This is a genomic window from Ancylobacter vacuolatus, from assembly GCF_030813595.1.
GTDB classification, from domain to species: domain Bacteria; phylum Pseudomonadota; class Alphaproteobacteria; order Rhizobiales; family Xanthobacteraceae; genus Ancylobacter; species Ancylobacter vacuolatus.
On sequence record NZ_JAUSUH010000011.1, the window covers coordinates 1 to 55311 of the forward strand.

At 67.7% G+C, this 55311-nt stretch carries 55 protein-coding genes, 2 tRNA genes and 1 riboswitch (1 of these 58 only partly in view); of the genes, 20 read left to right on the top strand and 37 right to left on the bottom strand.

The features are described 5' to 3' along the window. Positions 1-123: 123 nt before the first annotated feature. Positions 124-660 carry a hypothetical protein gene (locus J2S76_RS19185; protein WP_307063080.1) on the top strand — a complete coding sequence of 179 codons (537 nt, stop codon included), beginning with the start codon at positions 124-126 and terminating at the stop codon, positions 658-660. A 128-nt stretch (positions 661-788) separates the two neighbouring features. Here the strand turns inward: J2S76_RS19185 and J2S76_RS19190 are convergent, their stop codons facing one another. The 14 genes from J2S76_RS19190 to J2S76_RS19255 form a co-directional block, all read right to left on the bottom strand. After that, the gene (locus J2S76_RS19190; protein ID WP_307063082.1) at positions 789-1745 is read right to left on the bottom strand and encodes a hypothetical protein; all 957 of its coding nucleotides are present in this window, start codon (positions 1743-1745) and stop codon (positions 789-791) included. Between the two features lie 238 nt (positions 1746-1983). Further along, positions 1984-2751: a hypothetical protein gene (locus J2S76_RS19195; RefSeq protein ID WP_307063084.1), complete on the bottom strand. Its 768-nt coding sequence runs from the start codon at positions 2749-2751 to the stop codon at positions 1984-1986. A 1-nt stretch (position 2752) separates the two neighbouring features. After that, positions 2753-3061, bottom strand: coding sequence for a helix-turn-helix transcriptional regulator (locus tag J2S76_RS19200; protein WP_307063086.1), 309 nt, complete (start codon positions 3059-3061; stop codon positions 2753-2755). A 121-nt stretch (positions 3062-3182) separates the two neighbouring features. Continuing rightward, complete coding sequence (locus tag J2S76_RS19205; protein WP_307063088.1) at positions 3183-4142, bottom strand: hypothetical protein; 960 nt, start codon at positions 4140-4142, stop codon at positions 3183-3185. 111 nt (positions 4143-4253) lie between these two features. Then, positions 4254-5441 (bottom strand): tyrosine-type recombinase/integrase, encoded by a 1188-nt coding sequence (locus tag J2S76_RS19210; protein WP_307063090.1) that lies wholly within the window; start codon positions 5439-5441, stop codon positions 4254-4256. Between the two features lie 178 nt (positions 5442-5619). Next, positions 5620-5695, bottom strand: a tRNA-Phe gene (locus tag J2S76_RS19215). Positions 5696-6236: 541 nt separating this feature from the next. Next, positions 6237-6452 carry a DNA gyrase inhibitor YacG gene (gene yacG / locus J2S76_RS19220; RefSeq protein ID WP_307063092.1) on the bottom strand — a complete coding sequence of 72 codons (216 nt, stop codon included), beginning with the start codon at positions 6450-6452 and terminating at the stop codon, positions 6237-6239. Continuing rightward, positions 6449-7072: a Maf-like protein gene (locus J2S76_RS19225; protein ID WP_307063094.1), complete on the bottom strand. Its 624-nt coding sequence runs from the start codon at positions 7070-7072 to the stop codon at positions 6449-6451. Before J2S76_RS19225 ends, yacG begins: the two co-directional genes overlap by 4 nt. A gap of 103 nt (positions 7073-7175) precedes the next feature. Then, positions 7176-7583 (bottom strand): arsenate-mycothiol transferase ArsC, encoded by a 408-nt coding sequence (locus J2S76_RS19230; RefSeq protein ID WP_245261645.1) that lies wholly within the window; start codon positions 7581-7583, stop codon positions 7176-7178. Positions 7584-7669: 86 nt separating this feature from the next. Then, positions 7670-8164, bottom strand: a complete 495-nt coding sequence (locus J2S76_RS19235; RefSeq protein WP_307063095.1) for a UPF0262 family protein — start codon at positions 8162-8164, stop codon at positions 7670-7672. 10 nt (positions 8165-8174) lie between these two features. Beyond that, positions 8175-9467 carry a histidinol dehydrogenase gene (gene hisD, locus J2S76_RS19240; RefSeq protein WP_307063096.1) on the bottom strand — a complete coding sequence of 431 codons (1293 nt, stop codon included), beginning with the start codon at positions 9465-9467 and terminating at the stop codon, positions 8175-8177. Between the two features lie 219 nt (positions 9468-9686). Beyond that, positions 9687-10169 (bottom strand): DUF2948 family protein, encoded by a 483-nt coding sequence (locus J2S76_RS19245; RefSeq protein WP_307063098.1) that lies wholly within the window; start codon positions 10167-10169, stop codon positions 9687-9689. A gap of 88 nt (positions 10170-10257) precedes the next feature. Then, on the bottom strand, positions 10258-11547 hold the full coding sequence (gene murA / locus J2S76_RS19250) for a UDP-N-acetylglucosamine 1-carboxyvinyltransferase (protein WP_307063100.1): 1290 nt from the start codon (positions 11545-11547) through the stop codon (positions 10258-10260). A gap of 179 nt (positions 11548-11726) precedes the next feature. After that, positions 11727-11945 (bottom strand): hypothetical protein, encoded by a 219-nt coding sequence (locus J2S76_RS19255; RefSeq protein WP_307063102.1) that lies wholly within the window; start codon positions 11943-11945, stop codon positions 11727-11729. Between the two features lie 277 nt (positions 11946-12222). Between J2S76_RS19255 and J2S76_RS19260 the strand changes: the two genes are divergently transcribed. The 5 genes from J2S76_RS19260 to J2S76_RS19280 all read left to right on the top strand — a co-directional run bounded on the left by J2S76_RS19260 (position 12223) and on the right by J2S76_RS19280 (position 16210). Then, positions 12223-12297 (top strand) — tRNA-Thr (locus J2S76_RS19260). 74 nt (positions 12298-12371) lie between these two features. Then, on the top strand, positions 12372-13256 hold the full coding sequence (repC, locus tag J2S76_RS19265) for a plasmid replication protein RepC (RefSeq protein WP_307063104.1): 885 nt from the start codon (positions 12372-12374) through the stop codon (positions 13254-13256). Positions 13257-13428: 172 nt separating this feature from the next. Further along, positions 13429-13860, top strand: a complete 432-nt coding sequence (gene repC, locus J2S76_RS19270) for a replication initiation protein RepC (protein ID WP_307063106.1) — start codon at positions 13429-13431, stop codon at positions 13858-13860. Positions 13861-14020: 160 nt separating this feature from the next. Next, the gene (locus J2S76_RS19275; protein WP_307063107.1) at positions 14021-14377 is read left to right on the top strand and encodes a hypothetical protein; all 357 of its coding nucleotides are present in this window, start codon (positions 14021-14023) and stop codon (positions 14375-14377) included. 165 nt (positions 14378-14542) lie between these two features. Then, positions 14543-16210 carry an alpha-amylase family protein gene (locus J2S76_RS19280; RefSeq protein WP_307063110.1) on the top strand — a complete coding sequence of 556 codons (1668 nt, stop codon included), beginning with the start codon at positions 14543-14545 and terminating at the stop codon, positions 16208-16210. A gap of 46 nt (positions 16211-16256) precedes the next feature. Here the strand turns inward: J2S76_RS19280 and J2S76_RS19285 are convergent, their stop codons facing one another. Both J2S76_RS19285 and J2S76_RS19290 read right to left on the bottom strand, forming a co-directional pair. After that, positions 16257-17861: an alpha-amylase family glycosyl hydrolase gene (locus J2S76_RS19285; RefSeq protein ID WP_307063112.1), complete on the bottom strand. Its 1605-nt coding sequence runs from the start codon at positions 17859-17861 to the stop codon at positions 16257-16259. A 21-nt stretch (positions 17862-17882) separates the two neighbouring features. After that, positions 17883-18878: a TIGR03885 family FMN-dependent LLM class oxidoreductase gene (locus J2S76_RS19290; RefSeq protein ID WP_307063114.1), complete on the bottom strand. Its 996-nt coding sequence runs from the start codon at positions 18876-18878 to the stop codon at positions 17883-17885. Between the two features lie 226 nt (positions 18879-19104). Here J2S76_RS19290 and J2S76_RS19295 point away from each other — a divergent pair, with 226 nt between their 5' ends. From J2S76_RS19295 to J2S76_RS19315, 5 genes are all read left to right on the top strand, one after another. Further along, on the top strand, positions 19105-19326 hold the full coding sequence (locus J2S76_RS19295) for a cysteine rich repeat-containing protein (protein WP_307063115.1): 222 nt from the start codon (positions 19105-19107) through the stop codon (positions 19324-19326). 98 nt (positions 19327-19424) lie between these two features. Further along, on the top strand, positions 19425-20348 hold the full coding sequence (osmF, locus tag J2S76_RS19300; protein WP_307063117.1) for a glycine betaine ABC transporter substrate-binding protein OsmF: 924 nt from the start codon (positions 19425-19427) through the stop codon (positions 20346-20348). Then, entirely contained in the window at positions 20345-21547 is a 1203-nt protein-coding gene (locus J2S76_RS19305; RefSeq protein ID WP_307063119.1) for an ABC transporter permease, read from the top strand. The genes osmF and J2S76_RS19305 overlap by 4 nt, the downstream gene beginning before the upstream one ends. Then, positions 21544-22476 carry an ABC transporter ATP-binding protein gene (locus J2S76_RS19310; protein ID WP_307063122.1) on the top strand — a complete coding sequence of 311 codons (933 nt, stop codon included), beginning with the start codon at positions 21544-21546 and terminating at the stop codon, positions 22474-22476. Before J2S76_RS19305 ends, J2S76_RS19310 begins: the two co-directional genes overlap by 4 nt. 38 nt (positions 22477-22514) lie before the next feature. Next, the gene (locus J2S76_RS19315; protein WP_307063124.1) at positions 22515-23276 is read left to right on the top strand and encodes an ABC transporter permease; all 762 of its coding nucleotides are present in this window, start codon (positions 22515-22517) and stop codon (positions 23274-23276) included. Between the two features lie 36 nt (positions 23277-23312). Here J2S76_RS19315 and J2S76_RS19320 read toward each other — a convergent pair whose 3' ends face one another. Further along, positions 23313-23603, bottom strand: a complete 291-nt coding sequence (locus tag J2S76_RS19320) for a hypothetical protein (RefSeq protein ID WP_307063126.1) — start codon at positions 23601-23603, stop codon at positions 23313-23315. 311 nt (positions 23604-23914) lie between these two features. Here J2S76_RS19320 and J2S76_RS19325 point away from each other — a divergent pair, with 311 nt between their 5' ends. After that, complete coding sequence (locus tag J2S76_RS19325) at positions 23915-25390, top strand: methyl-accepting chemotaxis protein (protein ID WP_307063128.1); 1476 nt, start codon at positions 23915-23917, stop codon at positions 25388-25390. 38 nt (positions 25391-25428) lie between these two features. Here J2S76_RS19325 and J2S76_RS19330 read toward each other — a convergent pair whose 3' ends face one another. The 4 genes from J2S76_RS19330 to J2S76_RS19345 all read right to left on the bottom strand — a co-directional run bounded on the left by J2S76_RS19330 (position 25429) and on the right by J2S76_RS19345 (position 29918). After that, positions 25429-26259 (bottom strand): ABC transporter permease, encoded by an 831-nt coding sequence (locus J2S76_RS19330; RefSeq protein ID WP_307063130.1) that lies wholly within the window; start codon positions 26257-26259, stop codon positions 25429-25431. A gap of 159 nt (positions 26260-26418) precedes the next feature. Beyond that, positions 26419-27270 (bottom strand): ABC transporter permease, encoded by an 852-nt coding sequence (locus tag J2S76_RS19335; RefSeq protein ID WP_307063132.1) that lies wholly within the window; start codon positions 27268-27270, stop codon positions 26419-26421. 160 nt (positions 27271-27430) lie between these two features. Then, positions 27431-28765, bottom strand: coding sequence for an ABC transporter substrate-binding protein (locus tag J2S76_RS19340; RefSeq protein ID WP_307063134.1), 1335 nt, complete (start codon positions 28763-28765; stop codon positions 27431-27433). A 46-nt stretch (positions 28766-28811) separates the two neighbouring features. Next, on the bottom strand, positions 28812-29918 hold the full coding sequence (locus J2S76_RS19345) for an ABC transporter ATP-binding protein (RefSeq protein WP_307063136.1): 1107 nt from the start codon (positions 29916-29918) through the stop codon (positions 28812-28814). A gap of 341 nt (positions 29919-30259) precedes the next feature. Here J2S76_RS19345 and J2S76_RS19350 point away from each other — a divergent pair, with 341 nt between their 5' ends. Continuing rightward, on the top strand, positions 30260-31222 hold the full coding sequence (locus J2S76_RS19350; protein ID WP_307063138.1) for a Bug family tripartite tricarboxylate transporter substrate binding protein: 963 nt from the start codon (positions 30260-30262) through the stop codon (positions 31220-31222). A 138-nt stretch (positions 31223-31360) separates the two neighbouring features. Here the strand turns inward: J2S76_RS19350 and J2S76_RS19355 are convergent, their stop codons facing one another. Together J2S76_RS19355 and J2S76_RS19360 are read right to left on the bottom strand one after the other, a co-directional pair. Then, positions 31361-32602 carry a URC4/urg3 family protein gene (locus J2S76_RS19355; RefSeq protein WP_307063141.1) on the bottom strand — a complete coding sequence of 414 codons (1242 nt, stop codon included), beginning with the start codon at positions 32600-32602 and terminating at the stop codon, positions 31361-31363. 169 nt (positions 32603-32771) lie between these two features. Then, a complete protein-coding gene (locus J2S76_RS19360) occupies positions 32772-34040 on the bottom strand; it encodes a GTP cyclohydrolase II (RefSeq protein WP_307063142.1) in 1269 nt (422 codons plus the stop codon). Between the two features lie 217 nt (positions 34041-34257). Here J2S76_RS19360 and upp point away from each other — a divergent pair, with 217 nt between their 5' ends. The 4 genes from upp (at position 34258) to hemA (ending at position 38487) form a co-directional block, all read left to right on the top strand. Next, the gene (gene upp / locus J2S76_RS19365; RefSeq protein ID WP_018389136.1) at positions 34258-34920 is read left to right on the top strand and encodes a uracil phosphoribosyltransferase; all 663 of its coding nucleotides are present in this window, start codon (positions 34258-34260) and stop codon (positions 34918-34920) included. Positions 34921-35030: 110 nt separating this feature from the next. Beyond that, positions 35031-35146: riboswitch (guanidine-I (ykkC/yxkD leader) on the top strand. Positions 35147-35259: 113 nt separating this feature from the next. Next, positions 35260-36465 carry an agmatinase family protein gene (locus J2S76_RS19370; protein ID WP_307063452.1) on the top strand — a complete coding sequence of 402 codons (1206 nt, stop codon included), beginning with the start codon at positions 35260-35262 and terminating at the stop codon, positions 36463-36465. A gap of 139 nt (positions 36466-36604) precedes the next feature. Then, complete coding sequence (locus tag J2S76_RS19375) at positions 36605-37126, top strand: hypothetical protein (RefSeq protein ID WP_307063146.1); 522 nt, start codon at positions 36605-36607, stop codon at positions 37124-37126. A 134-nt stretch (positions 37127-37260) separates the two neighbouring features. After that, positions 37261-38487, top strand: a complete 1227-nt coding sequence (gene hemA, locus J2S76_RS19380; protein ID WP_307063147.1) for a 5-aminolevulinate synthase — start codon at positions 37261-37263, stop codon at positions 38485-38487. A gap of 112 nt (positions 38488-38599) precedes the next feature. On the opposite strand, the gene J2S76_RS19385 is transcribed toward hemA, so the two are convergent. Further along, a complete protein-coding gene (locus tag J2S76_RS19385) occupies positions 38600-39709 on the bottom strand; it encodes an AbrB family transcriptional regulator (protein ID WP_307063149.1) in 1110 nt (369 codons plus the stop codon). 119 nt (positions 39710-39828) lie between these two features. Between J2S76_RS19385 and hemN the strand changes: the two genes are divergently transcribed. Continuing rightward, entirely contained in the window at positions 39829-41151 is a 1323-nt protein-coding gene (gene hemN, locus J2S76_RS19390; protein ID WP_307063151.1) for an oxygen-independent coproporphyrinogen III oxidase, read from the top strand. Between the two features lie 164 nt (positions 41152-41315). Here hemN and J2S76_RS19395 read toward each other — a convergent pair whose 3' ends face one another. From J2S76_RS19395 to mscL, 10 genes are all read right to left on the bottom strand, one after another. Continuing rightward, a complete protein-coding gene (locus J2S76_RS19395) occupies positions 41316-41981 on the bottom strand; it encodes a Crp/Fnr family transcriptional regulator (RefSeq protein ID WP_307063153.1) in 666 nt (221 codons plus the stop codon). Between the two features lie 140 nt (positions 41982-42121). Next, entirely contained in the window at positions 42122-42469 is a 348-nt protein-coding gene (locus J2S76_RS19400) for a response regulator (protein WP_307063155.1), read from the bottom strand. Positions 42470-42584: 115 nt separating this feature from the next. Continuing rightward, a complete protein-coding gene (locus J2S76_RS19405; protein ID WP_018389128.1) occupies positions 42585-43202 on the bottom strand; it encodes a response regulator transcription factor in 618 nt (205 codons plus the stop codon). Positions 43203-43214: 12 nt separating this feature from the next. After that, positions 43215-44366, bottom strand: coding sequence for a PAS domain-containing sensor histidine kinase (locus tag J2S76_RS19410; protein WP_307063157.1), 1152 nt, complete (start codon positions 44364-44366; stop codon positions 43215-43217). A 78-nt stretch (positions 44367-44444) separates the two neighbouring features. Then, a complete protein-coding gene (locus J2S76_RS19415; RefSeq protein ID WP_307063159.1) occupies positions 44445-45659 on the bottom strand; it encodes a pyridoxal phosphate-dependent aminotransferase in 1215 nt (404 codons plus the stop codon). Between the two features lie 136 nt (positions 45660-45795). Continuing rightward, positions 45796-46668 (bottom strand): glucose-1-phosphate thymidylyltransferase RfbA, encoded by an 873-nt coding sequence (gene rfbA / locus J2S76_RS19420; protein WP_307063161.1) that lies wholly within the window; start codon positions 46666-46668, stop codon positions 45796-45798. 21 nt (positions 46669-46689) lie between these two features. Beyond that, a complete protein-coding gene (gene rfbD / locus J2S76_RS19425; protein WP_307063163.1) occupies positions 46690-47577 on the bottom strand; it encodes a dTDP-4-dehydrorhamnose reductase in 888 nt (295 codons plus the stop codon). After that, complete coding sequence (gene rfbB / locus J2S76_RS19430; protein WP_307063165.1) at positions 47574-48653, bottom strand: dTDP-glucose 4,6-dehydratase; 1080 nt, start codon at positions 48651-48653, stop codon at positions 47574-47576. Before rfbB ends, rfbD begins: the two co-directional genes overlap by 4 nt. Positions 48654-48657: 4 nt before the next feature. Continuing rightward, positions 48658-49233 carry a dTDP-4-dehydrorhamnose 3,5-epimerase gene (gene rfbC / locus J2S76_RS19435; protein ID WP_307063167.1) on the bottom strand — a complete coding sequence of 192 codons (576 nt, stop codon included), beginning with the start codon at positions 49231-49233 and terminating at the stop codon, positions 48658-48660. 90 nt (positions 49234-49323) lie between these two features. Further along, entirely contained in the window at positions 49324-49752 is a 429-nt protein-coding gene (gene mscL, locus J2S76_RS19440; RefSeq protein ID WP_307063169.1) for a large conductance mechanosensitive channel protein MscL, read from the bottom strand. A gap of 156 nt (positions 49753-49908) precedes the next feature. Here mscL and J2S76_RS19445 point away from each other — a divergent pair, with 156 nt between their 5' ends. Beyond that, positions 49909-53448 (top strand): hybrid sensor histidine kinase/response regulator, encoded by a 3540-nt coding sequence (locus J2S76_RS19445; RefSeq protein ID WP_307063172.1) that lies wholly within the window; start codon positions 49909-49911, stop codon positions 53446-53448. Between the two features lie 12 nt (positions 53449-53460). Here the strand turns inward: J2S76_RS19445 and J2S76_RS19450 are convergent, their stop codons facing one another. The 3 genes from J2S76_RS19450 to J2S76_RS19460 form a co-directional block, all read right to left on the bottom strand. Further along, positions 53461-53811, bottom strand: a complete 351-nt coding sequence (locus J2S76_RS19450; protein ID WP_307063173.1) for a DUF3088 domain-containing protein — start codon at positions 53809-53811, stop codon at positions 53461-53463. A gap of 4 nt (positions 53812-53815) precedes the next feature. Then, the gene (locus J2S76_RS19455; RefSeq protein ID WP_307063454.1) at positions 53816-54487 is read right to left on the bottom strand and encodes a response regulator transcription factor; all 672 of its coding nucleotides are present in this window, start codon (positions 54485-54487) and stop codon (positions 53816-53818) included. A 133-nt stretch (positions 54488-54620) separates the two neighbouring features. Beyond that, positions 54621-55085, bottom strand: coding sequence for a secondary thiamine-phosphate synthase enzyme YjbQ (locus tag J2S76_RS19460; RefSeq protein ID WP_307063175.1), 465 nt, complete (start codon positions 55083-55085; stop codon positions 54621-54623). 119 nt (positions 55086-55204) lie between these two features. Here J2S76_RS19460 and J2S76_RS19465 point away from each other — a divergent pair, with 119 nt between their 5' ends. Beyond that, on the top strand, positions 55205-55311 hold the beginning of the coding sequence (locus J2S76_RS19465; protein WP_307063177.1) for an alpha/beta hydrolase. It continues 889 nt past the right edge of the window; the window shows 107 of its 996 coding nt (coding positions 1-107); its start codon is at positions 55205-55207; its stop codon lies beyond the right edge, outside the window.

The following is a 55311-nucleotide window of genomic DNA, read 5'->3' on the forward strand; positions in this document are numbered from 1 at the left end:
GCGTGTGGCGGGTGTCTACCCAACACCATGGCGCCCTCGCCACAACCGCCGCACGGACTTCCGGCTGAGGCGGACGCGCAACTGCGCCAGCCCTCACCACATATCGCACCCTTAGGATCGACCATGGCCAAGACCGCCGCAGGCGCTGCTATCGCGCTGTTGCTCGCCACCCAGCCGCTCCAGGCACAGAACGTCGGCGAACCCACAAGCGACCCCGAGATCAGGATCAAGCGAGGCCGGCTTCTCATCGGTGGCTACTGCACCTTCTCCGCTGTCGTCGCGCGCGGTCAGTCCCGCATGCGGATGATTGCCGATCAAGCCTGCGCCCTCATTGTCGACGAGGAGGGACTCGAGAAATCCGTCGATATTTACATGTACGATGGTGGCGCCCAACAGTACGATCTCTCCTATGCCTTCCGCCTCACCAGCAGCTACGACGGAGAAGGCCGGGAGATGCGACGCGAGCAATATCTCTACTGGAATGCCATGCCGGGCTCCGATCTCATCGACCAAAGTCTCGGCTTCGTCAGCGGAGGTAGCAGCTTCGATGAGGTCGATGGTGCCTGCTGGGTCACCAAGACGGTGAGGCTCTGCATGCAGCTACGCAGCGGGCGTGACGTCCGCACCCTCGCGCCGGGGCTCGGGCCGGTGAGGAAGTAGCGGGGGGCCGCTGCCTAGCCAGAAGGCCAACTCGAAGCGAGGTGCTCCAAAGGAGGTAGGGGCCGGCATGTCTCACGACCAGCCCCTACCCGCGTGGGCCCGCGTCACCATCTCGGTGACGCGGGGTTCTAGGCTGCGTCCTCATCGTCGGGATAGGTACGGTCGAGGAACAGCTGGCCCTCCTCCTCGCGATGTCTGCGGGGTACCTTCAGGAGCGCTTCGCGCCTTATCTCGGTATAGAGTGCGTTGCCCTCCGGTCCGCCAGCAAGCATCAGTTTGTCGAGAGTGCGGTTGGCCATGACGCGCACCATCCGCACCATCTCGGCCGGCCTCAGCGGATAGCTATAGAAGGTAAAGAACCCAGTCTCCCGCCGTACAGGCACCCCGCTGCGACCTGCCGCCTCCCATGCTCGCTTCGGACTGATCTTGTGGCCGGTGAGTTGACCCTTGAAGATGTATCTCAATCGCTTCAGGCAGTTCTCTGGGCTGGTGGGTGTGACTTTCATCACCGTTATCCCCGGACGCCATGACTCGAACGCCCGGTTGATCTCGATCTCACGATTGGCAAGTTCTTTACGGTCGAAGTCCCATACCAAACAGTGGGTGTGGAAGTGCACGACCCATTCGGGTTTCCCTTCGGCGCTCAGGCGCACGTTACCGATCAGTGCGGCCTCCACCATGCCGATGTAGTTGAAGCCGGCCAGCGTGCGTCGCGTCCAACTCGCGAGCTCGGACGTGTCATAGGTCTCCGCTTCTGTGATCGGGATCACGAACTCCTTGCTCAACAACGTGACCATGGCCATCGGCATCTTCGAAGCGGGCTTGCTCCTCAAGAATTTCCGGAACCGTCGCTCGACAATTTCCATGAAGGCGATGCGCGAGTGGACATTGCTAGCCAGCCAGTAGGGAGACGATTCTTTCTTCAGTCCCCGCAGCTGAAAAAAATCGAGGGTCTGTTTTCCCTTGCGAGGAAAGTGGAGATAGCGGTCCAACTCAAGGGCGACTTTCAGGTGCCTGTCCCTAAAGGCCTTTAACGTCGGGAAGGTCCAGGACTTTGTTTGCTTAGGCTTGATGCTTGTTGTCATGACATACCTGTTGTTTGCTCAAACGGGCCGTAGGCGGCTACGTGAGGTCATTTACGGGTCGATTTGGGGGTGTTGAGTGCGCCGACTGCGTTACAAGCGTGTGCGACTGCCGGCTTGATTGGCGCGATCGCAGACGCGTAACGCGTCGCCAGCTGATCAAGGGGACTGATGCAGGGGGGCTCCGAGCCCGTGGCGGGCGCGATGATTATGTCCGCGCGCCCGCCGCATTGAGGTGGTGTTACGGCGCCGCTTTCACCGAAAATGTCGTGATGATGATGACGTCGTTCATGACTTCGATGTGAGCGATGATCGCCGCGCGTCGGCCATCCATCTGCCGAAGAGCCCTTTCGGTCTTCGCCGACATAAACAGGCCGCCAATCACCGGATTTTCGATTTCGAGAGGCGGCACGCCCCGGGCTTCGGCGCTGCGCTTTTCCGTCGCGTGATCGGGAGTCCCGCGTTCCTGAAGCATTGAGGGGCTGCTGGTCATCCGATCTTCGAGGTCGACGGGCGGTGAACGTCGCGCCTCGGTGTTGCGCTCGTCCTTCGCGCGAATGATTGCCCCGCCATTCTGAGACTTCGAGCGCGCCAGTCCTTCTATGGTGCGCGCCTTGATTTCTGCGGCGACGTCACCGGCCGCGCAATCCTCCGAACGCAACACATCAAGCGCCCGCGCGTATTTTCCGGCCTTGTCACGCGCATTCTTCTTTTGCGGCGTGGCATGTAGCACCAGCCGTAGAAAGTGCAGTTGAGCGTTCTCCTGCTGGCTGTGTTCAGGGCGCTCCACGCCCAGCCTTTTCCATACCGGGTCCGCGACGAAAGCACGCCAAGTGACCTTCGACTTGAGGAGAGGTGTCGCCGCCGCGTAGGCACGCTGGAGGATGCGCCGGAGTTCGGTGCGTTGGGCCTGCAGCATCCGGCGATAATCAGTCCGAAGCTTCGCAGCATCGCTGACTACGGTACGGACGCTACTATCAGCCTTTCCAGACGACTTGATGATGCCCATGTCACTCACCCCCCTGCTGGAGGGTGAGGACCAGATTGGCGATGTAAGCGCGCGGCCAGACCGTCACGCCGGGGCTCAGCTTGATGCCGGCAGCGACTTTACCTTTGGCGACCCACTCGTGCCACGTCGAGCGGCCGATCGGCAGCAGACCCTTCGGCGCGACGATCCCGGCGACCCGTAGATAACCCTCGTCGAATTGCGCGCGGGTCAGTTGGAATCGGTCGATAGGCTGAGTTGCGCAATCTGTTTCGCTCGTCCCAGCTCGCTGCCGAGGCTGGCCGTGTGCGAACTTGCCTTCAATATTCAACATCGCTGCGTCTCCCTTATGACCGGAGCGGCGAAAGGCCGTCTGGTGGGAGAGTTGATTAAGCGCAACAATCGCTGAGCAGGACGATCAGATATCTGATCGTGACGAATTCGGCGAGCCGATTTCAGATGACTTTTTTATTAGTCGGCAATGCTAATGCGTCCTTCAAGTGCTTTCGAACGGTATCGTCGTCTATGTCATGCCCTATCTGATGTACATCGCTTGTTATTGCTTTCACAGCCTGCGAAAACATAGCGTCATTTCCACATTTATAGTATCTTACTGCCATTCCAGCAATCATCTTGTGGAAGCTCTTGTCTTCGCGCTTGGTTGCCGCGGCTTGATGTGCTGATCTAATGCGGCCGGCGATCCGCTCCTGCGGCGAAGGCAAAGACTCTGGCAGGCCGGCAGCAACCGCCGCCAACGGCTCGGGAAGGGCTATCTGGTGCTCCGCCGCCCATCTGATGAAGTCCGCGCGGGGCATCGGGTCTTTGAAGTGACCTCCGCTCACGGCACGTTTGATGGCGGTGCGCCGGAAGGCATAGACCTGAGCGAAATTCGATTTGCTCCGCCTGATGGCTTTCATGCTCTTGGGCGTTAATATGTCGGGGTTCTTGCCCAAGGACAGCGCCGCGGCCTCGTTGACGGTCCACATTGGCATCTGCATCCAGACGCTGAAATCGGCCGTGGCTTCCGGCTCATTGAAGAAGGCATCCCTGTCGAACTCCGAGCGCACCTTATCGAAGACAACAGACTGCTCCCGCGCCATCTGGGCATAGAGCTCGTGAATCTCCTCGTCTGGCTTGAAATACAGATCGTTGTCGAACTTCACGGCCTCGGCAACGGTGGCGCTCAGGACAGCCTGCCGTTCCGGTCCGAAGCCGTCATCGGCCCGATCGTAATCTTCGAAAAGCGCTGCCTTCTCGGAGCGCCTCATCTCCTTCCAGATTCGCTTCAAGCCGCGCGCGTCCGGCACAAATTCCCGCTCCCGCGCATTCGCTTCGATGATGTCGAACACGACATCTTCCGGAAGGGCGGGGAACCGCCAGAGAAGAATATCAGCAGCCATTTCCCCGAAGACCATCACAAGTGCTCCAACGCTGATTCGTCCAGCGATTCTAGGAGCTCATCTTCACGCAGAGCAACGAATCTCACCCAGAGCGGGGTCCGTTGACTCGTCGGCGATCCACCGTTGTCAGGCCGGGGCGACGCGCAACCCGTCCAGATAATCCGCCCACCAAGCCATCATACGCACCCGCTCATCCCAGTGCTCGCCACGGGCGTAGGCGCGGCGGACTGCGTTGCCCTCGACATGGGCGAGCTGCCGCTCGATCGCGTCAGCATGCCAGAGGCCGCATTCGTTCAGCAGTGTGGAGGCGGTGGCGCGGAAACCGTGGGAGGTGACCTCATCCTGAGCATAGCCAAGACGGCGCAGCGCCGCGTTCAGCGTGTTCTCGGAGATAGGGCGAAGAACGGTCCGGACCGACGGAAATAGCAATGTCCCGCGACCGGTGAAGCGGCGCAGGTCTTCGAGGATCGCGACCGCCTGAGGCGGCAGCGGCATGCGGTGCGGCCGACGCATCTTCGCCCGGGAGGCAGGAATGGTCCACTCGGCCTTCTCGAAATCGAACTCCGCCCACTCTGCCGCGCGCAGTTCGCCGGGGCGTGGGAAGAGGACCGCCATCAGCTTCAAGGCCGCGTGGGTGGTAGGCTGCCCGTCAAATCCGTCGATGGCCCTCAGCAGGCCTCCCAGCTTCTTCGGTTCGGTGACGGCAGCCCGTGGCGTGACGGTCGGTGCAGTCAGAGAGCCCTTCAGGGCCATAGTCGGGTCCGCCTCGCCGCGACCAGTGGAGATCGCGTAGCGAAACACTGCGCCAATGGTGGAGCGCAGCCGCCGGGCTGTCTCGTGCTTGCCGCGTAACTCCACCTCGTGAAGAACTGGAAATATGTCGGCCGCCTTGATCGAGTCCAAAGGACGCCTGCCGAGCTCGGCATATGCCAAGCCAAGAAGCCACTCTAGCTTCTCAAGAGTGCGCTCCGCTCGCTTCGCCCGCCGCTGCTTGGCGAGGTACTCCTCCGCAATGTCCTTGAAGGTCGGCCCTGCCTTGGCCGCCGCAATCGTTGCCCGCTTCACTTCCGAAGGGTCCTGCCCCGCCAGCAGCGCCCTCTTGGCCTCGTCCCTGGTCTGCCGGGCATCGCTCAACGACACCAGTGGATAGGGGCCGATGGCGAGCAGCTTCTGCTTGCCGCCAAAGCGATAGGCCAGTCGCCATAGCTTCGCGCCAGAGGGCTGCACCCACAGCTGCAGACCACCGCCATCCGACAGCTTTTTCAGTGAATCGGCCGGCTTGGCGCCCCGGCAGGCGGCATCTGAAAGCGGCATTGCGGCACCCGACTTCAGGGCGATACCAACACCCTGCCAAATCGATACCAACAACCATACCAACAATTTTGTTGGATGCACCCGGACGGCGCTGGATGACGCCGGACCATCAACAGGCTTGTTTTCGTTGATATTGCTAGGTTTTCCGGACCTAGTCGGACTGTGCCAGACTAGGAAATGGTGCCCAGGGACGGAGTCGAACCGCCGACACTGCGATTTTCAGTCGCATGCTCTACCAACTGAGCTACCTGGGCGTAGCCGGCAAGGCTTCAAGCCATGCGGAGCGGGCGGGTTATAGAGTCTTGGCCGCGCCCTGTCCATATCCAGGCAAAGGGAAATTCCGGCTTTCCCCAGAACTGCGTTCCCGCAGCGCCCGCAGCTCGGCGTCGGGCGGCAGCTTCAGGAGCGCAGACAAGCCGCGCCGACCGGGCACGGGACGTGGCGCCTCGCCGGAACTCCACGCTCGCCTTGCAGCAATACGCCAGCGCGTGGCGGCGGCCGGCTTGCGGTGGGCCACAGCCCGTGCGGCGTCCGGACAGCCGGCGCAGCATTCCCGCCGGCACGGCTTAGCCAGGGGCATGGCGGAGCGCGTCATCGGCTCCTTCGATCGAGGCGCCCCTTAGCTGGCCGATCGCAAGGTCGCCGGGAGGCGAGGGAGGGCCCGCCAGTCCTCGGCCACCCCTGGAACAGGCTCCGACCGGCTGGGATCGAAAGCTGCCTGGCGCGTGTTGTCTCCGAGCGAAGGTCGGCGATAGCGAGCACCGGGCGCCGGAGGTCCCGCACGCAACCTGCGCCTCAGGCCTCGTGCGGCGGCTTCGGGGCGAGGGAGGGTTCCTCGCCGTCCTCGTCGTCATTCTCCGTGACCGGGATCGCATAGGCGCCGGTGAGCCAGCGATGCAGGTCGATATCGGCGCAGCGGGCGGAACAGAAGGGCTTGTACTTTTCCACCATCGGCTTGCCGCAGATCGGGCAGGGCTTGCCGGCGGCGGCGGGCGGGACGGCGGCGCTCATTCCGGGTGGCCCCAGCGCTGATAGACCGGGAAGCGCTCGCCGCCGAGCAGCGCCACCGTCTCGGCGAGCGGCAGGCCGACGACATTGGTGTAGGAGCCTACCAGCTTGACCACGAACACGCCGGCGAGGCCCTGAATGGCGTAGCCGCCGGCTTTGCCCTCCCATTCGCGGGCGGCGAGATAGGCGTCCATCTCCTCGCGCGAGAGGCGCTTGAAGCGCACCCTTGTTTCGACCAGACGGGTGCGAATGCCACCCTTCGGCGTCATCAGCGCGAGGCCGGTATAGACACGGTGGGCGCGGCCGGAGAGCAGGCGCAGGCACTCGGCCGCCTCTTCCGAGACATCGGGCTTGGGCAGGATGCGCCGTCCCACTGCCACCACCGTATCGGCGGCGAGCAGGAAGGCGCCTTCATGCTCGCCCAGCGTCCGGCGGCGCGCATCGGAAGCGTCGAGCTTCTCGCGCGCCAGGCGCAGCGCCAGCCGGCGGGGAAGCTCGCCGCGCTCCGGCGTCTCGTCAATATCGGCCGGCAGCAGGGCATCGGGTTCGATTCCGGCCTGGGCCAGCAGCGCCAGGCGGCGCGGCGAGCCCGAGGCCAGCACCAGTTTCGGGCGGGCGCTCACGCAGTCACTCCTTTTCCGCCGGCAGGCCCGGCGGTCCAATTCGCCGGCACGCTAGAGCATGTCCGGGCAAAGTTGAACGCTTTTCGCGCACTACCCACCCCGCTCATCGCGGACGGAAGCGGGTGCGGATGCGCCGCTCCAGCTCGTCGCGCACGCCGCGATAGGCGTCGAGGCGCTGCTCGCGATTGCCGCTCGCCAGCGTCGGGTCGGGGGTCGGCCAATATTCCACGTCGATGGCGTTGGTGCGGGTGAGCTCCAGCGCCCGGTGATGGGCGTCGGGCGAGAGGGTGATGACGAGATCGAAGCCGAGGCCCTCATTCTCCTCCAGCTCCTCCAGTGTCTGCGGCCGGTGGCGGGACAGGTCGAGCCCCACCTCGTCGATGGCGGCGGTCACGAAGGGGTCGGTCTCGCCCTTGAGCACGCCGGCCGAGCCGACATAAAGCGAGCGGCCGAACAGATGCCGCGCCAGCACCGCCGCCATCGGCGAGCGCACGCTGTTCTGCCCACACATGAACAGCACCGATTGCGGCCGATCCCGACGCGGGGCCGGGCCGGGGCCGGCCGCCGCACCTTCAAAGGTGCCGGGCGCGGCCACGCTCAGCCTTTCCAGTGCAGGGCACAGACCAGCGTGAACAGGCGCCGGGCCGTGCCGAAATCGAGGGCGATCTTGTCCTTCAGCCGCTCGCGCAGCAGTTCGGAAGCCTCGTTGTGCAGGCCGCGCCGGCCCATGTCGATGGCCTCGATCTGCGACGGGCTGGCGGTGCGGATCGCCGAATAATAGCTCTCGCAGACCATGAAATAATCGCGCACCACCCGCCGCAGCGGGCTGAGCGACAGCTGGTGCTGCACGACCGGGGCGCCGTCCTCGCGGGTGACATCCAGCACGAGGCGCCCCTCGCTCAGCGAGATAGCGAGGCAATAGGGGCCGGGCGCGGTATCGCCGTGCGGGGCAAAGCTGTTCTCGGCCAGCAGATCATAGATGGCAACGGCCCGCTCATGCTCGACATCGACATTGGAACGGCCGATGGAGGCGCCGTCCAGCGTCACCGCCGCCAGGCGGCGGGTCTCGACATAGGGATCCTCCCCGGCCATCGGGCGGCCGTCAGAGGTTGAGCCGGATCGCGACGGAGCGGGCATGGGCACTGAGACCCTCCGCCTCGCCGAGCGCGATCGCCGCCGGGCCGAGCGCGCGAAGCTGCTCCGGCCCGCATTTGAGGATAGAGGTGCGCTTCATGAAGTCGAGCACGCCAAGCCCCGAGGAGAAGCGCGCCGAGCGCGCGGTCGGCAGCACATGGTTGGAGCCGCCGACATAGTCGCCGATCGCTTCCGGCGTATGGGCGCCGAGGAAGATGGCGCCGGCATGATGGATGGCGTCGGCCAGCGTTTCGGCATCCGCCGCCATGATCTCCAGATGCTCGGGGGCGAGGCGGTTCGCCAGCGCCGGCGCCTCAATGAGGCTGCCGAGCAGGATCACCGCGCCGAACTCGGCCCAGCTCTTCGCCGCGATGTCCCGGCGCGGCAGAGTGGCGAGCTGGCGCTCGACGGCGGCGATCACCGCTTCGGCCAGCGCCGCATCGTCGGTCATGAGGATCGATTGGGCGGCGGTGTCGTGCTCGGCCTGGGCGAGAAGATCGGCGGCGATCCAGTCCGGATTCTGCTCGCCATCGGCGATGACCAGCACCTCGGAGGGGCCGGCCACCATGTCGATGCCCACCGTGCCGAAGACATGGCGCTTGGCCGCCGCCACATAGGCGTTGCCCGGGCCGACGATCTTGGCGACGGGAGCGATGGTCTGCGTCCCATAGGCCAGCGCGGCGATGGCCTGCGCCCCGCCGACGCGGTACACCTCGTCAACCCCGGCGAGGTCGGCGGCGGCGAGCACCAGCGGGTTGAGCACCCCGTCGGGCGCCGGCACCACCATGGCGAGGCGCCCTACCCCCGCCACCTTGGCCGGCACGGCATTCATCAGCACGGACGAGGGATAGGCGGCGGTGCCGCCGGGCACATAGAGCCCGACCGCGTCCACCGCCGTCCAGCGATGGCCCAGCTCGACCCCGGCGGCATCGACATAGCGGCCGCTTGTCGGCAGCTGGCGCTGGTGGTGGGAGCGGATGCGGCCATGGGCGAAGGCCAGCGCCTCGCGCGTCGCCGGATCGGAGGCCGCGACCGCCGCCGCGATTTCCTCGTCGGTCACGCGGATGCCGAGCGCGCCGAGATCGACGCGGTCGAAGGTCTTGGAGAGGGCGATCAGCGCCGCATCGCCGTGCTGGCGCACCTCCTCGACAATATGCGCCACCGCCTGCGCGACATCGGCCGACACCTCGCGCTTGGTGCCGAGGAAGGCGCGGAAGCGCTCAGCAAAATCGGGGGAGCGTGTGTCGAGGCGAAGCGGCATGTCGGAATCCTGCGGGTCGGCGGTCCTGCGCGTCGAGAGCCGGCGCCCAGGGTCCTGCGGGCCGGGCCGCCGCGCACGCGCAGCAGGCGCAAGGCCGCGCAAAAGCGCAGGCACCGATTTTGGCTTGTCCTATCGCAACCGCGCTCGCCGAAGACAAGCGCATTCCGACAAGGCCCTGCCATCCCGCATCGCAGACGGGCCCCCGACCTCGGGTGCCCCTCACTCCACCTCGTGGCAGGGCGTTCCCTTGGCGTCCCAGGCCGGCCCAAGATCCTCCAGCCCCGCCTCCAGGCATTCGACATCGAGCTGCACCTCGCCGCCGCCGGAGAACAGGAAGGTCACGGTGCCGGAAGGCGCCTCGATCTCCTCGAAGGTCAGGGCCAGCAGGTTGAGGACCCCCTGCTTCTTCTTGAGGTCGAGCCCGCGCACCCGGGCCCCGCGCACCCGCTCGAAACGCAGGCCCGCCCGGCGCCGCACGCAGGGGCCGGCGGCGGCCGCAGCCGCGCCGATCGGCGCGTCGATGTCGGCCATCGCCTCGGCCTGGATAGCCTTCTCCCAGTCGAAGCGGTTGGCGAGCAGCACGAAGCGCTGCTCTTTCGGCAGGAAGGTCATGTCGCCCAGCGCGACCACCGCGTCCTGCAGATGCACCGAGAGAACCGCGAGATCCTCGCTATCGAGCGCAATCAGCTTCAACCCGGCCATGTTTTCTCTCCGCCTGCTTGCCTGTCGCCCAGATGGCGCCGCGCAGCCGCATCGGCAAGGGGCCCGGTGAGACTGCGTAGACGCCCGCTCAGCCGGCCAGCCGCTCGATTTCGGCACCGCAGGCCGAGAGCTTCTCCTCCAGCCGCTCGAAGCCGCGATCGAGATGGTAGACGCGGTGGATCATGCTCTCGCCCTCGGCGGCCAGCGCGCCGATGACCAGCGAGACCGAGGCGCGCAGGTCGGTGGCCATCACCGGCGCGCCCTTCAGCCGCTCCACACCCTCAATGGTGGCGGTCTCGCCGTCGAGATGGATGCGCGCGCCAAGCCGGGCCAGTTCCTGCACATGCATGAAGCGGTTCTCGAAAATGGTCTCGGTGATGCGCGAGGTGCCGCGTGCCCTTGTGGTGAGCGCCATGAGCTGCGCCTGCAGATCGGTCGGAAAGCCCGGGAAAGGCTCGGTCGTCACCGTGACCGGGGAAATGCCGGCGCCATTGCGCTTCACCCGCAGGCCTTCATTGGAGACGGTGATTTCCGCGCCAGCCTCGCGCAGCGTATCGAGCGCCGATTCCAGCAAATCCGCCCGCGCGCCGGACAGCAGCACATCGCCGCCGGTCATCGCCACCGCCATCGCATAGGTGCCGGTCTCGATGCGGTCCGGCAGCACGCTGTGGCGGGCGCCCTTGAGGCGCGGCACGCCGACGACGCGAATGGTGGACGTGCCCTGCCCCTCGACCCGGCCGCCCATGGCGTTGATGCAATCGGCGACATCGACGATCTCCGGCTCACGCGCGGCGTTCTCGATGATCGTCTCGCCGTCGGCGAGGCTCGCGGCCATCAGCGCCGTGTGGGTGGCGCCGACCGAGACCTTGGGGAAGACGATCCGCGCGCCTTTCAGCCCCTTCGGCGCCCGGGCCAGCACATAGCCCGCATCGATCTCGATCTCGGCGCCGAGCGCGCGCAGCGCGTCGAGATGGAAATCCACCGGGCGCGTGCCGATGGCGCAGCCGCCCGGCAGCGACACCTTGGCCTCGCCCATGCGCGCCAGCAGCGGCGCGATGACCCAGAAGCTCGCCCGCATCTTCGAGACCAGTTCATACGGCGCCGTGGTGTCGACGATGACCCGCGCGTCGATCTCCAGCGTCTGGCCGGCATAGGCATCGTCGCCCCGCCGCTTGCCGTTCACCGTGATGTCGATGCCGTGATTGCCGAGAATGCGCTGCAGCTGCGACACGTCGGCGAGGCGCGGCACATTCTCCAGCACCAGCTTCTCGTCGGTCAGCAGGCCGGCGATCATCAGCGGCAGGGCGGCGTTCTTGGCGCCGGAAATCGGGATCGTTCCGTTGAGCGGGTTGCCGCCGACGATGCGGATGCGGTCCATGAAGTTCGATACTCCTTCAGCGCGCGACAGAGGGCGCGACCTGTCCATTGCCCGGAACAATGTCGCATCCGGCGCCTGTCGGCAGCGGCATGTCTGGACGATGGGGCCGATTCGTGGCGACCCACCGTCAATTCCCGTCAATCTCTACCGCGTGTGGCCGGGCGCGACAACGCGCGCGCTCAGCCCTCGCCGTCCGGCCGGGGCGGAGCGTCGGGGAGCGCGGACAGGTCCGGCGACTTCGCGTCGCCGGTCGGCGAATCCGGCACGGCGCGCGCCGTCTCCTGCGCCGCCTCTGGCGCGTCCTTGCGGCCGCGCGCCTGCTGCTTGCGCCGGGCGAGATTGGCGCGCAGCGCCGCCGCCAGCCGTTCGGCACGCGCCGCTTCCTCCTGGCTGCTCATCCCGCCGTCTCCCGCTGGTCCGGGCACGAGCGGACCCGCCGCCGCTCCCCACTGGCCGCACCCTGCGGCCCACCGACTGTGCAGAGCCTTAACCTGCGCCCCTTTTGGGAGGAAGGGGCGCAAAAGGCACAAAAGAGCGGCGCTGGCGGGTCCCGCCCCCTTCTTTGCGCACGCCATGCACAGGCAGCGGGGGAATTGCACGCCGAACGCTTGCGCCGGCCGGCGCGCTGTGGCAAACGTCCCCGCGCCTTGGTGGCCCGTGCCGCCAACAGCCGGCGCTGCGGTAGCTCAGTGGTAGAGCACTCCCTTGGTAAGGGAGAGGTCGAGAGTTCAATCCTCTCTCGCAGCACCATTTTTTCCAAGGAAAATCAGCACTTAAGCCAGAAGCCTGTCCCTGCTCCCCCATGCGTCGGAGCGGAACAAACCGTGTTTGTTGCGTCAGGGCAGGGAGAGAATCCGGGGAGTTCGTTCTCGGGCCGTTCCGGCGTGCGCGCACGAATGAGGGCGGAACCGCCTGACCCCCAAAAAGGAAACCCCGCCAAGCGCGGCAACGCTGGCGGGGCAATCCGTAGTGGCGATCATACCGAAGACAGCCAAGGCGAAAATTATCACAGGTCTTCGGGGCGGACAATAACGCCGTTCGGGCGGCAGCCGATGACGCTTCGCCTGCTCGCCAGCCAGATGGCGGCGCGAGCGGTCCAGCGGGACGCGGTTGTGCACAAGTGGCGGGTCTTCCGCGATATCCGCGAGGCCTGGGAGCTGATCGGCGCCACCGAGCGGTCCCTCTCGGTCCTGAACGCCCTGCTCAGCTTCCATCCTGAGACGGCTCTCGGCGGCGACGCGATCATAGTCTGGCCATCGAACGAGCAGCTGGCGGCTCGCGCGAACGGCATGCCGCCGACCACATTGCGCCGGCATATCGGCGTGCGCGTGGATTGCGGCCTGATCATCCGCCGCGACAGCCCCAACGGCAAGCGCTTCGCCCGGAGAGGTCGCGGCGGCGAGATCGAGCAGGCCTATGGCTTCGATCTCGCCCCGCTAGTCGCCCGCGCCGAGGAGTTTCGCGATCTCGCCGACGCTGTCCACGCCGAGAAAAAGGCCTTCAGGGTCGCCAGGGAGCGTCTCACGCTGCTTCGCCGCGACATCGTCAAGATGATCGACGTCAGTGTCCACGAGGGCATTCCCGGTGACTGGACGCGGGCGGAGCGGAGCTATCAGGAGATCATCACGCTGCTTCCGCGCTCCGCGCCGCGCCAGCTCATCGATACGATTTCAGCCGACCTCGCTCAGCTGTCGGACGAAATCCGTTAGGCATTGGAATCATTCGCCAATTCATCGATTCCGGGCGCCAATGCACGCCAATCTGGCGGGCACATACAGAATTCAAAACCAGACCACTCGATAGAAATTGAAGCCGCCGAACGGCCGGCTGGAACGACGGGCGACGGCGCGCCGCCCGAGTGCCCGGACACTCCTTCGCCACGTGAACTGTCTCTCGGCATTGTCCTCGCTGCCTGCCCGGCGGTACGGGAGCTGGCACCTGGGGGGGCAGATCCGGCACTTGCGGGAGTTCATCGCCACAACGCAGCTGGTCGGCCGGATGCTGGGAATTTGCCCAAGCGCCTGGAACGACGCTCGCAGGGTTCTGGGCGAGCAGTACGCGGCCATCACGCTCGCGGCCATCTATGAGCGTAGTGACAAGATCAGCAATGCCAACGGCTATCTGCGGAGCCTGACCCCGGCGACAGCCCCTACGCGCGCCGGCGGCGCGGAGGGCGTCGGGACGCGGGGCGTCCCGACAGTCAGATCGACGGCCTGCGGCGCGTCGAACACGGGGCGGGACTCCTGCACTTCGGGGGGTTCGAAAGGGGGCTCTGGTCCCCTTCGCCTACGCCGCAACCCGGGTTGCGGCTAGTAGGTTATGCAGATGTCGCACCTGGGCCCCGCGGCCCTCGCCAATCCACGCGCCATCTCCACCCGGATCAGGAGCAAGCACCGCGTCGCCACGAACAACCAGCGTAACCACGATCTGCGGCTCGACCGCCCAGCCCGGCTATGTGGACGGCGACCGAACGGTGCGCAACCGGGTGCTGCTTGCCAATCTCACCGGAGGTGAGCTGCGGCTGATCTGCGATCAGCGCCGCGAAGCGTCGGGTCAGGTCCGGCAGCGGAGGGTCAGCGACAGTGCCGCCGTGTCGGTCGCCGGCATCATCACCTTCGGCACGCAGGCGCAGGGCTGGGTCGAGGCGCTGCCGGCGGAGCGCCAGGATGGCCTGTTCCGCGACGTCGCCGATGCCATCGCCGAGCGCCTCGGCACCACGCTGTACCCGCAACAACTCGACGCCCCCCTGCCCCGGCGGCCGCTTCGTCGTCATCACCGAGAACTTCACCGGGAGTTCGGAGACGGTGAACGGCCGCGAGGCCTCCAATGAGGCCGACCTGCAGATGCTGAAGATTGGCCTCAACTACCGCTTCTGACGCGCTGCGCCGGCCTTCGCACGTTAAACATGACCGCCAAGGTCGGCGCGCGGCGGTGAGAGGAACATGCGCGCCGCGTGAGGCGTTGCGCCCCCGGGTATCTCAACGGGAGCGCGCGCGTGATCACCGACCTCTGGTACAAGAACGCCATCGTCTATTGCCTCTCCGTCGAAGGCTTCATGGATTCGAACGGCGACGGGACAGGCGATTTCCGCGGCCTGATGCGGCGGCTGGACTATCTCCACGGCCTCGGCGTCACCGCCATCTGGCTGATGCCGTTCCAGGTCTCGCCGGGGAAGGACGACGGCTACGACGTCGCAGACTATTACGGCGTGGATCCCCGCTACGGCACGCTGGGCGATTTCGTTGAGTTCACCCACGCCGCCAAGCAGCGCGGCATGCGGGTGCTGATCGACCTCGTCGTGAACCACACCTCAAACCAGCATCCCTGGTTCAAATCCGCCCGCTCCGACCCGAACTCGCCCTACCGCGACTGGTATGTCTGGTCGAAGACCAAGCCGAAGAACGCCAATGAGGGCATGGTGTTTCCCGGCGTGCAGAAGACCACCTGGACTTATGACAAGGCGGCTAAGGAATATTATTTCCACCGCTTCTACGATTTCCAGCCCGACCTCAACACCGCCAATCCGGACGTGCAGGCGGAAATTCTCCGCATCATGGGGTTCTGGCTGGAACTCGGCGTCTCCGGCTTCCGCATGGACGCTGTGCCCTTCGTGATCGCCGAGAAGGGGGCGGACATCGATGGCCAGCCGATCGAGCATTTCAACATGCTGCGCACCTTCCGCGAATTCCTGCAGTGGCGGCGGGGCGACGCCATCATCCTGGCGGAGGCCAACATTCTTCCCGAAGACGACAAGAAGTATTTCGGCGAAGACGGCGACCGCATGCACATGATGTTCAACTTCCAGGTCAACCAGTCGCTGTTCTACGCGCTGGCCAGCGCCGACATGAAGCCGCTGGTGAAGGCACTGAACGCCACGAGGCCGGACTATGCGACGGCGCAATGGGGCCTGTTCCTGCGCAACCATGATGAGCTCGACCTCGGCCGGCTGACGCCGGCGCAGCGTGATGAGGTGTTCCAGGCGTTCGGGCCTGACAAATCGATGCAACTCTATGATCGCGGCATCCGCCGCCGGCTCGCCCCGATGCTGAAGGGCGATCGCCGCATGATGGAGCTGGCCTACAGCCTCATGCTGTCGCTGCCCGGCACGCCGGTACTGCGCTATGGCGACGAGATCGGCATGGGCGACGATCTCAGCCTGCCGGAACGCTATTGTGCCCGCACGCCGATGCAGTGGTCGAACGAGCCGCAGGGCGGCTTCAGCGCGGCGGAGAAGACCCATCTGCCCGTCATCTCCGAGGGCGCCTATGGCTTCGAGCAGGTGAACGTCGCCGACCAGCGCCGCGATCCGCAATCCTTCCTCAACTGGATGGAACGGATGATCCGCACCCGGCAGGAGACGCAGGAGATCGGCTGGGGCGCCTTTAAGGTCGTCGATGTCGGCCACGACGCGGTGCTGTGCCTGCGCTATGAATGGCGCAACAACGTCGCGGTGTTCCTGCACAATTTCCACCCCGAGGGGGTGAGCGTGCAGTTCAAGCTCACGCCGCCGGAGGGCGAGCCGAACCGCCTCGTCAACCTTCTATCGGATACCCACAGCGAGGCGGATGGCAAGGGCCGGCACGCCATCACGCTGGAACCCTATGGCTACCGGTGGTTCCGCATGGGCGGGCTCGACTATGCCTTCCGCCGCACGGAGCTTTAGAAGGCGCTCCCGGTCAGCCTGCACCGCAAGCTGACCGGCGCCCGCTCTAGCCCCGTGCGTCCAGCGAGACGATGACGCCTTCATTGGGCCGCAGGGAAAGGTGGCCCTCCACCCTCTCCTGGCGCGGACGGTCACTCTCGGTGGAGAGCAGCACCCGCCCATAGGTGCCGGGCGGCAGCGGAATGTCGTCCTGCGCGGTGCCTGCGAGATTGAGCGCCACCAGCACGCATTCCTCAGCGCTCTCGCGCAGGAAGACCAGCACATCGCCCAATGCGGTGATCTTGCGATAGGTCCCGGCGTGCAGCACCGGATGGTCACGGCGCAGGGCGATCAGCTCCCGATAGAGCCCGAGCAGCGACGCGGGCTGTTCCAGCTGGACAGCGACGTTGCGCGTGGTGAAGTCCGCCGCCAGCGGCAGCCAGGGCCGACCATTAGTGAAGCCGGCATTGGGCGAGGCGTCCCACTGCATCGGCGTGCGCTCGGGATCGCGACCGAGGCCAAGCCCCGGCTCGTTCTTCTCCCAGGGATCATGGGCGTCCTCGGTGGCGATCGGCACATTCTCCATGCCGATCTCGTCGCCGTAATACATGGTCGGCGTGCCGCGCAGGGTGAGCAGCAGCATCGCCGCGACCCGGGCGCGGCGGGCACCGATGCGCGAGGCGATACGCGGCTGGTCGTGATTGCCCAGCACCCAGTTCGGCCAGCCGCCTTCCGGCACGGCGGCGTCATAGTCGGCGATCAGCTCGGCGAGGCGGGGCGCGCTCCAGCTGGCGTGGATCAACTGGAAATTGAACGGCAGGTGGGCGCCTTCGAGATTCTCGCCGTAATAGGTGACCAGCCGGTCGATCGGCAGGTAGATCTCGCCGATCAGCACCCGGTCCTCATATTCGTCGATCACCCCGCGCAGCTCGGCGATGATCGCATGCACGTCTGGCTGGTCGGTCGAGCGGGTTTGCAGGAAGCGACGTATGTCGGGATCGCCGGGCCCGTATTCCGGGTTGGGCGGGTTGTCGCGGAAATCAGCGTCCTTCATCAGGTGCCAGATCACATCGACGCGGAAACCATCGACCCCGCGCGCCATCCAGAAGCGCAGCACGTCGTGCATCGCGGCGCGTACCTGCGGGTTGCGCCAGTTCAGGTCCGGCTGCTGGTTGAGGAAGGCGTGGTAATAATATTGCCCGCTCGCCGGGTCATAGGTCCAGGCCGGCCCGCCGAAATTGCTCATCCAGTTGTTCGGCGGCCCGCCATCGGGCGCGGGATCGCGCCAGATATACCAGTCGCGCCGGGGATTTTCGCGCGAGGCGCGGCTCTCGGCAAACCAGGAGTGCTGGTCCGACGTATGGTTCGGCACGAAGTCGAGCACGATTTTGAGGCGGCGGGCATGCGCCTCCTCGATCAGGCGATCAAAGGCCTCGAGGTCGCCGAACATCGGATCGATGCCGCAATAATCGGCCACGTCATAGCCGAAATCCGCCATGGGCGAGGGGAAGATCGGCGAGATCCAGACCGCGTCGATGCCAAGCGCGACCAGATAGTCGAGCCGGGCGCGGATGCCATCGAGATCGCCGATACCATCGTCATTCGTGTCCTGAAACGAACGGGGATAGACCTGATAGAAGATCCCGCGCTGCCACCACTGTGTCTGCGCCATCCGCGCCTCCTGAAGGTTTGGTCAGGCCCCGCCCCGCAGCTGGGGAAGCACGAGGGCACCGAACGTTTCGATGAACGCCCGCTGGTTTAGCCCGACATTGTGAAGGTAGATGTCGCGGAAGCCGAGTTCGACAAATTCGGCCAGCCGCGCGGCATGCCAGCCGGTATCGCTGGAGATCAGGATGCTGTCCTCGAGGTCCTCCGCCCGCACGTGGCGGGTGGCGGCGTCGAACTGCTCGGGCAGCTTCAGCTCCGCCGCGACCGAGGAGGAGAGCGTGTTGAAGCGCCATTGGTCCAGCGCGTTGGCGCTGGCCTGTTCCAGCGTGTCGGCATAGGAGAGATGGACCTGCAGGGACAACGGCTTGCCCTCGCCGCCGCCGTCGCGGAAGGCCTCAATGATCGCCCGCAGCCGGTCCAGTGGCTGGTTGATGGTGATGAGACCATCTGCCCATCCGCCCGCGCGACGCGCCGTCTCCGGCGTCAGCGCGGCGGCGATGAAGAGCGGGGGCACCTTCGGCCGCGTATAAAGCCGCGCTTCCTCGACATCGATCAGCCCGCCCCGCCGGCTCACCGTCTCGCCGGCGAACAGCGCCCGCATGATGTCGACCGCCTCCATCAGGCGCGCATCGCGCTCCGCCTTGGCCGGCCAGCGCGCGCCGGTCACGCGCTCATTCAGCGCCTCGCCGGAACCCAGCGCCATCCAGAACCGCTCGGGGAACATCTCCGCCAGCGTGGCGGCCGCCTGGGCGGTGATGACCGGGTGGTAGCGCCGGCCGATCGGGGTGGTGACGACGCCGAAGGGCAGCGCAGTCGTCGCCAGGGCGGCGCCGAGCCAGCTCCAGGCGAAGCCGGAATGCGGCTGGCGCGCGCTCCAGGGGGCAAAATGGTCCGAGCACATGGCCGCGTCGAAGCCTGCCTGTTCCGCCGCCTGCACGCAGCCGAGCAGCGCGCTCGGGGCGAACTGTTCGTGCGAGGCGTGATAGCCGATGCGAAGGCGGGCGGCAGGCTCGGCGCGCATGTGTGATGATCCGGCGAGGCTGGAGGATCGGGCGGGCTCGTCCCGCACGGGGGGCGGGAGGAGAACGCCCCAGGTGGCCAAGTGTTTCCTCGTGCTGTTTGCTCGGCCTGACGCACGCAGGACGCGAAGCCGAACCGCCCAAACTTCGCCATCCACCCCGGCGCGCGGAACGACTATGGTGGCAGCTGAGAAACGAAGAAGATCCACTCAGGGAAGGAAGCCCCACATGCGCGCTATCATCATGGGACTGTCGATGTTCGTGGCCCTTGCGGCCGGCAGCGCCGCGCAGGCGCAGCAGAACGACCTCGCCAAATACTGCAAGGCGGACGTGGCACGGCTGTGCCCCAACGTGCCCCCCGGTGGCGGCAAGATCATCCAGTGCCTCAAGGCGCACGGCAAGGAAATGTCGGTCGGTTGCGCCCAGGCGCTGCAGAAGATGAAGGGCTGAGGCCTTTTCAGCTTGCCCGCGGTGCGGATGGTGGAACAATCGGGCCCGCGCCGGCTTTTGTCGGCAGCATCTCGACACCATCCACACCGGGGGACTCCATGGTCGCATCCATCAGCCGTCGCCGCCTGCTGGCAACCGCCGCCATCGCGAGCCTTGTGCCGGCGGCGCTTGCGCATGCCGCCGCCCCCGTGGTCGTCAGTTCCAAGATCGACACCGAGGGCGCGGTGCTCGGCAACATCATCGCGCTGGTGCTGGAACATGCCGGCATCCCGCTGACGCGGCGTCTGCAGCTCGGCCCGACCAAGATCGTCCGCACGGCGCTGCTGGCGGGAGAGATCGACATCTACCCCGAATATACCGGCAATGCCGGCTTCTTCTTCGCCATGGCGGACGATCCGGTTTGGAAGAATGCCAAGGCCGCCTATGAGAAGGCCCGCGACCTCGACGCCGCCAATAGCCTCGTCTGGCTCGCCCCGGCACCGGCCGACAACACCTGGGGCATCGCGGTGCGCGGCGATGTGGCGGCGCGCGAGAAGCTGGCGACGCTGGAGGACTTCGCCCGCTGGACCAAGGACGGCAAGGTGAAGCTCGCCGCCTCGGCCGAATTCGTGGAGAGCGCGGCGGCGCTGCCGGCCTTCCAGAGCGCCTATGGCTTCACGCTTTCCGGCGGGCAGTTGCTGGTGCTGTCGGGCGGCGACACCGCCGCCACCATCAAGGCGGCGGCGGAAGGCACCTCCGGCGTCAATGCCGCCATGGTCTATGGCACCGACGGCGCCATTGCCGCGCTCAACCTCAAGGTGATGGCGGACACCAAGCAGGTGCAGCCGGTCTATCAGCCGGCGCCGGTGATCCGCAAAGTGGTGCTCGACGCCTATCCGCAGATCGCCACCCTGCTCGCTCCGGCCTTTGCCGGCCTCACCTTGCCGGTGCTGCAGCAGCTGAACGCGCAGGTGCAGCTCGAAGGGCTCGATGCCCGGGCGGTCGCCGAGGGCTATCTGAAGGCGCAGGGGCTGCTCGGGTGAGAATCCCGGCCGGCCGGGAGCCGGCCCCTGCCCTGCGCGCCGGCACGGACATCGATGTCCTGCCCCTGCTCATCTCAGCCCTCGCCCTTGCGGCCCTGCTGCTGGGCGGCTTCGTCGTGGTGGCGCCCAACCGCCTGCTGTCGGGCTCTCCCCTCAGCCTCTGGCAAGCGGCGGGGCCCGGCGGGGCCGCGAGCCTGCTGGCGATCCTTGGCGTGATCGCGCTGCTTGCGGCGCGCCCGGCGCTGCGCTTGCAGCGGGTGCTGATCAGCCTCGCCGCCGGCGCCCTCATGCTGCTGTCGCTGGCGCTGGCGGGGATGGCCGCGAGCGAGCAGGCGGTCGCCGCCGGCCGGCTGACGCGGGTGTCGCTGGGCGCCGGCTTCTGGACCCTTTTCGTGGCCGGGCTGCTCCTGCTGGCCGATGGCGCCGAGCGGGAGCCCCGCCGGGCCGGCAAGGCGTTGCCCCTCCTCGCCACGCTGCTTGGCCTTGCCGCGCTCATCGCCAGCGGCCGCCTGGCGCACTTGTCGCTGGCGCGGGAATATGCCGTGCGCCAACAGGCCTATCTGGACGAACTGCTGCGCCATCTCCAGCTCACCGGCGCGGGCCTCGCTCTGGCGCTGGTCGCGGGAGGGGCGATCGGGCTGCTGGCCTATCGCCGGCCGCAGCGGGCCGGGCCGGTCTTCGCGGTGCTCAACATCGTCCAGACCATCCCGTCCCTGGCGCTGTTCGCGCTTTTGATCGGGCCGCTGACGGTGCTGACCGGGCTGTTCCCGGCGCTCCGGCAGCTGGGAATCGCCGGGATCGGGCCATTTCCCGCGATCCTGGCGCTGGGGCTCTACGGGCTGCTGCCGGTCGCGCGCGGCGTGCATGCCGGCCTCTCCGCGGTTCCTCCCGCCGTGGTGGAGGCGGCTCGCGGGATGGGGATGACGGGGGGGCAGATCGTCCGCCATACGCTGATTCCTCTCGCTTTGCCGACCCTGCTGCAGACGCTGCGACTGACGCTGGTACAGCTCATCGGCCTCGCGGTTCTGGCGGCGCTGATCGGCGCCGGGGGGCTCGGCACCTTCATCTTCCAGGGGCTCGGACAGACGGCCGCCGACCTCGTCCTGCTCGGCGCGCTCTCGGCCATCGCCCTCGCCCTGATCGCCGATACCGCCTTGCGCGGGCTCGCCCTTTTCCTCCTGCGGAGGCCGGCTCCGTGATCCGGTTCGAGGGGATCTGCAAAAGCTTCGGCGGCGCGAGAGCCGTCAACGACGTGACGCTCGACGTGGCGCGGGGAAGCCTGTGCGCGCTGGTGGGCACCTCCGGTTCCGGCAAGTCCACTTTGCTCCGTCTGGCCAATCGTTTGCTGGAGGCCGATGAGGGCAGCATCCGGTTCGATGGGGCCGATGTGACCAACATCCCCCCGGTCGAGCTGCGCCGGCGCATGGGCTATGTCATCCAGTCGGTCGGCCTGTTCCCGCACTGGACGGTGGAGCGCAACATCGCCACCGTGCCGCGCCTGCTCGGCTGGCCGTCGGCACGGATCGACCAGCGGGTTGCCGAGCTGCTCGACCTTGTCGGCCTGCCGCCCGGCCTGCATGCCCGACGCTACCCGGACGAACTGTCCGGCGGCCAGCAGCAGCGGGTCGGGGTGGCGCGGGCGCTCGCCGGCGAGCCCGAGCTGCTGCTGATGGACGAGCCGTTCGGCGCGGTCGATCCGCCGACGCGGCGCGGGCTGCAGGACAGCCTGATGGCCATCCAGAAGCGCACCGGCACCACCATCCTGCTCGTCACCCATGATGTGGAGGAGGCGATCCGGCTCGGCGGCACCCTTGCCGTTCTCGACCAGGGCCGGCTTCTGCAGACCGGCACCCCGGCGCAGGTGCTGGCGCAGCCGGCGACCGACGCGGTGGCGCGGTTCTTCGGCGGGCCGCTGCTGGGGCTCAACCGGCTGAAGGCGCTGCGGGTCGGCGACCGGGCGCATGCCGGCGCCCCCTCCCCGGGCGAGGGCGAACCCATCGACGCGGAAGCCACGCTGGAGGCGGCGCTGGCGCGCATGGTGGCGGAGGGCCGTTCGCGGCTGCCGGTGCGCCGCCTCGCCAATGGCGCGCCCGGTGTTCTGGACCTCGCCGATCTGGTCCGGCCATGAGACGGCGGCCATGAGACGGTGGTCATGAGACGGTGGTCATGCGCATGAGGGCTGTAATGCGGATGGCGGGGCGCCTCGCCCGACGGCCGGTGGTGTGGGTCGGGGCGATCTTCCTCGCCCTCACCTTCGGCATGGGCGGGCTGGCGCCGCATCTCGGCTTTCTGTTCCGCGCCGGCACCCGCCTCGTCTATACGCGGGCCAGCTTTCCCGAGCTGGTCGCGTCGCACGCGCTGCTGACGGGAGCGGCAAGCCTGATCGCCATCGCCATCGGCCTCGCCGCCGCGCTCTTCGCCACCCGCCCGGCCGGGCGCGCCTATGCGGCGACGCTGGACCGGCTCGGCGCGCTCGCCCAGACCTTTCCCCCGGTGGCCGTGCTGGCGCTGGCCGTGCCGAGCCTTGGCTATGGCGCGCTGCCGACCGGCTTCGCGCTGGTGCTCTACGGCGTGCTGCCTGTCATGGGGGCCGGCATGGCGGGGCTGCGCAGCGTGCCGGCCGCCGTGCTGGAGGCGGCGGATGGCACCGGCTTTTCCCCCGGGACGCGGCTCTGGCGGATCGAATTGCCGCTGGCGGCGCCGATCCTGCTCGCCGGCGTCCGCACCTCGGTGACGATCGGCATCGGCACCGCGACCATTGGCTCGACGGTCGGCGCGCTGACGCTGGGCTCGCCGATCATCGACGGCCTGTCCGGCGACAACCCGGCCTTCGTGCTGCAGGGCACGGTGCTGGTGGCGCTGTTCGCCGTCACTGTCGACCTTGCCATCGGCGAGGCCCAGCGGGCGCTGCCGCAGCGCCCGAACTAGGCCCGCGCCTCCGGGCGGAAACGCGCCGAAATTGCTTTAGTTGCCGTGGCCCGAGCGCTCCTGGCAGCGATAGCCGGCGAGGCACTGGCTCTGGTCCTGCGAGGGAATCCAGCTCGGCGCGCCGCCATCCGAGGCCATGCACAGGCTGGGATTGGAGACGACGCGGCTGAGGTCGCCGCCGCCGGTGTCGAACACCACCTGGCCGCGCTCCTGCACCAGCGCCGCCACCGCCGCGCAGCTCATCGAGGTGGAGCGTGGGGTTTCCTGCGCCGAGGCCGGGGCGGCGGCAAGGAAGAGCGCGGCAGACAGGAGGAGAATGCTTCGCATGTTAGGCTCCCGCAAAACGATGTGTTGACGCCCGGAGCGGGCGCAAAGGCGGACCCTTCCGGTCAGGTCCGTCGCGCCATCCTAGCAAAACCGCAGCGCGGCAACAGGAGCGGCGTTGACAGCCCGGCACGATACGCCCCCGCCGGCGCCGCGGATCAGTGCGCGGGGCCGATCGCCGGATGCGCGGGGCCTCGCGAGCCTCGCCCGGCCCCACGCCCTCACCCGCGCCGACGCCGACGCAATCCCGGAGCAAGCCTTCACATCTACCAAGTGGCTGCTGCCGCACGGTGACGGCGGACGGAGCCCGTTGAATGCACCTCTTATCGCGCAATCACGCCCAGCTTACCCTGAACGCGCTTGATCGCTCCCTCGCGGTGATCGAGTTCACGCCGGACGGCCGGGTCATTACAGCGAACGCCAATTTTCTCGGCCTGATGGGCTACGAACTGGCTGACATTGCGGGCCAGCCGCACGCCCTGTTCCTGACCGCGGAGGAGCGCGCCAGCGACGCCTATCGCAGCTTCTGGGAGGATCTGCGCGCCGGCACGTTCAAGTCGGCCGAATTCCAGCGCGTCGCCAAGGACGGCCGGATCGTGTTCATCCAGGCGACCTACAACCCGATCATGGTCGGCGGCAAGGTCATCAAGGTCGTCAAGCTCGCCGCCGATGTCACCCGGCAGAAGACCGTGCAGGCGGAGTGCGAGAGCATTATCCGCGCCGCCAGCACCTCGCAGGCGATCATCCAGTTCACGCCGGATGGCCATGTGCTGGAGGCGAACCAGAACTTCCTCGACGCGCTCGGCTACACGCTCGACGAGATCCGCGGCCGGCACCATTCGCTCTTCGTCGACGCGAAGGAGCGCGAGACGCCGGCCTATCGCACCTTCTGGGCCGAGCTCGGGCGCGGCACGTTCCAGGCTGGCGAGTTCCGCCGCATCGCCAAGAACGGGCAGGACGTCTGGATCCAGGGGTCCTACAACCCCGTCTACGATGCGGCCGGCCAGCTGACCAAAGTGGTGAAGTTCGCCACCGACACCACGGCGCAGGTGATGCGGCGCCAGCGGCGGGAGGCGACGCAGACCTCGATGAGCACCGATATCGAGCGCATCGCGCAGGAAATCTCCGATGCCAGCCACCAGGCGGCCACCGCTTCGGCGGCCACCGAACAGACCGCCGCCGGCATCAATGCGGTCGCCTCCGGCGCCGAGGAGCTTTCCGCCTCCGTGGCCGAGATCAGCCGCCAGCTGGGCCTTGCGCTGGATATTTCCCGCGACGCGGTTTCCGAGAGCGAGCGCACCAACGAGGTCGTCTCCGCCCTCGCCGAGGCGGCGCAGCGGATCGGCCAGGTTATCGACCTGATCAAGCAGATCGCCTCCCAGACCAATCTTCTGGCGCTGAACGCCACCATCGAGGCGGCGCGGGCGGGAGAGGCCGGGCGCGGCTTCTCGGTCGTGGCGACAGAGGTGAAGAGCCTGGCCGGCCAGACGGCCCACGCCACCGACGAAATCGCCACGCAGATTGCCGCTGTGCAGCAGCGCACGCAGCAAGCCGTGACCGCCCTCGCCGCCATCGGCAACCGGATCCGCGGCATCAACGAGATCTCGACCAGCATCGCCGCCGCCGTCGACGAACAGTCGGCGGTGGCACAGGACATGTCGCACAGCATGCAGGACGCCGCGCACGGCGTTGCCTCCATCACAAGGAGCATGGCGGCCATCGCCGCCTCGACCCGCCATGTGGAACACGCGACGCAGGAACTGCGCACCGTCTCGCGCGAGATCGCCTGAGGCGCGGCCTCGCCCCGCCAGTCGCCGGGCGCGGTGCCTTACCCCGCGAGGCGCCGCGCGCGGCGCTTGCGCAGCACCGCGATGGTCGCCAGGGCGATGAGGATCACCGCCATGGAGAACAGCGTCGTCACCGTGCCTAGCGCATAAAGCACCGGCGTCGTGACATTGGTGGTCATGCCGTAGATTTCCAGCGGCAGCGTGTTGAAGCTGCCAGAGGTCATCAGCGTGCGGGCGAACTCGTCATAGGACAGCGTGAAGCCGAACAGGCCGACGCCGATGAGACTCGGCAGAATGATCGGCAGCACCACATGGGCGAAGGTCTGCCACGGGCTGGCGCCGAGGTCGCGCGCGGCTTCCTCATAGGCCGGGTTGAAGCGGTTGAACACCGCGAACATGATGAGCAGGCCGAAGGGCAGCGTCCAGGTGAGATGCGCGCCGAAGCCGGAGGAATACCAGGCCGGCTCCAGCCCGAACACGTTGAAGGCGAGGCCGATGCCGAGCGAGATCAGGATCGAGGGCACGATCAGGCTGGCGATGGTGAGATAGAACAGCGGCCCGCTGCCGAGAAAGCGCCGGCGGAAGGCGAGGCCGGCCAGCAGCGAGACCACCACCGTGGTCAGCATGGTCATCAGGCCGAGAATGAGCGAGCGCGAAAAGGCGCCGCCGAAATCGCCCACCGCCTGCTGCTCGAACAGCAGGTTCTCGAACCAGCGCAGCGACACCCCGTTCATCGGGAAGGTGAGCCCGCCATTCGGCCCCTGGAAGGACAGGATGAAGATGGTGGAGAGCGGCCCGTACAGGAACAGCACGAACAGGATGAAGAAGGCGGTGAGCACGTAGAAGCCGGGCCCGCGCTTTTCTGAGTTCATCGGCAGATCCTCCGCGAGGGCCTGCGTGCTTCGAGGCTCGCTGTCGCTCGCACCTCAGCATGACGGGCCGTTGCCCTCCCCGGGTCAACGTCATCCTGAGGTGCCCGGGCATCGCCCGGGCCTCGAAGGATGGTCATCGCGCGCGCCATTCCCGCCATCTCACAGCTCCTTGCGGATGTTGACGATGCGCAGAATGGCGGCGACCAGCAGCAGGACGAGCACCAACAGGATCACCGCATTCGCCGCCGCCGCCGGGTATTGCAGCAGCGCGATCTGGTTCGCCATCATCAGCCCCACCGAGGCCGACTGCCCGCCCGACATGAAGCGCACGGTGATGAAGTCGCCCATGACAAGCGTCACCACAAAGATCGAGCCGATGGCGATGCCGGGCTTGGCCAGCGGAATGATCACATTGGTGAGGATCTGGAACGCGCTGGCGCCGGCGTCCCGCGCCGCCTCGATCAGCGCCCGGTCGATCCGCATCAGGGTGTTGAAGATCGGGGTGACCATGAACAGCGTGTAGAGATGCACCATGGCCAGCACGACCGCGAAATCCGAGAACAGCAGGAATTCCAGCGGCTGGTCGATCACGCCCATGGTCATCAGGCTCTGGTTCAGCAGCCCGTTGCGGCCGAGGAACGGGATCCACGAGATCATGCGGATGATGTTCGAGGTGAGGAACGGAATGGTGCAGACCAGGAACAGCACCATCTGCATGGTGGCCGAGCGGATGTGGAAGGCGAGGTAGTACGCCACCCAGAACCCGACCAGCAGCGTCACCGCCCAGACGATGACGGTGTATTTCAGCGTGTTGAGATAGGTCCGCCAGGTCACCGGCGAGGTGATCGTCTCCTCGTAATTGGTGAAGACGAAATCCGGGAAGATCTGGATCGAGTCATAGTCCCAGAAGCTCACCATCACGATGGTGGCGATCGGCAGCACGAGAAACGCCGCCAGGATCAGCGTGAGTGGCGCCGCCTGCAGATAGGGTGCGATCCGGGACAGGGTCATGCGGAGCTTCCGGTGAGCGAACGTCCGGGACGAAAGCCCTCTCCCCGTCGGGGAGAGGGTTGGGTGAGGGGAGCATGCGGCGGCCCGGAGAGGCCCCTCACCCCAGCCCTCTCCCCGACGGGGAGAGGGAGCCGGAGCCGCTCCCTTCGCTGCCGGCGCCTCACGCGGCGATGAACTCGTTCCAGCGGCGGACCATGTAGCGGTCCTCGTCCATGACAGAGTTCCAGCAGGCCACCGCGCCCATGCGCTCCTTGAACGAGCCGCCATCGCGCACCGCGCCGGCGGTGTACATCACCTTGCCCTCGGGCGAGAGAATGTCGGTCTTGGCCGGCTGGCCGAGCATCCAGAACGCCCATTCGTCCGGCGTCATGTTTTTCTCGGCGGTGGAAAGCACGGCGGAATAATAGCCCTGCCGGTTGAGATAGGCGCCGACCCAGCCGGAGAGATACCAGTTGATGTATTCATAGGCCGCATCGAGCTGCGCGCCCTTCAGATGCTTGGCGATGCCGAGGCCGCCGCCCCAGGCGCGATAGCCCTCTTCCAGCGGCTGGTAGACGCAGGGAATGCCCTTGGAGCGCACCGCCGCCACCGCCGGCGACCACATGGACTGGATCACCACCTCGCCCGAGGCCATGAGGTTCACGCTCTCGTCGAAGGTCTTCCAGAAGGCGCGGAACTGGCCGGCCTGCTTGGTCTTGATGAGGAAATCGATGGTGATGTCGATCTCCGCCTTGGTCATATTGCCCTTGTCGGCATATTTCACGATGCCGGCGCTCTCGCAGATCATCGCTGCGTCCATGATGCCGATGGACGGGATGTTGAGGATCGAGGTCTTGCCCTTGAAGGCGGGGTCGAGAATGTCCTTCCAGTTCTTGATCGGCCGGCCGACAAGGTCGGGGCGGATGCCCAGCGTGTCGGCGTTGTAGATGGTGGGGATCAGCGTCATCCACTGGGTCGGGGCGGGCGCGAACTTCTTGGAGTCCGGGCCGTCGACGAAGCTGACCGTGTTTGGCGCGGTGCCCTGCGCGATCTGCGATTCCGGGGTCAGCTTGCCGGTGGTGAAGATCGGCACGATCTGGTCGTAATACTTGATCTTCTTGACATCCATCGGCTGCAGCGTGCCGGCGGCGAACACCTTCTTGCAGATCCAGTATTCGATGTCGGCGATGTCGAAGGAGTTGGCCTGCGTCACCACGCGCTGGGACACCGCGTCGGAATCCAGCGCGGTCATCTGCAGGGTGATGCCGAGATCCGCCTTGCACTTCTCGGCGATGGCGTTGAGGTTCGACACGCCGGTGCCAAACTGGCGCAGCGTGATCGGGTTCTGCGCCCACACGGTCGGGAAGCCGGTGACGGCCTGCCCGCCGACGGCAAGGCCGCCCAGCGCCGCCGCCCCCTTGAGCAGGCCGCGGCGGCTCACCCCGGCGCCGGATTCCGCAGGCTTGCCGGATTTGGCGGATTTGGCGCCGGTGCGATCCGTGGTCTTCTGGCTCATGAACTGTCTCCCGAGCTATCGGCGGTGGCGTGAAGCGGTTGAGGATTCAGGCGGCAGGCGAGGCTTTGAGGATGTGGACGTCCTGCGGCGTCCAGGCGAGCGGCACGGCGTCGCCGACGTTGAGCGGCGCGGCGAAGAAGGCGGTTTCTGGCACCTGCACGGCGAATTCCGCCACGCCGGGGGCGGCGAGCGCCACCTGCACCTTCTGGCCGTGATATTCGATGTTCTGCACGAGGCCGGTGAGGCCGCACCCCAGCATCGCCCCGGCGCCCAGCGTCACCCGGTCGGTGCGCACGGCGATCTCCAGCGGCGCGCCCGGCTCAAGGCCCGCCGCCAGCTCCGGCCCGGCCGGCGCCCGGAAGGAGGCCCCACCCGGCACCTCGAAGGTCACGTCCTCGGCACCGATCGCGGTCACGCGCCCGGCGATCACATTATGGTCCCCCATGAAGCGGGCGACAAAAGCGGTGGCGGGGCGGTTGAACACCTCGCGCGGCGTGCCCGCCTGCTCGATCCGCCCGCCATTCATCACCACCACGAGGTCGGAGAGCGCCATCGCCTCCTCCTGGCTGTGGGTGACGTGGATGAAGGAAATGCCGAGCTGCAGCTGCAATTTCTTCAGCTCCTGCCGCACCTTGATCTTGAGGAAGGGGTCGAGGGCGGAGAGCGGCTCGTCCAGCAGCAGCACCTGCGGATCGGTGATCAGCGCCCGCGCCAGCGCCACGCGCTGCTGCTGGCCGCCGGAAAGCTGGGCCGGGCGGCGTTCGGCCAGATGGTCCATCTGCACCAGCTTGAGCATCTCCATGGCTTTCGCCCGGCGCGATGCCTTGTCCACTCCCTTCATCTTCAGCGAGAAGGCGACATTGTCGACCGTGTCGAGATGGGGGAACAGCGCATAGCTCTGGAACATCATCGCCGTGCCGCGCTTAGCCGGCGGCAGGTCCGTCACCACGGTCGGGCCGAGGCGGATATCGCCTTCCGTGATGCTCTCATGGCCGGCCATCATCCGCAGCGTCGTGGTCTTGCCGCAGCCGGACGGGCCGAGCAGGCAGCAATAGGTGCCGGCCGGAATCTTCAGCGAGACGCGGTCGACCGCCAGCGCCGCGCCGTAGCGCTTGGTGACGTCGATGAGTTCAATGTCGGCGCCCTTGCTCATGTCGTCGGCATGGCTCCCCTGCTGCTGCGAACAGGCGGTGGCTCTCGCAAGCGATATGCCAGTCGGGGCAACCCTGCCGCGAATCCCGGCCCGTCTCGCTCGCCGGAAGCCGGCGCCGTCCCTGTACGGAGCAGAGTACCCCACGCGCCGCGCCATTGCCTAGCGAAGAGGCAGAACGCCGGCCAAATGCCCAAATGCCCGCCCAGATCGCGCCCGCGTGGCACGCCGGACTGCGACGCATGACGAATTGAGCGTGACGCGGCGATGACGCACTCTAGATAGATCGAGAGCCCGCAGAGGCACGCCCGCGCATGGCGCGCGGACCACAGGGAGACCGCCGGATGATACGCACGCTCATCGCCGCCGCCATGGCCTCAGTCTTCGCCGCCGGCACCGCATTGGCGCAGGATTTTCCCACCCGCCCGGTAACGCTGGTCATTCCCTTCGCCGCCGGCGGCTCCACCGACCTCGTCGGCCGGCTTATCGCCGAGCGGATGAGCGCCGAGCTTGGTCAGTCTGTCGTGGTCGAGAACAAGGGCGGCGCCGGTGGCAATCTCGGCGCGGCGCAGGTCGCCAAGGCGACGCCGGACGGCTACACCATCCTCATGGGCACGGTCGCCACCCACGCGCTGAATCCCACTCTCTACAAGAAGATGCCCTATGACCCCGTGACCAGCTTCGCGCCGGTGTCGCTGCTGGTCATCGTGCCGAACGTTCTGGTGGTGAATCCGGACTTCCCGGCCAAGACCACCGAGGAGCTGATCGCGCTGCTCAAGAAGGACCCGGACAAATATTCCTACGCCTCGTCAGGCAATGGCACGCCGCTGCATCTCTCGGGCGAATTGTTCAAGAGCATGGCTGATGTCGACATGCAGCACATTCCCTATCAGGGCGCCGGCCCGGCGCTGGTCGACGTGCTGTCGGGGCAGGTGCCGATCATGTTCGACAATCTCCCCTCCTCCACCAGCCATATCAAGTCCGGCAAGCTCCGGGCGCTGGGCGTGACCACGGCCACGCGCGCGCCCTCCTTCCCCGACCTGCCGGCCATCGCCGAGGCGGTGCCGGGCTATGAGACCTACACCTGGAACGCCGTCTTCGCCCCCGCCGGCACGCCGCCTGACGTGATCGCCAAGCTGAACGCCGCCGCCAACAAGGCGCTGGCCGACCCGAAGGTGCAGGCGCGCCTCGCCGATTTCAGCGCCGTCTCGGTCGGCTCGACGCCGGAAGAGCTGGGCGAGCATGTGAAGAAGGAAATCGCCAAATGGGCGCCGATCGTGAAGGCGTCCGGCGCGCAGCTGGATTGAGGCAGAGGCCGCTCGTCCCTCGCCCTCCCTCTCCCCATTGGGGAGAGGTGGCCAGCGAAGCGGGTCGGTGAGGGGTCATGGCACTTTTGCACGCCCCTCACCCCAGCCGTCTCCCCGACGGGGTGAGGGGGTACGCCCTCAGAACACCGTGCCGTCGGCGTCGATGGCGAGCGGCGGCGGGCCGGCGGGCGGACGGCGCTCGGCGGCGATGCGCCGTCCCGCCGTCCAGGTGCCGCCCTGCAGCAGCTTGGCGAGCGGAAATTCCGACGCATCGAGGCCGAGCCGCTCGCGCACCCGGTCGGCGAGCCCGTCCATCAGCGCCACGGTGAGCGCCCGCCATTCCACCACCATCTCGGATTCGACCCGGTGCTTCACCGCCGGATCGAGCGGGGCGCGCGGCATGATCACGCCAAGATCGATCAGCAGGCCGCCATTGCGGTATTCCGGTAGGGCGGTGAGCGCGTCGAGTTCGGTGATGGCGAGGCCCGACGCTTCGAACGGCTCCAGCAGCGAATAGGTCAGCCATTGCGACAGCTTGTGGAAGGGCACGAGCTGGTCGGAGAGATCGTCGACTCGTACCGCCGGGTGGCGCCCGACATCGCCCAGCGCCACGCCCGCCACTTCCAGCCCCGAGGGCCAAATGATTGAGAGCCCGTCGAGCAGCGCCTTGAGAATCGCCTCGGCCGGCAGGCGGCCGATCCGCGCCTGCGGCGCCAGCGTGTCGTAGAGCCGGCCCGGCCGCCCGCCCGGCCCGAAAATATCCGGCCGCGCCGCCACCGCCGCGCCGAGCCGGTTCAACAGCGCCGCCCGGCCGGCGAGACCCACGAGCGGATTCTCCTCCGACACCTGGAAGAACCGACCGAGCGTGCCCGCATCGAGCGCGACCAGCACGGCCGCGTCGGCGCGCAAAGGCTGGCTGGGGTCGGTCGAGAAGCCGCCGGCCGCGAACATGTTCACGCTCGCCACCGCCAGCCCCTCCGAGCGGCCGATGGTGAGGCCCGTGTCCTCTTCATGGTAGCGCCAGGCGTCCCCGGCCCCGGCGTCGAGCAGCACGCTGACGACGGCGAGGTCGATCATGGTGCGGGCCCGCTCGGCGGCGTCCACGCCCTCCAGCCGCCCGGCCAGAGCCTGCCAGCGCGCCACCCCGCCGGCATCGAAGTGCCGCCAGCGGCTGTGATAGGGGATGTCGAGGCCGGGATAGTCCTGCCGCGTCACCCCGGCCACATAATCCGCCACCGCGTCCAGCGCGGCGAGATCGAGCGTGAAATGCGGCGAGCGCCCGGCCTGCACATAATCAAGCACCTGATGGCTGCGGGCCCGCACGGCGGCGGGCGAGCGCAGGGCGGCGAGTTCGGGGGGTACGCTCTGGGGCGGGGTCATGCGGTACTTTCTTTCTGCGACGTCCTCCCCGGAGCGACGTCATCCTGAGGTGCGAGCGCAGCGAGCCTCGAAGGATGTTCTCTTAGGCAGCTCTGCGATGACCATCCTTCGAGGCCCGGCGTGCGCCGGGCACCTCAGGATGACGTGGCGTTGTAGGACAAAGAGCCCCCTACTCCTCCAGCGCCCGGCCCTGCGTGGCGTCGAACTGGCTCTGGAAACCGCCGCTGAAATAGCCGGCGGAGACCTTCGCCTCCATCTCGACGCGGGCGTCGAGCGGGATCAGCTCTTCGGGGATCGCCACCCGCTCACCGACCTCGATGCCGGCGCGCTCCAGCGCGTTGAACTTCATGTCGCTCATCGAGGCGAAGCGGTCGATCCTGGTGATGCCGAGCCAGTGGAACACGTCCGGCATCAGTTCCTGAAAGCGCATGTCCTGCACGCCGGCGACGCATTCGGTGCGCTTGAAATAGGTTTCGGGCAGGTCGCCGCCCTCCTGCCGCTTGCGGGCGTTGTAGACGAGGAACTTCGTCACCTCGCCCAGCGCCCGGCCCTCCTTGCGGTTATAGACCACGAGGCCGACGCCGCCCTGCTGCGCCATCTCCACGCAGATCTCGATGCCATGGGCGAGATAGGGCCGGCAGGTGCAGATGTCGGAGGAAAAAACGTCCGAGCCGTTGCACTCGTCATGCACCCGGCAGGCGAGCGGGGTGACGCCGTCGCCGATCCTGGACGGGTCGCCGAACAGATACAGCGTCATGCCCCCGATCGGCGGCAGGAACACCTTGAGATCGCCGCGCGTCACCAGCTCGGGGAACATGCCCCCCGTATGCTCGAAAAGCGCCCGGCGCAGCGCGCCCTCGCTGACGCCGAAGCGCGCGGCGATGCCCGGCAAATACCACACCGGCTCGATCGCCGCCTTGGTCACGCGCACATCGCCCTTCGGCCCGATGATGTCGCCGTCGATCTTCAGCCGGCCGGCGCGCAGCGCGTCGCGGATCTCCGGCATGTCGATATGGGCGCGGGTGATGGCGATGCTCGGGCGCACATCCAGCCCCGCCGCCACCTCGGCGCCGAAAGCCTCGCCGATCATATGGCCGAACGGATCGAGCGAGACGATCTTGCCCGGGTCGCCCCATTGCGGATGCGGGCCGATAATGTCGGAGGGGGCGGTGTTGGTGAGGTCGGCCTTGAAATCAGCCGGCAGCGCCCCGGCCGCGATGGCCAGCGCGCGATAGACCGCATAGCCGCCGGCATGGGTGCCGATGGCGTTGCGCCGCTTCATCTCGGTGAGGGTAGCGACGACAGGGCCGCGCAAGGCGGGGTCAGGCGCGCCCCAGTTCAGCACCGGGCCGTCAGCGGCGACGCCGGTGGGCGCGCCATGGGAGGTGAGGACGATATGATTGCGGGAACGACCGCCTGCACTGGCATTGACGGACATGATTGGCTCGCTTCGCGTCCGGCGGACATCGCCGGCGTCCTGGAAGCAACGTATGTGAGCGTGAAAACGCGGCTTCCGCAAGGGGGGCGTCGCGCCGGCCGGAGGAAAAACGGACGGGATGGTCCGTTTCTTGTATCGGATTTCGCGCTATCCTGCCGCCAATTGCAGGCTCCGGCAAATTGCCGGAGACCGCTCCCACCCCGAGGACGACGCCGAGATGAACGCGCCCACCAGCCCCAAGGCCGCCCTGCCGCCGAACATTGTCGTCGTCGACCACCCGCTGATCCAGCACAAGCTGACCCTCATGCGCCGCTCGCGCACCCCGGCCAACGAGTTCCGGCTGCTGCTGCGCGAGATCAGCATGCTGCTGGCCTATGAGGTGACGCGCGACATGCCGACCGAGATGACCGAGATCGAGACGCCGCTGACGACGATGCAGGCGCCGATCCTCGCCGGCAAGAAGCTGTGCCTCGTCTCGGTGCTGCGCGCCGGCGGCGGCATTCTGGAAGGCATGCTGGAAATCCTGCCCGCCGCGCGGGTCGGCCATGTCGGGCTCTATCGCGACCCGGTGTCGCTGGCGGCGGTGGAATATTATCTGAAACTGCCGCGCGACATTTCCGAGCGCACCGCCATCATCCTCGACCCGATGCTGGCCACCGGCAATTCAGCGGCGGCGGCGGTGTCGGAAGTAAAGGCGGCCGGCTGCCAGTCGGTGAAGTTCGTCTGCCTCATCGCCGCGCCGGAAGGGCTGAAGACGCTGCACGACGCCCATCCCGACGTGCCGGTCTATACGGCGGCGGTCGACAGTCACCTCAATGACCACGGCTATATCGTGCCGGGCATCGGCGACGCCGGCGACCGCATCTTCGGCACCAAGTAATGGGCACCAAGCAAATCGGCACCAAATAAAGCGCCCGAACTTTCGGCGCCGGCGCGGGCAATTGCCGCTTATCGGGGCTTCTCCCCGGCGCCGGACCGATCTAACCTCATCGCAAATGTCCCTAGGGTTCCGGTGCCGTGACGCTGTCGCAGCACGCTGGTCCGAGAGGGGCAGCCGGGCACGCCTGACAGGGCCCGGTCCACGGCGGGACAAAAGCCCGGGAGGCTCGCGCGGCGGCATTCGCGGCGAAGACCCTTCCGCGTGCGCGCCGGGGTCTCCACGCGAGGGCCGTCAAGGCCCTTCGACGAATGGAGACAGGACATGCCTCACCCGTCCAGCATGCGTCACTCCCTCACGCGAACCCGCCGCTTCGCCGGCCTTCCCCCCGCCCCGCAGCGGCAGCGCCGTCATCACCCCAATTTCGAAATCCGGGGCATGCAGGGCTGGAAGGCGCTGGAGGCGGAGGAGAAGCTCTCCGAGGATGGCTGGCGCAAGGAGCAGCAATGGGCGCTCGACATGGGCCTGCCCGGCGCGGATTCGATCACCGACAAGTCGATCCCGACCTTCGCGCGCGGCGAGCTGCCGCATTTCGCCGGCATCAACACCTTCATGAAGGCCCCCTATGTCGAGAATGTCCGCGATGTCGGCCGCTATGACGCCGCCGTGCTGGGCATTCCGTTCGATTCCGGCACCACCTACCGCCCCGGCACCCGCTTCGGGCCGCAGGGCATCCGCCGCATCTCCGCGCTCTACACCCCCTATAATTACGAGCTGGGCGTCGATCTGCGCGAGCAGATGACGCTGTGCGACGCCGGCGACGTGTTCACCATTCCCGCCAATCTGGAAAAGAGCTTCGACCAGATCTCGAAGGGCGTGAGCCACGTCTTCTCCTCCGGCGCGCTGCCGATCATGCTCGGTGGCGATCATTCGATCGGCTTTCCCTGCGTGCGCGGCATCGCCGAGTGCACGTCGAAGCGCATCGGCATCATCCATTTCGACCGGCATATCGACATCCAGGAAAAGGATCTCGACGAGCGCATGCACACCACGCCCTGGTATTGGGCGACCAATCTGCCGAATGTCTCGCCAAAGAACCTGGTGCAGCTCGGCATCGGTGGCTGGCAGGTGCCGCGCTACGGCGTGCAGGAGGCGAGGAAACGCGGCACCAATGTGCTGACCATCGACGATATCGAGAAGATCGGGCTGGAGAAGGCGGCCGAGATCGCGCTGGAGCTGGCGTGGAAGGATGCGGATGCGGTCTACATCTCCTTCGACGTCGACAGCATCGATTGCGGCTTCGTGCCCGGCACCGGCTGGCCGGAACCGGGCGGATTTCTGCCGCGCGAGGCGCTGAAGATCCTCGGCCTGGTGGCGGCGGAAGGCCTGTGCGGGCTGGAGGTGGTGGAAGTTTCCCCGCCCTATGACACGTCCGACATCACCGCTTTGTTCGCCACCCGCGTGGTGGTGGAGGCGCTCGGCTCCATGCTCGCCCATGGCAAGCTGGGCTCGCACCGGCACATGATCGACAAGCCGGTGAGTTACTGAGGGTCGAGCCTCCCTCTCCCCGACGGGGAGAGGGTTGGGGTGAGGGGTCTTCGACGGGCGGAGACCGGCCCCCCCCTCACCGACCCGCTTCGCGGGCCACCTCTCCCCGACGGGGAGAGGGAAGCAAAGGAAAACCACGATGCATCGCGGCCACGACCATCATCACCCTGACCACGGCGCCGGCGGGCATTCCCATGCCGAGGCGCATTCCCACGCCCATTCAAACGCCCATGCCCACGCGCATGGCCATAATCACGGCCATTCCCCGCGCCCGGCGGCGCAGTGGCAAACGCCGCATCTGCCGCACACACCCGAGGCGGGCGACCACGCTCCGGCCGAGCCCGATCTCGACCTGGTGGAAAAAGCCTTCGTCGAAGGCTTCGCCAGCGCGAGCGACCCGACCAGCTTCCTGCGCCTCGCCCGCGTGCCGTTCGATGCGGTCACAGTGGAGGGCACGCGCGTCAGCCTGTTGCGGGTGGAGACCGGCGAGACCACCGATATCGGCGCGGTGATGCCGCATCTGGGCGGCGGCAGCTTCCGCTACGACCCGCTGCCGGCCGCCATGACCTCACGCCGGCGCACGCTGCGCTTCGTCTATTTCGACGGCGCCGCCGCTTTGCCGCTGACGCTGGCGCAGGTGCGCGCCCTCGCGCAGAGTTGAGCGCGGCGCTTTTCCGATAGGCGCGCCCGATCGCCGCGTCAGGGCTTTGCCGGGTTGATCGGAACGGCTCCAAAGTTCATGGTGCCCGCACAGTGCCTCGCTGGCTCGCCGGCGACGCCCAGTTGGGATGCGCCATGGACTACGCCCGCTTCTTCCAGGATGCCGTCGACACGCTCAAGAATGAGCGCCGCTACCGCACCTTCGCCGAGATCGAGCGCGACACCGCGCGCTTCCCCCACGCCATCTGGCACACGCCGGAGGGCAAGCGCGACATCGTCATCTGGTGCTCCAACGACTATCTCGGCATGGGCTGCCATGAGGCCGTGGTCGAGGCGATGTGCGCCACCGCCCGGCAGGCCGGCGCGGGCGCGGGCGGCACCCGCAACATTTCCGGCAACAGCCATGCCGTGGTCGAGCTGGAGGCCGAGCTCGCCGATTTGCACGGCAAGGAAGCCGGGCTGGTCTTCACCTCGGGCTATGTCTCCAACCAGACCGGCATCGCCACGCTCGCCAAGCTCATCCCCGACTGCCTCATCCTGTCGGACGCGCTGAACCATAATTCGATGATCGAGGGCGTGCGCCAGGCCGGGCGGGAGAAGGTGGTGTTCCGCCACAATGACCTCGCCCATCTCGAAGAGCTGCTGCGCGCCGCCGGCGACCGGCCGAAGCTGATCGTGTTCGAGAGCATCTATTCGATGGATGGCGACGTCTCGCCCATCGGCGCGATCTGCGACCTCGCGGAGCGCTACGGCGCCATGACCTATCTCGACGAGGTGCACGCGGTGGGCATGTATGGCCCGCGCGGCGCCGGCCTCGCCGAGCGCGACGGCGTCATGCACCGGGTCGACGTGATCGAAGGCACGCTGGGCAAGGCGTTTGGCGTGGTCGGCGGCTACATCACCGGCACGCGGGCGGTGATGGACGCGGTGCGCTCCTATGCGCCCGGCTTCATCTTCACCACCGCCCTGCCTCCGGCGGTGGCGGCGGCGGCGGCGGCCTCGGTGCGCCACCTCAAGGCCTCGCCCCATGAGCGCACCCGCCAGCAGGCGCAGGTCGCCAAGGTCAAGCGCGCGCTTGATCTCGCCGGCCTGCCCCAGATGGTCACCGACACCCATATCGTGCCGATCATGGTCGGCGATGCCGAGGCCTGCAAGACGGCCAGCGACATGCTGCTGGAAGAGCATGGCATCTATATCCAGCCGATCAACTACCCCACCGTGCCGCGCGGCACGGAGCGGCTGCGCATCACCCCTGGCCCGTTCCATGACGACGCGCTGATCGCGCATCTGGCGCATGCGCTGACCGATGTGTGGAGCCGGCTCGGGCTCGGCTTCGTCAAGCGGGCGCAAGCGGCAGAGTAAGCCGCCGGGAAACTCGGCCAAGTGCGGCGGAGTAAGCCGCCGCGAAACGAAGGCAAGCGGCGGAATAATCCGCCGCAGAAGGAAAGCGAGCGGCGGAGCCATCCGCCGCGCTTCAGTCCTTCGGCTCGGTCTTGTCGATATCGACATTCTCGGACGGAATGTCCGCCCGGCCGAAGCACAGCCGGGCGATGAGCGGGATCGCCAGGGCGAGGCCGAGAAAGCGCACGAGATGGTGCGCGGCGACAAAGGCCGGGTCCATGCCGAGCACGAAGGCCATGATGGTCATCGCCTCCAGCGCGCCGGGCACATAGGCCACCAGCACCTTGGGCAGCGGCTCGTCGGCGAGCCAGGCGCCGAGCACGGCGAAGGCCAGCGCGACGGCGGTGGCGATCAGCAGCGCCACCAGCGAATCGACCAGGAAGTGGCGCAGGGTGGAAATCCGCGTGCCGGCGAAGCGGCTGCCGGTATTGGCGCCCAGCACCACGAAGCCGACGATGAGGAAAATGTCGGGCAGCCGCCCCTCGATCAGCCCGAAGCCATGCACCAGCGCGCTCGCCAGCATGGCGCCGACCATGGCGCCGCCGGGAAAGCGGCTGCGCTCGGCGAGAAACCCGCCAAAGATGCCGACGCCGAGCGAGGCGAGAAAATTCGTCAGGTCCGGCACGACAGGGTTGATCGGCAGCGTGCCTGATGGCTCATGGCCGAGCCCGCCAATCGCCGCCGGCAGCAGCGCCACCAGCACGAACAGCCGCAGCGACTGGCCGAACACCACCCGGCGCGTGTCGGCGCCCGAGCTTTCCGCCATGACCAGCACGGTGGAGAGCGCCCCCGGCGCGGCGGCGAAGAAGGCGCTGCGCCGGTCCCAGCCGGCGACCTTCTCCAGATAGACAATCACCGCCACCATCATGACCGGCACCGAGGCCACCAGCACCGCCATCGTCACCGGCCAGGCGGTGATGCCGCTCAGCGTTTCGGGCGTGATCGCCGAGCCCATCGAGGTGCCGAGGATGATGTAGACGCCGAGCCTTGTGTTCTTCTCCACCCCGACAGGCGCGCCGAGCAGCGCCGCCAGCGCGGTGGCCACCAGCGCGCCGGAGAGCCAGCCCGCCGGCATGGCGAGAAAGGCGAAGAAAGCGCCGCCGGCAAAGGCGAGGGCCAGCGTCGCGCCATACCAGGCAGAACGTTTAGCGGCAGGCGACGAGAGGAAGGCGGGCAGTGGCATCGGGCAGGAACCTGGGGCGGGAGCCCCGGCATGCCCGAGGGCCTGCGCGAACGCCCGCAACGCGGCGACATTTGCGCCGGATCAATGCGACGAATGGCGGCTCGGGTCAAATCCTCTCCATGCATAACACAACGCTCATCCATGCAGAGCGGGCCGTGCCCCGCTACACCTCCTACCCGACCGCGCCGCATTTTAGCGGCGCGATCCGGGCCGGCGCGCATGCCGACTGGCTCGCCGTCCTGCCGGCGCAGGCCAGCGTCTCGCTCTATCTGCATGTGCCGTTCTGCCCGGCGCTGTGCTTCTATTGCGGCTGCACCACCAAGGCGACGCGCCGCGCCGAGCCGGTGGCGGCCTATGCCGAGCGGCTGGAGCGCGAGATCGACCTCGTCGCCGCGCGCATTGGCGGGCGCAGCGTGACGCACATCGCCTGGGGCGGCGGCACGCCGAGCCTGCTGGGGCCGGCGATGCTGAAGCGTCTCGGCGAAAGGCTGGCCGAGGGCTTCCAGCTCGACCATCTCGCCGAATATGCCTTCGAGCTCGACCCGCGCGAGACCGACGAGCCGCTCGCCGATGCGCTGGCCGCGATGGGGGTCGACCGCGTCAGCCTCGGTGTGCAGGATTTCAGCGCCCATGTGCAGCGGGCGATCGGGCGCATCCAACCTTTCGCCACGGTGGAACGCGCCATGCGCCTGCTGCGCGAGGCCGGCATTTCCTCGATCAATCTCGACCTGATGTACGGCCTGCCGCACCAGAGCGAGCGCGACATCCGCCGCACCACCCAGCTCGCCACACTGCTGGCGCCGGAGCGGCTCGCTCTGTTCGGCTATGCCCATGTGCCGTGGATGCGCGCGAATCAGAAGATGATCGACGAGGCCTCGCTGCCCGGCGCCGCCGAGCGGCTCGACCAGTCGGAAGCCGCGCGCGAGGTGCTGCTGGCCAATGGCTATGTCGCCATCGGCCTCGACCATTTCGCCCGCGCCGACGACACGCTGGCCCGCGCGGCTGCCTCCGGCCAGCTGCGGCGGAACTTCCAGGGCTACACCGCCGACCAGGCCGATGTGCTGATCGGCATGGGCGCCTCGGCGATCAGCCGCTTTCCCCAGGGTTTTACCCAGAACGCGCCGGATGCCGGCTCCTATATGCGCGCCATCGATGATGGCGGCTTCGCCACGGTGCGCGGCATCGCCATCACCGCGCAGGACCGCCAGCGCGGCGCCCTGATCGAGCGGCTGATGTGCGACCTGGAGGTTGATCTCGATCCCTCGACCCTCGCCGAGGCCGCCCCGCGCCTCGCCGGCCTCGCCGCCGACGGGCTGATTACGCTGGAGGGCCAGCACGTCGCCATGACCGCCGGCGGGCGCCCCTTCGTGCGGCTCGCCGCCGCCGCGCTGGACCACCGGCTGCAAAGCCAGACCGCCGCCCGCCATTCGGCCGCCGTCTGATCCGCGCTTTCGCTACCCGCCAAAAGAAAAGGGCGCCCCGCGATGTGGGGCGCCCGATCCCTGCTCAAAGAAAAGGGCGCTCCGCGAAGCGGGGCGCCCAGGTGCTGGAGGGGGAAGAAGCGCCGCCCTCTGGACAGGACGGCGGGAAGAGACGCGGAAGGCGTTCAGAGCGCCCCGGCGAGGCGGCGCATGCTGCCGCGATCCTGGATACGGACCTCGTCGGCGCGCTGCAGCACCACGAGGCCGCGCCGCTTGAGCTCGGAAAACGCCCGGCTCACCGTTTCCAGCGTCAGGCCGAGGAAGTCGGCGATTTCCTGCCGGGTCATGGAGAGATGCAGCGTGCCGCCCACCATGGTCTCCGGCATCAGCCGCAGCAGGAAGAAGGCGACGCGCTCCAGCGCCGACATGCGCCCCAACACCAGCGCGTGGGAATGCATGACGCAGAGCTGCGCCTCGAAGCGCCGCAGCAGCCGGGCGCCCAGCACCGGGTCGCGCTCCAGCGCGCTGCGGTCATGGGTGTTGATGGTGGCGGGGGTGAGCGTCTCGGCCGAGCAGGCATAGATATCGGCATGGGCAAGGCCGAACACGTCGCCCGGACCGAGCAGTTCCACCACCTGGCGGCGCCCGTCGGGGAGCAGCTTGCTCAGCATGACAGCGCCGTCGACCACTTCCATGATGCGGCGGGCGGGATCGCCCTCATGCAGCACGGTGACATGGGCGGCGATCCGCATCGTCGGGGCGTGAGACGGGCCATGGAGCGCGCTATGGGGCTCGGCGCCACAGGGCGGGCGAACGGTGCCGCCGGTGCGTTCGTCGATGATCTGTCGCATCTTTATCGCTCCACCCTTGATCTTGCGCAAAGCTAGCGGGCAAAGCGGGCCGGCACAGTTCGGTGGGCTGCGTAAGGGACTTTCCGGAAGCGCCGGCGGAAACCGCCCTCCGGCGCGCCGATTCCCGCCGGCGCGGCGTGTCAGAGCGGGGGCAGAACCCGGGCGATGGCGTCGACATCGAGCGGCTTGCGCATCACCCCATCCGGCACCAGACCGCGCAGCTGGTGGTCGATGAAACCCTGCGACTGGCCGGTGATGACCACCACCCGCGGCGGCGCGGCAAGGTTGAGCAACCAGCGCACCAGCTGCGCGCCCGGTATGCCGGGCAGGCTGAGATCGACGATGACCGCGTCCGGCGCCGTCGGCAGCGGGCCCTTGAACAGGCTTTCCGCATCGCGGTGGGAGACCACCGTGTGACCGATATTGCGCAGGATGAGAGCGAGCGAATCGCTCACACCGGCATCATCCTCGACCACATGAACACGCAAGGGCTCTCTCCCACTCTTTTAACCCGAGAGTGAGAAAGTGCAGCGGCATCAGCAATTCGTAGGGATGCGTAGAGAGCCGCGTCCTGCACCGGCATGGCGGCCGGCCGCGACCCGCTCAGTCGCGCATGTCCTTGAGCACGATGCGCACGAGATCGGCGGCGTTCTTGGCGCCGAGCTTTTCCATGATGCGGGCGCGGTGCACCTCGATGGTGCGCGGCGAGATGCCGAGCGTGCGGCCCGCCTCCTTGTTTGAGGCGCCGGAGGCGATCTGCACCAGCACTTCGCGCTCGCGCGGGGTGAGCAGGTCATGGCCGGGGAAATGCGCGGTCAAAAGGTCGCCCGGCTCGGCCGAGGCGCGCCGTCCATGGGCGGCGATGGCGTCGCGCACCCGCTCCAGCACCGTGTCGGCGTCGAACGGCTTCTCGATGAAGTCGAGCGCGCCGTGGCGGATGGCGTCCACCGCCATGGGAATGTCGCCCTGGCCGGAAATGATGAAGATCGGCGCCGGGTAGCGGTCGGCCTCCAGTTCCTTCAGGATGTCGAGCCCGGAGCGGCCGGGCATGTGGACGTCGAGCACGATGCAGGACGGCACATGGGTGCGCGCCACCGACAGGAAGGCCGCGCCGTCGGAAAAGCCGCGCACATGGTAGCCCTCCAGGCTGAGCACGAGCGAGAGCGCATCGCGCACCGCAGCATCGTCGTCGACGATGAAGACCTCACCCAGATGCGCCATCAACGGCCCCCCTTACCCGACCTCGTCCGGCATCGACGCCGCCGGCAGGACCAGCGTGAAGCACGCGCCCCTGCCATTGCCGCCGGGATCGACCAGCAGGTCTCCCCCGTGGTTCTGGGCGATCGTCCGCGAAATCGCAAGGCCGAGCCCCATGCCGCGACGTTTTGAACTAGCAAACGCCTCGAACAGCTTCGACAGCGCCTCCGGCGCGATGCCGGGGCCGTTGTCCTGCACCTCCAGCCGCACGCTGCCGTCGCTGGCGCGGGTGCGGATCTCGATCGCCGGATCGGGCACGCCGGCGGCGGCCTCGATGGCGTTGCGCACCAGATTGACCACGATCTGCTGGATCTGCACCGGATCGACCGAGACCGGCGGCAGGTTCTCGCCCGTCTGGCGGTCGATGCGGATGCGGTGGCGCTGGCCGAGCAGGGTGAGGTCGATCGCCTCGTCGATCAGCGGATCGAGCGGGCGCACATGGCGCTCCGGGTCGCGCTTTTCCACGAACTGGCGCATGCGCTGGATGATATGGCCGGCGCGCTCGGCCTCGTTTGCCGCCTTGTCGAGAATGTCCCCGACCACCGTGACGATGTCGATGCCCCGGCTGTGGGCGCGGCGGATCGCCTGCAGATAGAGCATCAGCGCGGTCAGCGGCTGGTTCAGCTCATGGGCGATGGCGGCCCCCATCTCGTCGATGGCGGAGACGCGGGCGAGGTGGACCAGCTCGCTCTGCAGATCGGCGAGCCGCTGCTCGCTCTCCTTGCGCGGGCGCAGATCGCGCAAAATGCCGATGAACTGCCGCCCGTCCGGCGTCGCCGCCTCGCCCACCGACAGTTCCAGCGGAAACACCGTGCCATCCGCATGCCGGCCCTGCACCTCGCGGCCGATGCCGATGATCTTCTTCACCCCGGTGCGGATGTAGCTGCCGACATAGGCATCGTGCTGGCGGGCATAGTCGGTCGGCATGACCAGCTTGACGTTCTGCCCCACCGCCTCGGCAGTGGTGACGCCGAACATCTTCTCGCAGGCCTTGTTGAAGATGAGGATGCGGGCGTGCTCGTCGATGACGATGATGCCGTCGGCGGCGGTGTCCAGCACCGAGAGCAGCCGCGCCTCGGAGACGGTCGGCGGGTGCGGCGCATCGGACGTTGGCGCGAAATCCTTCATGATTTCAGTGTGCTCCGCCGGGGCGCCGGCCGCAACCGATCTGTGCCTGATTTCGGCCGGTGCGGCCCTGCCGGTGGCTCATTTCTGCAGCCAGCGCACCAGCCGGTCGGTCGCCTCAACCATCTGCGCCTCGCCGCGGGCAAAGCACATGCGGATATAGTTTTCCCCGCCGGGGCCGAAGGCGGTGCCGGGGGCGAGGCCGATGCCCGCCTCGTCGACCAGCTTCAGCGCGAGGGCACGCATGTCCGCCTCGCCCTCGACGCCGAAGAACATGTAGAAGGCGCCGGGCGGCGAGGCGAAGCGCACCCGGTTGGAGGTGGCGAGCCCCTTCGCCACGATGTCGCGCCCGCGCCGCGCCCGCTCGATCTGGTGGGCGACGAAACTCTCGCCGCGCTCCAGCGCCGCCACGCCGGCCCGCTGCATGAAGGCGGCGACGCCCGAGGTCGAATACTGGATCAGGTTCTCCAGCACCGGGCCGAGCGAGGGGTGCGCCTCGATCCAGCCGAGCCGCCAGCCGGTCATCGCCCAGTTCTTGGAGAAGGTCTGCACGAAAAGGATGCGGTCGTCCTCCTCCATCACGTCGTGGAAGGACGGCGCCAGGGCCGGGCCGCCCTCCTCCGCCTCATAGAAGAAGCGGCCATAGATCTCGTCGGCGACGATCCACAGCCCATGCCGGCGGGCGATGTCGAGCACGCCGCGCAGTGTGTCCGGGGAAGCGACGAAGCCGGTGGGGTTGGCCGGCGAATTGATGAAGATCACCCGCGTGCGCGGCGTCACCGCGCTCTCCAGCCGGTCGAGATCGAGCCAGAAGCCGCGTGTTTCATCGAAGGAGAACGGCACGAAGACCGGCCGCGCGCCGACCACCTCGGCCGCCGCCGCCGCGTTCGGCCAGGAGGGCGAGGGGATGAGGATTTCGTCGCCCGCCGACAGGGTGAGCGCCAGCGCCACCTGAATGGCCTGCATGCCCGAGCCGGTGACGTAGTAGCGCTCCGGGTCGTCCGCCACGCCATAGAGCCGGTGCATGTAGCGGGCGAGCGCGGCGCGCAGCTCGGGAATGCCGCGCTGCCAGGTGTAGAAGGTCTCCCCCGCCGCCAGCGAACGGGTCGCCGCCTCGCTGATGAAGGCCGGGGTCGGCAGATCGCCCTCGCCGGCCCAGAGCGGGATCAGCCCCTCGTGCCGGCGGCCATAATTCATCACCTCGACAATGCCGCTTTCCGGCAGGGAGAGCGCCTGCGGGCGGATATGGTCGAGCAGCGAGGGCTTGGCGAAGAAGGGCGCGGCGTCGGCGGACATGGGAGAACCTGAAAAAGGGCGCGGGGCGGGAGAGCTGCAAAAGCGCGGGCCGCCAGTCTACATCTGGCGGCCCGCGCGGATTCATCAAAAGAGATGAGCCGGCAATGAAGGAAAACGATGGATCGCGCGCGGCCGTTCAGCCTTCCTCGTCGGCGATGCGCAGCAGATAGGCGCCATAAGCCGACTTCCTCTGCGCCTCGCCGAGGCGGCGCAGCTGGGCGGCGTCGATGAAGCCGGCGCGGAAGGCGATCTCTTCCGGCGAGGCGATGCGCAGCCCCTGCCGGCTTTCCAGGATCTGCACGAACTGCGCCGCCTCGATCAGCGATTCCGGCGTGCCGGTGTCGAGCCAGGCGAAGCCCCGGCCCATCATCAGCACATTGAGCTCGCCGCTCTCCATATAGGCGCGGTTGACGTCGGTGATCTCGATCTCGCCGCGCGGCGAGGGTGCGAGCCCGGCGGCGATCTCCACCACCCGGTTGTCGTAGAAATAAAGCCCGGTCACCGCGAGATTGGAGCGCGGCACGGCCGGCTTTTCCTCGATGGAGAGCACCTTGCCGCCCTCGCCCATCTCGACCACGCCGTAGCGCTCGGGGTCCTTGACCGGATAGCCGAACACGGTGGCGCCGGCCTCGCGCGCGGCCGCCTTGGCCAGCAGTTCCGGCAGGCCATGGCCGAAGAACAGATTGTCGCCGAGCACCAGCGCGACGGGATCGTCGCCAATGAAGTCGCGGCCGACGATGAAGGCATCCGCCAGCCCGCGCGGGCTTTCCTGCACCGCATAGCTGAGCCGCAGGCCGAACTGCGCGCCGTCGCCCAGCAGCTTCTGGAACAGCGGGCTGTCATGCGGCGTGGTGATGACCAGAATGTCCCGGATCCCCGCCATCATCAGCGTGGTCAGCGGGTAATAGATCATCGGCTTGTCGTAGACCGGCAGCAACTGCTTCGACACCACCAGCGTGATCGGGTGAAGCCGCGTGCCGGAGCCGCCGGCGAGGATGATGCCCTTCATGTGCGTCCGTGTCCTGTGAGATCAGCCCGCGGGAGAGGCGAGCAGCGCGTCGACCACCTCGGCCACACGGTCCTGCCAGGGCGCGGCGCGGATGCCGCTCGCCTGCGCGAACGCCTCGCTCGACAGTTCCGAATTGGCCGGGCGGCGCGCCGGGGTGGGATAGTCCGCTGTCGCGATCGGCACGATCTCGGGATGGCGGCCGGTGTGCAGGCCGGCCCGCTCCAGTATCGCGGTGGCGAAGTCGAACCAGGTCGTCGCCCCGGTGCCGGCGAGGTGATAGGTGCCCGGCGCCAGCGCCCCCGCCGCCAGAGGCGCCGCTGCGGCCAGCAGGCCCTGCGCGATGTCGCGCGTCGCGGTGGGACAGCCGCGCTGGTCGGCGACGATGGTCAGCCGGTCGCGCTCGGCGGCGAGGCGCAGCATGGTCTTGAGGAAATTGGCGCCGTGGATGCCATAGACCCAGGAGGTGCGGATGATGAGATGGCGCGCCAGCCCCGCCCGCACCGCCCGCTCACCCTCTTCCTTGGTGGCGCCATAGACGCCGAGCGGGGAGACCGGGTCGCTCTCGACATAGGCGCCCTGCTTGGTGCCGTCGAAGACGTAGTCGGTGGAGAGGTGGATTAGCGCCGCGCCCTGTTCGGCGCAGGCCTGCGCGATCAGCCCGGGGGCCACCGCGTTGATGAGATGCGCCCGCTCGGGCTCGCTCTCGGCCCGGTCCACCGCCGTATAGGCGGCGGCGTTGATCACCACCTCCGGCCGTGCCGTCGCCAGCGCCCGCGCCAGCGCGGCGGCATCTGTTATGTCGAGCCCGGCATGGTCGAGCGCCACCAGCTCATGGCCGGCCTCGCCCGCCCGGCCGGCGATCTCGCGGCCCACCTGCCCGCCGGCGCCAAGAAGCAGAAGCCGGCTCATGTGGCGAGGCCGATGCGCTGGCGGGCATAGCGCGCCTTCAGCGGCTCCCACCAGCCGGCATTGTCGAGATACCAGCGCACGGTCTTCTCGATGCCGCTCTCGAAGGTCTCCGCCGGCACCCAGCCGAGTTCGCGCTGCAGCTTGCCGGCGTCGATGGCGTAGCGCGCATCATGGCCGGGGCGATCGGTGACGAAGGCGATGAGCTTTTCCCGCGCGCCGATTTTCGCGTCGGGCCTCACCCGGTCCATGATGGCGCAGATGGTGCGGACCACGTCGATGTTGCGGCGCTCATTATTGCCGCCGACATTGTAGCTCTCCCCCGGCCGCCCGCGGGTGGCGATGAGGTCGAGCGCCGCCGCGTGGTCGTCGACATAGAGCCAGTCGCGCACATTCTCGCCCTTGCCATAGACAGGCAGCGGTGCCCCTTCCAGCGCGTTGAGGATGGTGAGCGGGATCAGCTTTTCCGGGAAATGGTAGGGGCCGTAATTGTTCGAGCAGTTCGACATCACCACCGGCAGCCCATAGGTGTGGAACCAGGCCCGCACCAGATGGTCGGAGGAGGCCTTGGAGGCCGAATAGGGCGAATTGGGCTGGTAGGGCGTGTCCTCATGGAACAGCCCTTCCGCGCCCAGCGTGCCGAACACCTCGTCGGTGGAGATGTGGTGGAAGCGGAAGCGCCCGCGCGCCGGGGCGTCGAGGGAGCGCCAATAGGCCAGCGTCTCGTCCAGCAGCGTGTAGGTGCCGACGATATTGGTGCGGATGAAGTCGCCCGGCCCGTCGATCGAGCGGTCGACATGCGACTCGGCGGCGAGGTGCATCACCAGGTCGGGACGGAACTCCGCCAGCGCGGCGCGGAACGCCGCGCCGTCGCAAATATCGGCCTGCAGGAAGCTGTGGCCGGGCAGATTGTGCACCTCGCCCAGCGAGGCGAGGTTGCCGGCATAGGTCAGCTTGTCATAGGTCAGCACCTGCCGGCCTTGCCGCACCAGCCGGCGCACCACGGCCGAACCGATGAAGCCGGCGCCGCCGGTGACGAGGATGCGCTGGGCGGGAACGCCGTGAATGGAAGCGCTCATGGCCTCACGCTCCCGCCGGCTCGAACACGAAGGGCGTCGCATAGTCGCGCAGCAGCGGCGCCGTGCGGTCCTTGCCCGAGAGGATCGCCGCCCCTTCCGCCACCGGCCAGTCGATCGCAAGGTCCGGGTCGTCCCAGCTTATGCCGGCGTCGTCTGCCGTCGAATAAGGCGCATCGACCTTGTAGGCGACCAGCGTATCGGGCTCCAGCGTGCAGAAGCCATGGGCGAAGCCGTGCGGCACCAGCAATTGCTCGCCCCCGTCGGCGGTCAGCGTCGCCGCCACCCAATGGCCATAGCTCGGCGAGCCCTGCCGGATGTCGACCGCGACGTCGAAGATGGCGCCGCGTACCGCCCGCACCAGCTTGGCCTGCGCCATTGGCGGGGTCTGGAAATGCAGCCCGCGCACCACGCCAACCTCGCGCGAAAGCGATTCATTGTCCTGCACGAAGGTGATGTCGAGGCCGAAGGCGTCGAATTCCGGCTTCTTGTAGGTCTCGCAGAAATAGCCCCGCGCATCGCCGTGCCGAACCGGCTGGACGAGGACGACATCGGGAATGGCAAGGCGGGTAAAGCTGGTCATATCGCTCTGCACTCGACGGGAACTCTCGCGCTTCTACCCGGTCTTGCGTTCCCATCACAGCCCTTGCGTGGCGGCGGAGCCGGCGGCGGTTCAGGCCTTCTTCGCCAGAATGTCGCGGATTTCCGCCAGCAGCACCTCCTCCTTGGTCGGCGGCGCGGGCAGCGGCGGCTCCTTCGCCGCGTTGCGGCGCAGCCGGTTGATGCCCTTGACGACCAGGAACAATATCCAGGCGATGATAAGAAAATTGATCACCACGGTGAGGAAATGGCCATAGGCGAACACAGCGCCCTGCTCGCGCGCGGCAGCGAGCGAGGTGGCGGTGACGCTGGAGGACAGGCCGACAAAGTAGTTGGAGAAATCCAGCCCGCCAAAGGCGGCACCGACGACGGGCATGAACAGGTCGGTGACGATCGATGACACGATCTGGCCGAAGGCGGCGCCGATGATCACGCCGATGGCGAGATCGACCACATTGCCCTTCACCGCGAATTCGCGGAACTCGCTGAGAACCTTGCTCATGAAACCTCCGACGTAAGGCTAGCCTAAGACACCACTGTGATACGGCGGACCGGCGCGGGCAACCCTGCGCATGGCGCGCGCGCCGGCGCACGCATCTTGCCGGAGCGGGCGGGCGCGGCGCATAAAGGCAGCGGCTCCACGCCGCCGGGAGAGTGCATGCTTCAGGCATGGTCCATCATCGCCGTCGCGCTCGTCTATATCGGCTTTCTCTTCGCCGTGGCGAGCTTCGGCGACCGGCGCCTGCCGCGGCGCGGGCGCGAGGGGCGGCCCTATATCTATTCGCTGTCGCTGGCGGTCTACTGCACCTCCTGGACCTTCTTCGGCTCGGTCGGCCTTGCCACCACGCAGGGCATCAACTTCCTGACCATCTATATCGGCCCTATCCTGGTCTTCGCGCTGGGAACGCCTTTCCTGCTGCGCATGGTGCGCCTCGCCAAGGCGCAGAACATCACCTCGATCGCCGATTTCGTCGCCGCCCGTTATGGCAAGAGCCAGGGCGTGGCGGCGCTGGTGGCGTGCGTCGCCATTGTCGGCTCGCTGCCCTACATCGCCCTGCAGCTGAAGGCGGTCTCCGCCTCGCTGCTGGCCATGCTCGGCGATTTCGAGGGGCTGGGCCTGCAATACCCGATGGTCGGCGACCTCGCCCTCACCATTGCGGTGGCGATGGCGGTGTTCGCCGTGCTGTTCGGCACCCGCCATATCGACGCCACCGAGCATCAGGAAGGGCTGATGCTGGCGGTGGCGACCGAATCCATCGTCAAGCTGGTCAGCTTCCTGGCGGTGGGGCTTTTCGTCGTGTTCGGCATGTTCGCCGGCCCGTGGGACCTGTTCGAGAAGGCGGCCGAGAAGGGCGTGCTGCCGGTGCTGACCGACGGCTTCACGCTCGGCAGCTGGGCGGCGATGACGCTGCTCTCGGCGCTCGCCATCCTGCTGCTGCCGCGCCAGTTCCACGTCGCCGTGGTGGAGAACACCTCCGAGAACGAGATCCGCACCGCGCGCTGGCTGTTTCCGCTCTATCTCGTGCTGATCAACCTGTTCGTCATCCCCATCGCCGTCGCCGGCCTCGTCGCCTTTCCGCCCGGCTTCATCGATGGCGACATGTATGTCGTCACCCTGCCGCTGTCGGCGGGGGCGCAGATCATGTCGCTGGTGGCCTTTGTCGGCGGCCTCTCCGCCGCCACCGCCATGGTGATCGTCGAGACGGTGGCGCTCGCCGTCATGGTGTCGAACGACATCTTCATGCCGCTGATGGTGCGCGGCCGGCGGCTGCGGGAGGGCGAGGATTCCGGCCGCGCCGGCGCCCCGCCGGATCATGTCGACATGGGGCACCGCCTGCTCACGGTGCGGCGCATCGCCATCTTCGCCATTCTGCTGCTGGCCTATCTCTATTACCGCGTCACCGGCGAGGCGCAGCTGGCGCAGATCGGCCTGCTGTCCTTCGCCGCCGTCGCCCAGTTCGGGCCGGCGCTGCTGATCGGCCTGGTCTGGCGGCGCGGCACTGGCCTCGGCGCGCTGGCCGGCATCGCCGCCGGCATCGCGCTCTGGGCCTATACGCTGCTGCTGCCCAATCTGGTCGATGCCGGCCTGTTCAGCCCGGCACTGGTGAGCGAGGGGCCGATGGGCCTCGCCTTCCTGCGGCCGCAGGCGTTGTTCGGCGTGCAGGCGAGCCCGCTGGTGCATGGCGTGCTGTGGAGCCTCACGGTCAACGTGCTGGTGTTCTTCGCCGCCTCGATGATCCGCCGGCCCACCCCGATCGAGCGGCTGCAGGCGAGCGTGTTCGTGCAGAGCGAGCATGTCCCCTCCGCCCCCAGTTTCCGGCTGTGGCGCTCGCCGGTGACGGTGGGCGAGCTGATCGCCACCGTCGCCCGCTATCTCGGCGAGGAGCGCACCCGCGCCTCGTTCGAGAGCGTGGCGGCGATGCGCGGCGTGTCGCTGGAGCCGGGGCGCGAGGCGGATTTCCAGCTCATCCGCTATGCCGAGCACCTGCTCGCCTCGGCCATCGGCGCCGCCTCCTCGCGGCTCGTGCTGTCGCTGATGCTGCGCAAGCGCACCGTCTCCACCAAGGCGGCGCTCAAGCTGCTCGACGACGCCTCCGCCGCCATCCAGTACAATCGCGAGATCCTGCAGACCGCGCTCGACCATGTGCGCCAGGGCATCGCCGTGTTCGACCGCGACCTGCGCCTCGTCACCTGGAACCGCCAGTTCGGCGAGATGCTGGACCTGCCGCCGGAAATCCTGCGCATCGGCGTCGGCATCGACCAGATCATCCGCTTCAACGCCGTTGCCGGCCAGTTCGGCCCCGGCACGGTGGAGGAGATCGTGCGCGAGAAGCTCTCGCGCTATGCCCGCCGCAATGTCGCCTTCCAGGAGCGCCTCGCCCCGCGCGGCGTGGTGATGGAGGTGCGGGTCAGCACCATGCCGGATGGCGGGGTGGTGGTGACCTTCACCGACATCACCCCGACGGTGGAAGCCGCCGAGGCGCTGGAGCGGGCGAACGAGACGCTGGAGCGGCGCGTGCGCGAGCGCACCAAGGCGCTGGAGAACCTCAACACCCAGCTGGCGCAGGCGAAGTCCGAGGCGGACGAAGCCAACATCTCGAAAACCCGCTTCCTCGCCGCCGCCAGCCACGATATTTTGCAGCCGCTGAACGCCGCCCGGCTCTATGCCACCAGCCTGGTCGAGCGTGCCGAAGGCGGCGACGATGCCCGCCTCGCCCGCAATGTCGATGCCTCGCTGGAGGCGGTGGAGGAAATTCTCGGCGCGCTGCTCGACATTTCCCGCCTCGACGCCGGGGCGCACAAGCCGGAATTCGCCGCGCTGCGGCTCGACGAGATCTTCCGCCAGCTCGACGTCGAATTCGCCCCGATGGCGATGGAGAAGGGGCTGCGGCTCACCTTCGTGCCCAGTTCCGCCGCCGTGCGCTCCGACCGTCGCCTGCTGCGCCGCCTGCTGCAGAACCTCGTCTCCAACGCGATCAAATACACCCCGCGCGGCCGGGTGCTGGTGGGCGTGCGGCGCCGGCGCGGCAAGCTTCGCATTCAGGTGCTCGACACCGGGGTCGGGGTGCCTGTCAACAAGCAGAAGCTCATCTTCAAGGAATTCCTGCGCCTCGACGAGGGCGCCCGGGCGGCGCGCGGGCTGGGGCTCGGCCTCTCCATCGTCGAGCGCATCGCCCGCGTGCTCGGCCACGCCATCACCCTCGCCTCGACGCCCGGCAAGGGCTCGGTCTTTTCAGTCGAGCTGCCGGCCGCCCCGGCCATTCCCGCCCGCGAGGCGCCGTCTCCGCGCGCGGCCGCGCCGCTGGCGAGCCTGCAGGGGCTCACCGTGCTGTGCATCGACAACGACCCCGCCATTCTCGACGGCATGGAAACGCTGCTGAGCGGCTGGGGCTGCGAGGTGCTCAAAGCGCCGGGCATCGAGGAGGCGCTGGCCATGCTGCGCGAGCGGCGCACCCCGCCGGACGTGCTGCTGGTCGACTACCATCTCGACACCGGCGACGGCATCGAGGCGGCCAAGCAGCTGCGCTGGAAGCTCGGCCAGAGTCTGCCGGCGGTGCTGATCACCGCCGACCGCTCCAAGCGCGTGCGCGACGGCGCGAAGGCGACCGAGATGGAGGTGCTGAACAAGCCGGTGCGCCCGGCGGCGCTGCGCGCTTTGCTCGCCCAGTGCCGCGCCGCGCGGGCGGCGGCGGAGTGAGGCCAGCCGCCGTCAGGGATGCGGAACCGGAAAGCCGTGCCTTTCGCTCAGGGCGGCGAGAATGCCGTCCTTGTCGGCGATGAAGTGCCGCCCTTCATGGCGTCCCGTCGCGTGGGGAGAGGTTTCTCCCGGGGCCAGTATGAGAAGCGGGAGGGACTGGTTCGTCGCGCCGGCGAGGAGGATGGCGGCATGGCGAGGTCGCGCCCACGCGATCCGCTCGATGTCGAGGCGCGTGGCCAGATGGGGGAAGGAGGCGAGCACGCCTTCGATCAGGGCACAGTGCCAGCAATAGAACAGCTGGCCGGGATAGGCCGGATCGGCAAAGCCGGGCCGCAGCAGCAACAGCGTATCCCGCCCCGCCATCCGCTCACCCCGCCGGCTGCGAGCCCTGCGCCCAGGTGCCGCCCTCGATCTTGGAAGCGGCAATCACCGCCTGGGTGCGGCTCTCCACCCCGAGCTTTTGCAGGATGGCGGAGACATGCGCCTTCACCGTCGCCTCGGAGACGCCGAGCTCATAGGCGATCTGCTTGTTCAGCAGCCCCTCGGACAGCATCATCAGCACCCGCACCTGCTGCGGGGTCAGCGTGGCGAGGCGGGAGACGAGGGCCTGCGTCTCCTTGTCGGCGCCGCCGGCGAGGTCGACATCGGGCGGGGTCCAGGTGCGGCCCTCCAGCACGGCGGCGATGGCGGCGCGCATGGTTTCCACCGCGCTGGTCTTCGGGATGAAGCCCGAGGCGCCGAATTCCATGCAGTTGCGGATGACGCCGGATTCCTCATTGGCGGAAACCACCACCACCGGAATGCCGGGATATTGCGCGCGCAAATACATCAGCCCGGAAAAGCCACGCACGCCGGGCATGGTGAGGTCGAGCAGGATGAGATCGAGGTCGCTCTCGCGCTCCAGCAGCGCCTGAAGATCCTCGAAGCCGCCGGCCTCGAACAGCTCCGCCGCTGGAAACTGGCGGGCCACCGCCTCGCGCAGCGCGCCCCGGAACAGCGGGTGATCATCGGCGATCACCAGCCGGAAACTCGTCGTCATATCCACGCGCAGCGGCCCCTTCCACCTGCACAGACCCGCTCTCGGCGCAGGCCGGCACCGCGATCATGGTGCGGACGGCCCGCCACCGCAAGCCGCCGGGCCTTGGAGGCCTGAACAGGTCAATGTTCGACCTTTAGTGGGCCTCGCCGACAAACGCCACAACCAATTCGCGCCGGTGCGGCCGCACCCGGTGCTCGACGAGATAGAGCCCTTGCCAGGTGCCAAGCGCCATGCGCCCGCCGATAACGGGCACGGCGAGATGAACGCCGGTGAGCACCGCCTTGATATGGGCGGGCATGTCGTCCGGCCCTTCGAGATCATGCACCCATCCCGCATGCTCGGGCGCCAGCCGCTCCAGCGCGGTGAGGAGGTCGGTCTTCACGTCAGGGTCGGCATTTTCCTGCAGGGTGAGCGAGGCGGAGGTGTGCCGGCAGAACACCGAAACCTCGCCCTCGCCGGCGCCGATGCCAGCGAGAAACGCCGCCACCGCCCCGGTGATTTCGGTAAAGCCGCGCCCTTTCGTGTCCACCGCGAGAATGGTGGTGAACCGCCGCGTCACCACGCTTTCGCGCACCTCGCCGTGCCGGATCCGCGTCATCGGCATGCCTCCTGTCACCCTTGCGCGCTGGACGTCGCGCACCAGCTAGGCTTGGATAGACGCGATCAGCCGCTGATGACAGGTCCTTCGCCACGCCCATTCCGGAGTGTCGCTTTCCCATGAATTCCGTGAACCCCGCGCCGACCCCGGCGCGCGCCGCCGCCCCGCTGGTGGTCGACCCCGCTCTGTTCGACCCCGCCGCCATCGCCCCCGACACGCGGGCGGT

Excerpts from the sequence above, each read along its gene's own strand:
- J2S76_RS19185 (WP_307063080.1), top strand. The coding sequence starts at position 124 with ATGGCCAAGACCGCCGCAGGCGCTGCTATCGCGCTGTTGCTCGCCACC.
- J2S76_RS19190 (WP_307063082.1), bottom strand. The coding sequence starts at position 1,745 with ATGACAACAAGCATCAAGCCTAAGCAAACAAAGTCCTGGACCTTCCCG.
- J2S76_RS19195 (WP_307063084.1), bottom strand. The coding sequence starts at position 2,751 with ATGGGCATCATCAAGTCGTCTGGAAAGGCTGATAGTAGCGTCCGTACC.
- J2S76_RS19200 (WP_307063086.1), bottom strand. The coding sequence starts at position 3,061 with ATGTTGAATATTGAAGGCAAGTTCGCACACGGCCAGCCTCGGCAGCGA.
- J2S76_RS19205 (WP_307063088.1), bottom strand. The coding sequence starts at position 4,142 with ATGGTCTTCGGGGAAATGGCTGCTGATATTCTTCTCTGGCGGTTCCCC.
- J2S76_RS19210 (WP_307063090.1), bottom strand. The coding sequence starts at position 5,441 with ATGCCGCTTTCAGATGCCGCCTGCCGGGGCGCCAAGCCGGCCGATTCA.
- yacG (WP_307063092.1), bottom strand. The coding sequence starts at position 6,452 with ATGAGCGCCGCCGTCCCGCCCGCCGCCGCCGGCAAGCCCTGCCCGATC.
- J2S76_RS19230 (WP_245261645.1), bottom strand. The coding sequence starts at position 7,583 with ATGTGTGGGCAGAACAGCGTGCGCTCGCCGATGGCGGCGGTGCTGGCG.
- J2S76_RS19235 (WP_307063095.1), bottom strand. The coding sequence starts at position 8,164 with ATGGCCGGGGAGGATCCCTATGTCGAGACCCGCCGCCTGGCGGCGGTG.
- hisD (WP_307063096.1), bottom strand. The coding sequence starts at position 9,467 with ATGCCGCTTCGCCTCGACACACGCTCCCCCGATTTTGCTGAGCGCTTC.
- J2S76_RS19245 (WP_307063098.1), bottom strand. The coding sequence starts at position 10,169 with ATGGCCGGGTTGAAGCTGATTGCGCTCGATAGCGAGGATCTCGCGGTT.
- murA (WP_307063100.1), bottom strand. The coding sequence starts at position 11,547 with ATGGACCGCATCCGCATCGTCGGCGGCAACCCGCTCAACGGAACGATC.
- J2S76_RS19255 (WP_307063102.1), bottom strand. The coding sequence starts at position 11,945 with ATGAGCAGCCAGGAGGAAGCGGCGCGTGCCGAACGGCTGGCGGCGGCG.
- J2S76_RS19285 (WP_307063112.1), bottom strand. The coding sequence starts at position 17,861 with ATGGCGCAGACACAGTGGTGGCAGCGCGGGATCTTCTATCAGGTCTAT.
- J2S76_RS19290 (WP_307063114.1), bottom strand. The coding sequence starts at position 18,878 with ATGCGCGCCGAGCCTGCCGCCCGCCTTCGCATCGGCTATCACGCCTCG.
- J2S76_RS19295 (WP_307063115.1), top strand. The coding sequence starts at position 19,105 with ATGCGCGCTATCATCATGGGACTGTCGATGTTCGTGGCCCTTGCGGCC.
- osmF (WP_307063117.1), top strand. The coding sequence starts at position 19,425 with ATGGTCGCATCCATCAGCCGTCGCCGCCTGCTGGCAACCGCCGCCATC.
- J2S76_RS19315 (WP_307063124.1), top strand. The coding sequence starts at position 22,515 with ATGCGCATGAGGGCTGTAATGCGGATGGCGGGGCGCCTCGCCCGACGG.
- J2S76_RS19320 (WP_307063126.1), bottom strand. The coding sequence starts at position 23,603 with ATGCGAAGCATTCTCCTCCTGTCTGCCGCGCTCTTCCTTGCCGCCGCC.
- J2S76_RS19325 (WP_307063128.1), top strand. The coding sequence starts at position 23,915 with ATGCACCTCTTATCGCGCAATCACGCCCAGCTTACCCTGAACGCGCTT.
- J2S76_RS19330 (WP_307063130.1), bottom strand. The coding sequence starts at position 26,259 with ATGAACTCAGAAAAGCGCGGGCCCGGCTTCTACGTGCTCACCGCCTTC.
- J2S76_RS19335 (WP_307063132.1), bottom strand. The coding sequence starts at position 27,270 with ATGACCCTGTCCCGGATCGCACCCTATCTGCAGGCGGCGCCACTCACG.
- J2S76_RS19340 (WP_307063134.1), bottom strand. The coding sequence starts at position 28,765 with ATGAGCCAGAAGACCACGGATCGCACCGGCGCCAAATCCGCCAAATCC.
- J2S76_RS19345 (WP_307063136.1), bottom strand. The coding sequence starts at position 29,918 with ATGAGCAAGGGCGCCGACATTGAACTCATCGACGTCACCAAGCGCTAC.
- J2S76_RS19350 (WP_307063138.1), top strand. The coding sequence starts at position 30,260 with ATGATACGCACGCTCATCGCCGCCGCCATGGCCTCAGTCTTCGCCGCC.
- J2S76_RS19355 (WP_307063141.1), bottom strand. The coding sequence starts at position 32,602 with ATGACCCCGCCCCAGAGCGTACCCCCCGAACTCGCCGCCCTGCGCTCG.
- J2S76_RS19360 (WP_307063142.1), bottom strand. The coding sequence starts at position 34,040 with ATGTCCGTCAATGCCAGTGCAGGCGGTCGTTCCCGCAATCATATCGTC.
- upp (WP_018389136.1), top strand. The coding sequence starts at position 34,258 with ATGAACGCGCCCACCAGCCCCAAGGCCGCCCTGCCGCCGAACATTGTC.
- J2S76_RS19370 (WP_307063452.1), top strand. The coding sequence starts at position 35,260 with ATGCGTCACTCCCTCACGCGAACCCGCCGCTTCGCCGGCCTTCCCCCC.
- J2S76_RS19375 (WP_307063146.1), top strand. The coding sequence starts at position 36,605 with ATGCATCGCGGCCACGACCATCATCACCCTGACCACGGCGCCGGCGGG.
- hemA (WP_307063147.1), top strand. The coding sequence starts at position 37,261 with ATGGACTACGCCCGCTTCTTCCAGGATGCCGTCGACACGCTCAAGAAT.
- J2S76_RS19385 (WP_307063149.1), bottom strand. The coding sequence starts at position 39,709 with ATGCCACTGCCCGCCTTCCTCTCGTCGCCTGCCGCTAAACGTTCTGCC.
- hemN (WP_307063151.1), top strand. The coding sequence starts at position 39,829 with ATGCATAACACAACGCTCATCCATGCAGAGCGGGCCGTGCCCCGCTAC.
- J2S76_RS19395 (WP_307063153.1), bottom strand. The coding sequence starts at position 41,981 with ATGCGACAGATCATCGACGAACGCACCGGCGGCACCGTTCGCCCGCCC.
- J2S76_RS19405 (WP_018389128.1), bottom strand. The coding sequence starts at position 43,202 with ATGGCGCATCTGGGTGAGGTCTTCATCGTCGACGACGATGCTGCGGTG.
- J2S76_RS19410 (WP_307063157.1), bottom strand. The coding sequence starts at position 44,366 with ATGAAGGATTTCGCGCCAACGTCCGATGCGCCGCACCCGCCGACCGTC.
- J2S76_RS19415 (WP_307063159.1), bottom strand. The coding sequence starts at position 45,659 with ATGTCCGCCGACGCCGCGCCCTTCTTCGCCAAGCCCTCGCTGCTCGAC.
- rfbA (WP_307063161.1), bottom strand. The coding sequence starts at position 46,668 with ATGAAGGGCATCATCCTCGCCGGCGGCTCCGGCACGCGGCTTCACCCG.
- rfbD (WP_307063163.1), bottom strand. The coding sequence starts at position 47,577 with ATGAGCCGGCTTCTGCTTCTTGGCGCCGGCGGGCAGGTGGGCCGCGAG.
- rfbB (WP_307063165.1), bottom strand. The coding sequence starts at position 48,653 with ATGAGCGCTTCCATTCACGGCGTTCCCGCCCAGCGCATCCTCGTCACC.
- rfbC (WP_307063167.1), bottom strand. The coding sequence starts at position 49,233 with ATGACCAGCTTTACCCGCCTTGCCATTCCCGATGTCGTCCTCGTCCAG.
- mscL (WP_307063169.1), bottom strand. The coding sequence starts at position 49,752 with ATGAGCAAGGTTCTCAGCGAGTTCCGCGAATTCGCGGTGAAGGGCAAT.
- J2S76_RS19445 (WP_307063172.1), top strand. The coding sequence starts at position 49,909 with ATGCTTCAGGCATGGTCCATCATCGCCGTCGCGCTCGTCTATATCGGC.
- J2S76_RS19450 (WP_307063173.1), bottom strand. The coding sequence starts at position 53,811 with ATGGCGGGGCGGGATACGCTGTTGCTGCTGCGGCCCGGCTTTGCCGAT.
- J2S76_RS19455 (WP_307063454.1), bottom strand. The coding sequence starts at position 54,487 with ATGACGACGAGTTTCCGGCTGGTGATCGCCGATGATCACCCGCTGTTC.
- J2S76_RS19460 (WP_307063175.1), bottom strand. The coding sequence starts at position 55,085 with ATGACGCGGATCCGGCACGGCGAGGTGCGCGAAAGCGTGGTGACGCGG.